Origin of the sequence: Streptomyces sp. NRRL S-1813, from assembly GCF_000719605.1 — a bacterium.
Lineage (GTDB): Bacteria > Actinomycetota > Actinomycetes > Streptomycetales > Streptomycetaceae > Streptomyces > Streptomyces decoyicus.
In genome coordinates this window covers 967367-1023080 of sequence record NZ_JOHB01000001.1, presented here as the reverse complement: position 1 = coordinate 1023080, position 55714 = coordinate 967367, and the positions used below count along the sequence as shown (strand labels likewise).

Here is a 55714-nt window from a genome sequence, read left to right as displayed (position 1 = left end):
GGTGGGGGCGGGTGGGCGGGGGGGGGGCCCCCCGGGGGAAGCCCCCCCCCGTCAGCCGCGGACGCCGCGGAGGACCATCCCGACCGCCGCCTCCGTGATCTCGTCCGGGTCTTCCGCGGCGCCGAGTTCGATGCGGCGGACCGCGGCGTCGACGACTCCCTGAAGGAGCATGGCCGCGAGTCGGGGCTGTGCATGGCCGAGGGCGGCGAGCGCCTCGACGATCATGGCGATCAGTCCGCCGTGCGCCGCGCGGATCTTCTCGCGTGCACCGGCGTCCAGCTCACCGGCCGAGATGGCGACGACGGCACGGTGACGCCGGTCGCCCACCAGAGCGAGCTGCCGGCGCACATACGCCTCGACCTTCTCCTCGGGCGTGTCGACCCGCTCCATCGCCGATTCCACCTCGGCGGCCCAGACCGGAAAGTCGACGGCACACAGCTCTTCGACCACAGCGGCGCGCGAGCGGAAGTACTCATATACGGAGGAGCGCGCGAGACCCGTGCGCTCGGCGAGGGCGGGGAAGGTCAGCGCCTCCGTTCCGCCTTCGGACAGCAGGGTGCGGGCGGCGTCCAAGAGGGCGCCGCGCTGCATCGTCCGGTGCTCGGCCACGGAGGCCGCTCGAATCCTGGGCACATCACCACTCTACGGATGGCGCGCCCGTCGTGGCACTCCGCCCGGCAACACGGCGTACGGGAAGCTCCGGCGTCCGCAACGTGACTCAGCGTCCGACGTCGGCGAGCTTCGCTCTGAGCTGGAGTACGGACTTGGTGTGGATCTGGCTGACCCTGCTCTCCGTGACACCGAGAACGTTGCCGATCTCGGCAAGCGTGAGGCCTTCGTAGTAGTAGAGGGTGACGACGGTCTTCTCACGTTCGGGGAGGGTGTTGATGGCACGCGCGAGCAGCCGTCGCAGCTCACGGTCCTCGGCGATCTCGACGGGGTTCTCGGCGGCCGTGTCCTCGAGAGTGTCCATCAGGCTCAGCCGTTCCCCCTCACCGCCGACGTGCAGCAGCTCTTCCAGAGCCACCACGTTCGCCAGGGACAGCTGGCTGAACACACCGTGGAGTTCCTCCAGCGCGATGCCCATCTCCTCGGCGACCTCACCCTCGGACGGGGTGCGGCGCAGCTGCGCTTCGAGGGTGGCGTAGGCCCGTTCGACGGCCCGGGCCTTCTGCCGTACGGAGCGCGGAATCCAGTCCAGCGCACGCAGCTCGTCGATCATTGCGCCGCGGATGCGGGTGATGGCGTACGTCTCGAACTTGATGGAGCGTTCGGGCTCGAACTTCTCGATGGCATCGATCAGTCCGAAGACTCCGGAGGAGACGAAGTCGGCCTGTTCGACGTTGGGGGGCAGGCCGACGCTGACGCGGCCGGCGACGTACTTGACCAGCGGCGAGTAGTGCAGGATCAGCTGTTCCCGCAACCGCCCGTCGCCCGACGCCTTGTAGGAGCGCCACAACTCGTCGAGCGAAGTGGGCGGGGCGGGGCGCACGCTGCCGCGCGCGGCCGGTGGTACAGCCGCACGGTCAGACCCGGAGGTGTGCTGGGGCATTCGTCGCCTTGAGCCGTTCTGCCGAGACGCGGGTGGATGGATGTATGAGGGTTGAATTTGCCTGTGAGCGTAGCGTGACCGAAGCGTCGCGGTGCGCGAGGACGGCAGGTTCGGGCGTGCGCAGATACGTTCCGCTGCCCGCACCTCAGGGTTACCTCGTACGGCGTGGCGACACCCGGACAGGGAGCCGGGTGCGGGCGCCCGGAGGGCCGTGCGGACGGACGCGGTGGCGCGGCGGGCGGGACCTCGTGCATCCCCTGCGCCACATCGCCATCTCCCCACGGATCGGACCCGTGCCCCGAAGCACGGCAAACCTGGATTCTGCGGTCATTCCCCTCACCCTTTCACCCGTTCGCCCCAGGTCAAGGACCGCCTCGCCGGGAACCGTCGGTCGTCTCGGCGCGTCGCGCCAACTCCCAGCGCTCACCGCACCTTTGAACGAATCCGAGGGACAGCAGCTCGAAGAGTTTGCTGCGGGTGACGTCGCGGGGCGTGCCGGCTTCCTGCGCCAGATGGGCGGTGTCCGTGCTGCCGCGCGCGGGCAGCGCCTCCAGTACGCGGCTCGCGACGGGGTCCAGGAGGTCGCGGATGCGGGTCGACCCTTCCCGCTCGGGGGCGAGGTCGCCGATGCTGCCGACGAGTTCGATGACCTCGTCGGCGTCGGTGACCACCGCGGCCTCGCCGCGCAGGAGTTGGTGCACACCGGCGGACAGGCCGCTGGTGACCGGGCCCGGCATCCCCATCGTGAAGCGCCCGAGGGCCAGCGCTCGCCGGGCGGTGACCAGTGAGCCGCTGCGCAGCTCGGCCTCCACGACGACGGTGCCTCTGGTGAGTGCGGCGATGACGCGATTGCGCTGGATGAAGCGGCTGCGGGTGGGGTGGTCGCCGGGTGGTAACTCGGCGACCACCAAGCCCTGTTCGGCGATCCGGTCGATCAACTCGGTGTGACCGCGAGGGTAGGCGTAGTCGACTCCGGAGGCCATGACGGCGACGGTTGCGCCGTCCGCGGCCAGTGCACCGCGATGCGCCGCGCCGTCGACGCCGTACGCGGCTCCCGAGACGACGGTCCAGCCGCGGTCGGCGAGGCCGGCGCCGAGGGTGGTGGCGAGATGCGCGCCGTATTCGGTGCAGGCCCGGGCGCCGACGACGGCGACGGAGCGCAGCGCCCACAGCCGGAGGTTGCCTGTCCCGCGCACCCACAGGCCGACGGGGCGGGCGTCGCCGAGGTCGTCGAGCTGGCCGGGCCATTCGTCGTCCCCGGGGCAGAGGAACCGGCCGCCGAGTGCGGTGATCGCGTCGAGGTCCGCGGTGGGGCGTGCCCGGCCGGCACGGAGCCGCAGTCCGGCGATCTTGGCCGGGGTGGCGCCGGCGGGCGGGTCCGCGGTGTCGTCGGACAGGGTGTGCCACAGAGCCACCGGGCCTCTCTCGCGCAGCCAGCGTCCGGCGGTTTCATCGCCCGGTTCGAGGATGCGGGTGAGGGCGGCGCGGGCGGTGCGGGCGGTGCGCTGCGGGTCGTCTTCCGCGCGGTCAGCGGACCGTCGGCCGGCTGCCGTCGGCTTTGCGGGGCGCGTCCCGGCCGTCGTGTGCCTGGCATGGTCCGGCTCGGCTGTCTCGGGCCCACGGCCGCGGTCATCCGGGGCCGTGGCCGGTGTCCTTGTGGCGAAGCCCCATGCGTCGATCCTGGTCACCGCTCACACCTGCCCGGCGGCGAGGCGGCGCTCGTCGCGGTCTTGCGCTTGCTTCCGCCCCCACCCGCCGCCGTCAGAGCGCCCCGGCGTACGCCTGTGCGGAGTTCCAGGGCCCAATTGACGTCTTCGCTGGTGGGGCGGTCGCGGCCGGACAGGTCTGCGGCGGTCCAGGCGACGCGGAGGACTCGGTCGAAGCCGCGGGCCGTGAGGAGTCCGCATTCGAGGTCACGTTCGGCCGGGGCCAGTGCGCCGGGGTGGACCTGCCAGCGGGTGCGCAGTTCGTGGCCGGGTACCTCGCTGTTGGTCTGCCACGGTGTGCCGGCGAGGCGGGCCGCGGCGCGTTCGCGGGCGGCGCGTACGCGTTCGGCCACGGCCGCGGTGGATTCGGCGCCGCGGCCGAGGGTGATCAGTTCGGAGCGGACGACGGGTTCCACGGCGATCCGGAGGTCCACCCGGTCCATCAGGGGCCCGGAGAGCCGCGCACGGTAGCGGCGGATGGCGGACGGCCGGCATTCGCAGTCGCCGCTGGTGGTGCCGTGTCGTCCGCAGGGGCAGGGGTTGGCGGCGAGGGCGAGGAGGAAGCGGGCAGGCATGCGCATCATGCCCGCGGCACGGGCGACGACCACATGACCGGACTCCAATGGCTGGCGCAGTGCGTCCAGGACGCGGGGGCTGCATTCGGCGGCCTCGTCCACGAACAGCACGCCGTGATGGGCGAGGGATACGGCTCCGGGGCGGGGCAGTCCGGTGCCACCGCCGACGAGGGATGCCATCGTCGCGGAGTGGTGCGGGGCGCAGTAGGGCGGCCGGTGGACGAGCGGCTGCCCCGGCGGGAGGGTGCCGGCCACCGAGTGGACGGCGGTGACCTCCAGGGATTCCTTGGGGGACAGCGGCGGCAGCAGCCCGGGGAGGCGTTCGGCGAGCATGGTCTTGCCGGCTCCGGGCGGGCCTTTGAAGAAGATGTGGTGGCGTCCGGCGGCGGCGACCTCCAGGGCACGGCGGGCGCTGTGCTGGCCTGCGACGTCCGAGAGGTCGGGGGTGTGGTCCCCGGGTGGCAGGCCCGCGCCGGCGCTGGTGCCGGGCACGACCAGCCCGGCGAGCAGCGGGTCGGGGCGTCCTTCTTCGCGGGAATCTTCCTCGTCGGGCACCGGTTCGTCGGCGAGGACGGCGATGAGCTGGCGCAGGCTGCGGACGCCGAGGACGGAGATGCCGGGGACCAGCGAGGCTTCGGCGGCGGTCTGTTCCGGGACGACGACCTGGCGGTACCCGGCGTCGGCGGCGGCGAGTACGGCAGGCAGCACTCCGCGTACGGGGCGGACGCGGCCGTCCAGGCCGAGTTCGCCGATCATCATCAGGTCGGTGAGTTCGCGGGGGTCCAGGCGCTCGGCGGCGCCGAGGACCGCGCAGGCCACGGCCAGGTCGAAGCCGCTGCCGCCTTTGGGCACGGAGGCCGGGCTGAGGCCGACGGTGAGCTTTTTCTGCGGCCATTCGGCACCGGAGTTCACGACCGCGGCCCGCACCCGCTCGCGGGACTCGATGAGGCTCTTGTCGGGCAGCCCGACGAGGGTGAAGGCCGCGACGCCGGGTTCCAGGTCGGCCTGGACCTCGACGACGACGCCTTCGACGCCGACCAGGGCGACGGAGCAGGTCCGGGCGAATCCCATCAGGCCACCCCTCGTGCGTGCTGGACGACCGGGGCGCCGCGGGCCGGCAGCAGGACGCCGATCACATCGATGCGTACGCCGCCGGGTGGCGGGCCGCCGTGCCGCTCCAGCCAGCGTTCGGCCAGCAGCCGCAGCCGGGCGGTCTTCTCGGGCCGGACGGCCGCCATGGGGTGTTCGTACCAGCCGGCGCGGCGGGTTTTGACCTCACAGACCACGAGGGCGTCGCCGTCGGCCGCGACGATGTCGATCTCTCCCTCGCGGCAGCGCCAGTTGCGGTCCAGGATCCGCATCCCGGCCTCGATGAGCCGCCGGGCGGCCAGGTCCTCGCCGTAGCGTCCGAGTGCGCGTCGCCGGGTGTCGGCCGGAGTGGCCGCTGTCGGGCCGGTGCCTGGTGGCCTGGCGACCGTCGGGGTGGCGGCGGGTGGCCCAGCGGCTGCCTGCTTAACGACCGGCGGCCCAGCGGGTGGCTGCTTGACGACCGGTGGCCCGGCGGCTGCCCGCTCAGCGACTGGTGACCCAGCGGGTGCCTGCTTAACGACTGGTGGCTCAGCGGGTGCCTGCTTAACGGCCGCCCGCCTGTCCGTGGGCGGCTTTCCCCCCGTGGGCGGCGCTCCTGAGCGCGTCCGCCGCGCCCGGCCCGCGGTCTGTGCATCGTCCCCGGCCCTGCGGCCGGCCTGCATGGCGTTCATGCGGTACCACCTCCGGCACCGACTGTGACGCTCCCGCCCAGATCTATTGGATCTTGGTGGACAGTGAGCCGGTTGTGGATAACCTGCTCACCCGTCCGGGTGGCGGAGGGCAGGCCGTGGGCCGGGCCGCTCCGCCGACTCCGGCCGCCTCAGCTCCCTGGAAGATCCAGATCGCTCTTGTTGAGCTCTTCGATATTCACGTCCTTGAACGTGAGTACGCGCACCTGCTTGACGAATCGGGCCGGGCGGTACATGTCCCAGACCCAGGCGTCGGCCATCGACACCTCGAAGAACACTTCGCCCTGGACCGAGTGCACCTGCATCTCGTAATCATTGGTGAGGTAGAAGCGTCGTTCGGTCTCGATCACATATTTGAACAGTCCGACGACGTCGCGGTACTCCCGGTAGAGCTTCAGCTCCATCTCGGTCTCGTACTTCTCGAGGTCCTCGGCGCTCATGGCAGATCCCCTTCAGCCGTGCGTCCCCCTATTGTGCGTCAGACCCGCTCGGTCTCCAGGAGCACTGGCGCCTCGGGGGGCCCTTCGTCGAGCAGCGTGCGCAGCAGCTCGGCGAGTCTGGTTGGATACACCGTCTCATGCGATGCGGACAGTTCCTCCGAAGTCCACCACCTCAGTCCCGAAACGCTGCGTCGCTCCAGGTCAGTCTGCCCACCGGTGTCGGTGGCAGTCCGGTCGGTCCTTCCCAGGTAATACCACTCATCCTGCTCCCAGCGCCGCCCGTCGAACGGGAAGGCGCAGCGGCGCTTCCACAGGACGGGGCCGAGGACGACGTCGGAGATGCCGGTCTCCTCGGCGAGCTCGCGGCGGGCCGCCTCTTCGCGGGTCTCCGTTTCTTCCAGACCGCCGCCGGGGGTGAACCACCACTGTTCGGTGGGGCGGTCCGGTTCGAAGCCGTGGAGCAGCAGGATCCGGTTGTCGGGGTCGAGCAGCACGATGCGGGACACCTGGCGCACCACGGCCGTCTCCGGTTCATTGCCGGCCGCTGCCCCACGGGCCGCGGCCGGCCCCTCGGCGCCCCGCCCCGGCCGTTCAGGCACGCTTGCGCGCCTTGCGCCGGGCGAGGGGCCCGTAGGCCGCGCCGACAAGGATGAGGACCGCTCCGGCGACCACCGCGAAGGTGATGGGCTGCACCGGGCCGGGCTGCGAGGTGCCGCCGGGGAGTGCGGAGAAGGTGGCCGGGCGCTGCATCACGCCGACGCTGCCGAGCGGCCAGGCGCGGGCGTCGACCCGGGCATCGACGGCGCTGCGCGGCACGGAGCCGTGGTCGCCGTCGGTGAGGTGGACGCGGGAGTCGAGGGAGTCGCTGCGGTGGTCGCCGAGCAGGAAGAGCTGGCCGGTGGGGACCTTGGCCTTGAAGCCAATGGGTGAGGCGGGGCCGCTGCCCTGAAGATACGGTTCCTCGACCGGGGTTCCGTTGATGGTCAGCCGGCCCTGCTTGGTGCAGCAGGAGATCTTGTCGCCACCGACGCCGACGACACGCTTGACCATCGGCAGGGCGCCCCAGGTGGAGTCCTTGAAGACGACGATGTCGCCGCGGCGTATCTCGGAGCCGTCCACTCTCTCCGCCAGGACCCGCGCCCCGACCGCGATCGTCGGCGACATCGAATCGGTCGGCACCGTATAGGGACGGTAGATCAGCGCCGCCCATACGAAGCCGCCCAGGAACAGCACACAGCCGACGGCCACGGCCAGACCGGACAGCACACTGCCCGTCGTCCGGCCGCGGCCGTCGGTCCTGCGTTCCGTACTGCTGCTCATCCCAGCGCTCCCACCCCGCGGACAGTGCCCGCGTCGAAGATCCGGGACGGCACCTTACCTGGGGTTACGTGTTCCGGTCAGCCTCCGGCGACGCCACATGACGAGCGGCACCGCCCCGGCCAGGCCGAGAGCGGCCGGAGCCGCCGCCATGGCCTTGTTGATTCCGGGCTGGTCGAAGGTGTCCGGCACCGGCAGGGTTGCCCAGCGGTTGATCGGCCAGGCGATGGTGAACGCCCGGCCGACGACCTCGTCCTCCGAGACCGTGCCGTTGCCCTTGAGGTTCTGGTGGTAGCGGGAGTCGAGGGAGTCGTCGCGATGATCACCCATGACCCAGATCCGGCCCTTGGGGACGTGGATCGGGCCGAAGGCCCGGTCGCCGCAGGGGGTGGCACCGGGGAAGACGTACGAGTCCTCCTTGAGGGCCTTGCCGTTGACCTTGACCGGGCCGGTGCCGTGGCACTCGACCGTGTCGCCGCCGACCGCGATGACCCGCTTGATCAGATCCTTCTCCTCGGCCGAGGGCATCAGGCCGATGAAGCTGAGGACCTTCTGGACGGGGTTGGGCTCAGGGGTCGGCGTCTCGTTCAGCCAGCCGCCCGGGTCGTGGAAGACGACGACCTCGCCGCGCTGCGGCTTGGAACCGAACCACGGTGTCAGCTTGTCGACCAGGACCCGGTCCCCGCGTTGCAGGGTGTCCTGCATCGAGTCGGACGGGATCGAGAACGCCTGTACCAGGAATGTCTTGATCAGCAGCGCGAGGAGCAGCGCGATACCGATGAGAATCGGCAGCTCCTTCCAGAAAGCACGCGGCTTCTTGGCCTTTTTCATGCCGCCGCTCACTTCGTCACCCGCTGACGTGTCCAACGCATCCGACGTGTCCGAAGGACCCGCCGGGGCAGAATGTTGCGCCTGCGCCCCTGCCTGCGACTGAGCCGGTGACTGATGCACGGAACTCGTCGCCGGCCGCGTGGTCTCACCACGCCCTGCCGGCTCTTCGGGCTCTCCGGTTCCGGACCGCGCGCCGACCGCCAAGTCCCCCACATCTGCTCCTCACTCCACGCACTCGCCCACCCGTGAACCGGTGCAGGCCCACCACTCCCATAACGAGCGGGAGTTCCGCAGGGGTCGGGAGTACGGTCAAACTCTCGGTGGACAGCCTATGCGGCGCGACTGCCGCCGACGCCTTGGCGCCCGGCGCGTCGTGAACGGTCGTAAAGGTGTCCGGCTCTTCCAGGCGCCGCCAGTGGCTGAACGGCCAGCCGATCACCACGGCCCGGCCCACGACACCGTCCTCCGAGACCGTGCCACGGTACGGCTCGTCCAGGTGGAAGCGCGAATCCGCGGAGTTGGAGCGGTGATCGCCCATCACGAAGATCCGTCCGGTCGGGACGTTCACCGTGAACTTCAGCGTGGACGGCGGGTTGCCCGGATGGACGTACGGTTCGGTCAGCGGGGTTCCGTTGACCGTGACCTTGCCCTGTTTGTCACAGCACTTGACGGTGTCACCGCCGACCGCGACGACCCGCTTGATCAGGTCTTGTTCATCGGCCGACGGCAGCAGCCCGATGAAGGTCATGGCGTCCTTGACCGGCTGGAAGGCGCCGCCGGTGTCGGCGGGCTTGTTCTGCTCGCCCTTGAGCCAGCCTCCGGGGTCCTTGAAGACGACGACGTCGCCGCGCGTCGGCTTGGAGCCGAACCACGGCGTCAGCTTGTCGACGAGCACCCGGTCGCCGATCTTGATCGTCTGCTCCATGGAGCCGGACGGGATGACGAAGGCCTGGACGAGGAAGGTCTTCAGAACGAGGGCGATGGCCAGCGCCACGCCGACGAGGATGGGGATTTCCTTGAGGTAGGAGCGTTGCCTGCGGCGTTTGATGCGCCGCGCCATGCGCCGTCGCTCGGCCCGGCCACCGGTCCCGGCCCGTCCCGCCCGTCTGCCGGTCGTGGCCCCGCCCGCCCGGGAGCCGTCGCTCCCACCGGTTTCCTGAGGGTCGCCGTACGCGCCGCTGCCGCTGTACGGGGCGCCGGTTCCCTGCCCCGTGCCGCCGCGGCCCCGCTGGGACCTGTCGGCGCCCCTTCCGGACCGACCGGTGCCCTGGCCTCCGTGACGGGGACGTCCGCGGTTACCCATGGGGGCCTGCCGCGGCGGGTATCCGGTCGAAGGAACGTGGGCGCTCGAAGGTGCGCCAGCGGCTCACCGGCCAGGTGATCAGGTCCGCGCGGCCGACGACCCGGTCCACCGGCACCGTGCCGCCCCCGGGGTCACCGAGGTGGTCGCGGGAGTCACTGGATCTGGCGCGGTGATCACCCATGACCCACAACTTGCCCTCCGGCACCACGATGTCGAAATCCACCGAGGACGGCGTGTCCCCGGGGTGGAGATACGCCTCACTCACGGGCTCACCGTTCACTTCGATCCGCCCCCGTTTGTCGCAGCAGGTCACACGGTCACCGCCGATGCCGATCACACGCTTGACGTAGTCGGTCTCGGCGGGCCTGGCCAGGCCCAGCGCCGCGCCGGCTCCGCGCAGCAGCCCCGTGACGGGATTCTCCCTCTGCTCCCTGTGAACGAAAGACCCCGTGCCGTCGAAAACCACCACATCGCCCCGTTCCGGCTCGCTGCCGAAACGGTACGCCAGCTTGTTGACCAGCACCCGGTCCCCGATTCGCAGGGTGTTCTCCATGGAGGAGCTGGGAATCAGAAAAGGCTGCGCCACCCACGCGCTGAGCAGCAGGACAAAAGCCAGACAGAGCACGAGCAGGGTGGCAGGACGATGGCGCAGCCCGGCCGCACGGGCGAGCAAACGCGCGGAGCGCGACCCCTGCTCCGGCCCCTGGTCGGGGGTGGGAGAGGCGTCGCGCTCCGTGAGCTGTGCGTCGGTGTCCATCGGGCCCTGAGCCTATCCGGCCGGATCCGGACGCCGTACGTGAGCGTCGGTTTGCGTTGCCCCGGCGCAAAAAATCGTGCGCCGGGACGGCCGGCTCAGTTGTCGCGCTTCTCCTTGATCTTCGCGGCCTTGCCGCGGAGCTCGCGCAGGAAGTACAGCTTGGCGCGACGGACGTCACCGCGGGTCACGACCTCGATCTTCTCGACGATCGGGGTGTGCACCGGGAAGGTGCGCTCGACGCCGACGGAGAAGCTGACCTTGCGGACCGTGAAGGTCTCGCGCACGCCGGCGCCCTGACGGCGGATGACAACGCCCTTGAACTGCTGCACACGGGAGCGGTTGCCCTCGATGACGCGGACGTGGACGTTGACGGTGTCACCCGGGCGGAAGGCCGGGATGTCGCTGCGCTTGGACGCGGCGTCGACGGAGTCGAGAAGGTGCATGACCTACTGCTTTCTTCGCTGATGCCACAGGTCATCAACGGGATATGGGAAGGATGTTTCGGATGCCGTTCCGTCGGGCGGGCGTCGTTCCCCCTGTGGCAGGGGCGCGCGCCGGACGCACACAGCAGCGGCCTATTCTTCCACGGCTCCGGTCGTCCGCCCAAATCGGCCGTCCTCGCCCTCCGACCAGCCGAGAGCGGCCAGGATCGCGCGGTCGTGTTTGTCGAACGCGGCGGGGTCGGCGCGCTCGATCAGATCGGGGCGGTTGACGTCGGTGCGGCGGAAGGCCTGGTCACGGCGCCAGCGGGCGATCTTGCCGTGGTGGCCGCTGAGCAGCACGTCGGGGATGCCGCGGCCGCGCCACTCGGGGGGCTTGGTGTAGACGGGCCCCTCCAGGAGGTCGGCCATCGCGCCGGGGGCGAAGGAGTCGTCCTGGTGGGAGGCGGCGTTGCCGAGGACGCCGGGCAGCAGCCGGGCCACGGCCTCGACCATGACCAGCACCGGCGCCTCGCCGCCGGCCAGGACGTAGTCGCCGATGGAGACCTCGCGGACATCGACGCGGTCGCCGTACTCCTCGATGACGCGGCGGTCGATGCCTTCGTAACGAGCCGGGGTGAACACCAGCCAGGGCTTGGCCGAGAGTTCGACGGCCAGCTGCTGGGTGAAGGGGGCGCCGCTCGGGGTGGGGACGACGATCACCGGCCGGCCCTCACCGGACGCGAGGATCTCGTCGAGCGCCTCGCCCCATGGCTCGGGCTTCATGACCATGCCCGGGCCGCCGCCGTAGGGGGTGTCGTCGACGGTGTTGTGCTTGTCGTGGGCCCACTCCCGCAGGTCGTGGATGCGCACATCGAGCTGTCCGCGGGCGCGGGCCTTGCCGACGAGGGAGACGTTCAGCGGTTCGAGGTACTCGGGGAAGATCGTGACGACGTCGAGCCGCATCAGCTGTCCTCGCGGCTGCTGGCGATCTCGGCCTGGCTGTCGTCGAGGAGGCCGGGCGGCGGGTCGACGACCGCGCGCTGCTCCTCCAGGTCGATCTCCGGGACGATTTCGGAGACGAACGGGATCAGCACCTCGCTGCCGTCGGGCCGCTGGACGACCAGCAGGTCCTGGTAGGGCAGGTGGGAGATCTCGGAGATCCGGCCGATCTCGGTGCCGTCGCGGGTGACGACATCGAGGTCGATCAGCTGGTGGTCGTAGAACTCCTCGGGGTCCTCGGGGACTTCCTCGGGGTCGACCTCCGCAATCAGCAGGGTGTTGCGCAGCGCCTCGGCCGCCGTACGGTCCGCGACACCTTCGAAGCGCAGCAGCAGCCGGCCGCTGTGCACCCGGCCGGTCGCGATGGTCAGCGGTCCGACGGAGGACGGTTCGGTGGCGAGGACGGCGCCCGGGGCGAGCCGCAATTCGGGCTCGTCGGTGCGCACTTCTACGGTGACCTCACCCTTGATGCCGTGGGCGCGGCCGATCCGTGCCACTACCAACTGCACGCTGTTCTCTCCCCTTTTCGCGGCTGGACCGCCGCCGCTCTCGCGGAGGTGTCCGAGGACCGTCGTGGTTTCTCAACTGGTGGTGACGAGGCTGGATCCACGGTCACCAACGAACTCGGGCCGGGGACGGCCCGAGGGCCCTCCCCGGCCCGAGCCGGTGTTCAACTTGTCAGCTGACCTGGTCCACGTCGACGAGGTCGACGCGGATGCCACGGCCGCCGATGGCGCCCACGACGGTCCGCAGTGCGCGGGCGGTACGGCCGTTGCGGCCGATCACCTTGCCGAGGTCGTCGGGGTGGACCCGGACCTCGAGCACGCGCCCACGGCGCAGGGTGCGCGAAGCCACCTGCACGTCATCGGGGTTGTCGACGATGCCCTTGACGAGGTGCTCGAGGGCTTCCTCGAGCATGCTCAGGCCTCGGTCGACTCGGAGGTGGACTCGGCCGCAGCCTCGTCCGCCTTCTTGTCAGCCTTCTTCGCCTTCGGGGTGATGGCCTCACCCTTCGGCTCGTTGCCGGAGTCCTTGGCAGCGGCCTCGAACAGGGCGCGCTTGTCGGCCTTCGGCTCGGCGACCTTCATCGGCGCCGGGGCCGGCAGACCCTTGAACTTCTGCCAGTCGCCGGTGACCTTGAGGATGGCCGTGACGGGCTCGGTCGGCTGCGCGCCGACACCCAGCCAGTACTGGACACGCTCGGAGTCGACCTCGATGCGCGAGGGGTTCTGCACCGGGTGGTACAGGCCGATCTCCTCGATGGCCCGGCCGTCACGGCGGGTACGGGAGTCGGCGATGACGATGCGGTAGTGAGGCGCGCGGATCTTGCCCAGACGCTTCAGCTTGATCTTGACTGCCACGGAAGTGGTGTCTCCTGGTCTTGACGTGGTGGGGCACAACGTGATGCCACGTGGGGTTGCGGTACTCGGGGTGCCCGATGGACGCGTCAGCCGGAGGAGAGAGGGGTCCTATGCGACTGTCGAGTACAGCTAGCCATTGTGCCACACGCCCATGGGTCAGCCGACCGCGGCCACCTCGGGGATCCGGAAGGGCTTTCCGCAGCCGCCGCAGACGATCGGCGCCTGGGCGAGCACGGACGGGACGACGCGGACATTGCGGCCACAGTCGCAGACGGCCTTGACGCGGACGCCTCCTCCGGAGGAGCCGTGCCGGGCGGCCGGACCCCGGAAGCTGCGGGCGGTGTCCGTGGCGGTTGCGGCGGTGTGCGCCTTCAGGGCGCGGGCCAGCCGTTCGATGGTGGAGCGGTAGCGTCTCCTGGCTTCGGGGTTGAGCGTGACCAGCGAGAAGCCGCTGCTGGGGTGCGGCTCGTCGACATGGTCCAGGCCCAGCTCCTCGGCGATCGCCAGGAAACGGCGGTTGTGGTAGCGGCCTGCGCGGGAGGTGTCGCGGACGCCGCGGGCGGCGGCGATGCCGTGGACTGCCTCGTGGAGCAGCCGTTCGAAGGAGAGTTCGGCGCCGCAGGCGGACGAGGACTCTCCGATCAGGGACTCGGGCGCGGCCAGGTCCGGCAGCTCGGGGTGGTGCCGTTGAATATCGGCCCAGGCGAGCGCCAGTTCGGCGGCGAGGACAGGCGGTGTCGTGCTCACGTCGTGACAACGAGCCGAGGTCGCCCAGTGTTCCGATTCCGGGGCATCCCAAATAATTTGCACGTACCAGTCAGTTTCCGGTCATGAGTCGTGCCGAGGGCGCGGTGCGCAGATCTGCGCAGAAGGCGCCCAGCGGCCCTCAAGCCGGTACGTATCCCCGCGTACGCCGCATGGCGTAGCCGGTCGTATGCCGGGGCAAACGATCACCGCGGCGATCGTACGGGGCCTGCCTGTGCCCGCCCGGCACCGGCTCGCGTCCCACCGTAGGGGGCGTGGCGGCGGATGACCGCACGGCACCCGGGGGCGCGGGATGCGGCCGGGTGGCGGGCACTGCCGTGGCGGGACGGCACCGGCCGGGGCACCCTGGAACGGCGCTCCAGGGAGCGGGCCCGGCGCACACGGGGGCGCGCGGGAGACAACCCCGGCGCACCCCCTGGACGCCCGGACGGATGCGCAGTTGTCTGGATTGCGGGGGCGCACAACGCGCGAACACGGGGGCGATCGGTACGGCCAGCTTCGGGTTCTCGGCGAATAGGGGCGCTCTCGATGTCACCCACGCTCGTGCGGCACCAGCTTCCGCACTCCGGATCCATGCGCTGCGACGACCCGCCCGTTCCGGCCCGGTCACGGGCGCGCACCCGTGACTGGGCCGAGATCCAGGAGCGGATGCTGGTGCCGCTGTACGAAGCCGCGTACGACCGCCTCGGGATCGGTCCCGGTACCCGTCTGCTGGGGCTGGGCTGCGGCTCCGGTCTGGCGCTGCTGCTCGCGGCGGCGCGCGGCGCGCAGGTCAGCGGGGCGGATGCGGACGAATCGCGGCTGGAGCTGGCGCGTGAACGGCTCACGCCGGACGGTATGCCGGAGCACACCCGGCTGGTCAGCGGCGGTCTGGAGGACGCAGCGCCCGGGGACGCCCCCTTCAATGTGGTCACGGCGTTCCACCCGGTGGGCTGTGTGAGCACGGTCGAGGGGCTGACGGCGTCGCTCACCGCGGCGGCCGGGCTGTCGGAGCGCGGCAGCGCGGTGGTGCTGGGCGGCTGGGGTCCCGTGGAGCGGTGTGCCACGGTCGGCGTGCTGCGGGTGGCACAGGGGCCGGCCGGCCCCTCGGGCGGCTGCGCCGTCGGTGCCGCCGGGTGGCGGCCCAGTAGCCGGGACGATCTGGAGGAGCTGGCGGAGCGGGCCGGACTGCGGCCCGATGGTTCGGGGCGGGTGGCCTGCCCGTTCGGGTATGCGGATCTGGCGAGCGCGGTGCGGGGGCTGCTGTCGACGGGACTGTTCGACGCGGCGCTGGAGGCGGCCGAGCAGCGCCAGGTGGAGAAGGAGCTAGCGGAGGCGTTGCATCCGCATCAGCGGGCGGACGGGACGGTGTGGATGCCGAATGTCTTCCGCTATCTGATCGCGCGGACGAGGTAGCAGCGGGGCGGCGGCAGGTGCGGGATGGGCGTCCGGCGGGCGTTTGGCAGTATCCAGGATCCTGTTTACTGTCATTTGTGTGAACGGCATCCTCGGCCCCGGCGGCCTCGACGAGCGGTTTCTGACCCGCAACGGGCACGCCGCCCGACAGTTGGCGGCCCTGCTGATCCGGCAGGGCTCCAACGGGGCGGGCGCGCGGCTGCCGCGGGTCCGCGATGTCGCCGAGCTGCTGGGGGTGGGCAACGGCACGGTGCAGTCCGCGCTGCGGCTGCTGGAGGAGGCGGGCGCGATCAAGACGGTCGCCCGGGGCCACCTGGGCACCTTCCTCGTCGGGTCCGACCGGGCCGCCCTGTGGCGCCTGTCCGGCCTCGGCGCGGTGCAGGCCGCGATGCCGCTGCCGCACTCCCGGCGTTTCGAGGGGCTCGCGACGGGACTGCGGGCGGCCTTCGAGGAGGCCGGCGCACCCTTCGCAATCACCTTCCTGCGGGGCGCGGCCGCCCGGCTCACGGCTCTGGCCGAGGGCAGGGCCGAGCTGGCGGTGCTGTCCCGTTTCGCCGCCGACCGGCTGACCGGGCGGCAGTCCGTCGAGCTGATCGCCGATCTGGGCCCGGGCACCTACATCGGCGCGCACGGCCTGGTGCTGCGGCCCGGTGTCACGCTCGGCTCCCCCGGTCTGCGGATCGCCGTCGACGACGCCTCGGAGGATCAGCGGATGCTCGCCGAGCGGGTCTTTGCGCACCGCCCCGGGGTGGCGTGGGTGCCGTGCTCCGCTCCGCAGGTGCGGGAGGCGCTGGCGCAGGGCCGGGCCGATGCGACGGTGTGGAACCTCGACGAGGTGCCGGGGCAACTGGGGTCGGAGGTGCAGGTGTTGCCCCTGGGCGACGAGCTCACCCGCGATCTGGCGGTGCGGCATACGAGCGCCGCGCTGATAGGCCGTACGGGGGAGGCGGCGGGGGCCGGGGCGCTGGCGGCCGTGCGGGATGCGGTGGATCTGTCGGCGGTCACGGCCGTGCAGGACGAGGTGCTGCGGGGCGAGCGGGTGCCCGCGTACTGATGCGCGGGGGCGGCTCGGGCGGCCCGCCCCGGCAAGGACGTCCCGCGCCGGCCCTGCACCCGGGCGCCGCGGGCGGGCGCCGGCCGTGGTGCGGAGCGGGCGGCCGAAGCGCAGGCCACACGGCAAAAAGTGACGGCACGTCAGGGAGAAAAATCCAGAATCCTGGTTACTGTTGCCTTCGAGGGAAGGACGGCCGCCCATGGACTCCCGGCTCGCCCGGCGCATCCGGCTCTTCCGCGACAGCGGGCAGGTGCGGCCGGAGGTCGCCGCGTTCGTGACGGCCGAGCTGGAGACGCTGTCCGCCGAGGGGCGGCCGGTCACCGAGGACAGCGCCGGAATGCTGACCAGTCATCTGCTGATGGCGCTGACCCGGCTGCTGGACGGCGGGACCGTCGAGCCGACCGGTACGGAGGCGGCGGTGGCCGAGGAGCTCGCGGCCCATCCCGAGGCGCTGGCCCGCGCCCGCGCCGTCGCCGTCCGGGCCGAGAGCGAACTGGGCGCCTCGCTCCCCGGCCCGGAGGTCCACTTCCTGGCACTGCATCTGGCCGTATGGCGCGGGGGCCCGGCGGTGCCCGCGGCCCGACCGCGAAGGGACACCCCATGACCAAGATCCTCACCGGCGGCGTCGGCAAGTCCGAGGTCGCCGGCCAGGTGACCGGACTCGGACTGCCGGGCGTCGAGATCGCCGTCAGCAACGACATGGATGCGGCGGCCGCGCTGCGGGCCGGGCGCGCCGACTACTTCCTCGGTACCTGCCACACCGGGGCGGGGGCCTCGCTCGGCGTGCTGGTGGGGCTGCTGGGGTCGGCCGCCTGCCACACCTTCGGGCGGTCGGTGCCCACCACGGAGCAGATCGAGGCGCTGCTCGACGAGGGCAAGCGGGTCTTCGGCTACGCCCTCGACCAGATGGACGCGGTCACCCCCGTACTCGCCCGCGCCCTCGCCGCCCGTACGGCCTGACCCGTGGGCAGCCTCCCCGCCGCCGTGCACCCGGGCCCGGCCGCCGCGGCCGGCGGGCTCGACTTCCCGGTGGCCGGGCAGCTGACCGTCATCGGGCTGTGCGCACTGACCGCGTATCTGGCGCATCTGGCGCTGGCGGTTTTCAACGACGGCGTACGGCCGTTCATGCTGGACTTCCTGCACGGGCGGACCACCCGCACGGCGACCGGCGCGGTCTCCTTCGGCCTGTCGGCCGGCTTCATCTTCGGTCTGGGCGCGCCGATGGCACTGTCCTCGGGTGTGCTCAACCCCTGGCTGGTGTTCCTGCCGACCGATCTGCTGGGCATTCTCGCCCCGCGGAAGTGGCTCGCGCCGGTGCTGGGTGCGGCCTGGGGCGCGGTGGTGGTCTTCGGGCTCAAGGGTGCCAACGAGATGGCGCACGAGCTGCCGGTCGACTTCCTGACGGCCATGCAGCAGATGGCGACGCCGATCCTGTTTCTGTTCACGCTCTTCCCGGTGCTGGCGATCAGCAAGCAGTTCGGCAGGCCGGCGGGCGCGGTGGCGGGCGCGGTGGAACTCGCCCTCGTCGTCCTCACGATGAAGCTGTGGCCGAAGGTGTTCGCCGGGGCGCCGGCGATGGCCGCCGGGGTGCTGCTGCTGATCGGCTTCGCGGTCGCCAAGGACCTGCGGCAGCGCCGTACCCAGCGGGCCGGGACGGCACAGGAGCGGTCCGCTGTGCCGGACGACGACCCCATGGTGTCGCTGTTCAGCGCGAGCGCGGCCCGGCTGCGCCGTCATCTGCCGCTGTTCATGGCACTGGGCGCCGGGGTGTGTCTGCTGGCGCAGCTGCACATATTCGGCGGTGGTGAGGCGACGAGCTTCCTGATCGCCAAAGGGCGGTCAGCGGAGGCGGCACAGGTCGACTTCTACCGCGCCTTCGGGTTCCTGCCGCTCATCGCCACCACCGCGCTGGCCTCCGGCGCGTACGGCATCGCGGGCTTCACGTTCGTCTACCCGATCGGCTATCTGCTGCCGAGTGCCTGGTGGGCGCTGGTGTGCGGGGCACTGGTCTTCGCCGTCGAGGTGCTGGCGCTCAGCGGGATCGGCCGGGTACTGGGCGGGCTGCCGTCCGTACGCGACTCCTCCGAGCAGCTGCGCGGCGCGATCGGTGCGACGTTGCAACTGGCGCTTCTCTTCGGCTCGTTGCTGGCCGCCCAGGCGATGGGCGGCGGGCTGGGCATTCTGCTCGTCGGCGGGCTGTATCTGCTGAACGAGGCGATGGGGCGGGTCGTGGTCGGGACCGCCGCGGGGCCCGCCGCGGTCGTCGTCGGCGGTGTCCTGCTCAACGTCCTGTACTGGCTGGACCTGTTCACTCCTCTCACCTCCTGACGGGGCACGCTCCCGGACGGGGTTCGGCCGCGCCGGGCGGCCGGGAAGGCATTGATGAACGATCTGCTGCAAACCGTCACGGGCCCCCTGCCCGCCTCCGCCGTGCGCGGACCGGTGCTCGCCCATGAGCATCTGGCGCTGGATCTGACCCGGGGCGCCGACAGCGCGGCCACCCTGACGCCGGGGCACCGGGCCGCGATCACCGAGGAACTGGCGTCGCTGCGCGGCGAGTTCGGGCTCTCCCTGCTCATCGAGCTCACCTGCCGGGGCATGGGCCGCGATGTGGCCGCGATGGCCCGGATCGCCGCGGACTCGGGGGTCGCTGTCATCGCGGCGACCGGCTGGTACTACGAGCCGTTCCACCCCGCCGAGCTGAGCCGCACCAGCGCCGAACGGCTGGCCAGGACGCTGGTCGGGGAGATCGAGCGCGGCTGCGGTGGCTCCGGGATCCGTCCCGGGGTGATCGGCGAGGTCGGCAGCCACGGCGACCGGCCGAGCGAGCCGGAGGCGCGGACGCTGACCGCGGCGGCACTCGCCGCCACGCACACCGGCCTGTCGGTGGCCACCCACGCCCAGTTCGGCCGCGGCGGCCTCGCCCAGTTGGAGCTGCTGACGGCGGCCGGACTGCCGCCGCACCGCGTCAGCATCGGCCATCAGGACCTGCTCGACGATCCGGCGGTGCACCGGGAGCTGGCGGCGGCCGGTGCGTACATCGCGTTCGACACGGTCGGCAAGGAGAGCTACCAGAGCGACCGGGTGCGGCTGCGGCTGCTGCTGGCGCTCGTGGAGTCCGGGTACGCCGACCGGGTGCTGCTCAGCTGCGATGTCTCCCGGCACGGCTACCTGGTCAGCGAGGGCGGTATGGGCTACGGGCATCTTTTCCGGTCCTTTCTGCCGCGGCTGCGGGCCGCCGGGATGGACGAGGAGCTGATCGACGGGCTGACGCGGCGCAATCCGCTGCGGTTTCTCACGGGGCGGGACACGGCGGACGGCGGGCCGTCGGCGGACGGCGGGCGGCCGCCGGAAGGCGCCCCGGCATGAGCGTGCGGCTGCCCCGGACCTTCCCCCTTCCGGCCGTCACCGTGCCCGAGGCCCTGGCCCGGCAGTTCCGGCTGCTGGAGTGCACCGCCCGGCACTTCGAAGGGCCCCAGCTCTTCGCGGCGGACGCCGGAGTGGTGCCGGGGCCCGGCCGCCCGCGTACCACCGCCCGGGTCGAGGCGGTGCTCGCCGACTTCTTCGGGGCCGAGGCCGCGGCGCTGGTGCAGGGCGCGGGCACCGGCGCGATCCGGGCCGCGCTCACGGCCGTCCTGGAGGCGGACGACCGGCTGCTGATCCACCGCGCGCCGGTCTACCGCACCACCGCCCACACCCTGCGCGGCCTGGGCCTACGGGCCGTCGAAGCGGACTTCAACGATCCGCGGGAGCCTGCCCTGGCACTCGCCTCGGGGGACTTTCGCTGGGCGTACGTCCAGCACACCCGGCAGCGCCTCGCGGACTCCTACGACCTGGGCACGGTGCTGACGGCCTGCCGGGCCGCGGGCGTACGCACCGTGGTGGACGACAACTACGCGGCGCTGCGGGTGCCGGAGTGCGGGGTCGAGCTGGGCGCCGACGCCTCCTGCTTCTCGCTGTTCAAGCTGCACGGCCCGGAGGGCGTCGGCGCCGTCGTGGGCACGGCGGACCTGGTGGCGCGGGTGCGCCGGGACAACTACTCCGGCGGCGGACAGGTCCAGGGGCATCAGGCGCTGGACGCCTTGCGGGCACTGACGCATGTACCGGTGATGTGGGCGGTGCAGTCGCAGGTGGCGGCCGAGGTCGCCGGGCGGCTGACGGCCGGTGAGGTGCCGGGCGTCGCCGAGGCCGCGCTCGCCAACGCGCAGGATCGGTGTGTGCTGGTGCGCCTGGCCCGTCCGCTCGCCCGCGCGCTGCCGGCCGCCGCGGCACGGCACGGCGCCGCCCCGTACCCGGTCGGCGCCAACTCCCGCTACGAGATCGCCCCGCTCTTCTACCGCCTGTCCGGCTCCGCGCTGGCCGACGCCCCCCGACTCGCCGACCGGGCCGTACGGATCAACCCCATGCGGGCCGGTGCGGACCTCGTGGTGGACATCCTCCGGCGGGCGCTGGCGGACCTGGGGCGCGGCGCGGACGGGGAGAACTGACCGTGTTTCTCGACACCGTCCTCGCCCGCAATCCCCGGCTGGTCGCCTGTGCGGCCGAGCTGCACCGAAGCGGCGCCATCCCGCCCGACACCTACGTGATGGACCTGGACACGGTGACCGCGAACGCCGCGCTGCTGGCCGCGGAGGCCGGGCGGCTGGGGCTCTCCCTCTGGTTCGTGGTCAAGCAGCTCGGCCGCAATCCGGAGCTGATCCGGGCCGTCGCGCGCCATATCCCGCGCTTCGCCGCCATCGACCCGCCCGAGGCGCGGGTGCTGCACGCGGCGGGCGCGCAGGCCGGGAACCTCGGCCATCTGGTGCAGATCCCGCACCGGGCACTGCCCGAGATGCTGTCCTGGCGCCCTGAGGCGGTCACCGTCTACGACCTCGCCAACGCCCGTGCCGTATCGGAGGCGGCCGTCCGGCTCGGCCGCGTCCAGGACCTCCTCGTACGCATCGAGGCGGCACCGGGTGCGGGGTATCCGGGGCAGGAGGGCGGGGTGCCGCCGGACGGCATCGAGGCGTTCGCCGCCGAGGCGGAGCGGCTGCCGGGTGTACGTGTCGCGGGGGTGACGGCCTTCCCCTGTCTGCGCTGCGCCCCCGGTACGGGCCGGCCGCGCGCCACCGCGAACCTCGCCCTGGCCCGTACGGCACGGGAGATGCTCGCCGCGCGAAGAGGGGCCGATCCGGCAGGGCTGCTGCTGAGCGCCCCCGGTGTCACGTCGATGGCGAGTCTGCCGCTGCTGGCGCGGCTCGGCGCCACGCACGGGGAGCCGGGGCATGCGCTCACCGGCACCACTCCCCTGCACGCCGCGGGCCCGCGGCAGCCGGAGAGGCCCGGCTATGTGTACGTGAGCGAGGTCGCCCATGTCCTCGCCGACGGCCGGCCGGCGTTGTTCGGCGGCGGCTTCTACCCGCGTGCCACCGTCCGCTCCGCGCTGATCCCGCGCACCGGCGCGCGCCTCGCGGTGCAGCACGCCCCGCCCGAGCACATCGACTACTACCGGCTGCTGGCGCCCGGCGAGGCGCGGCCCGGGGACACCGCCGTCCTGGCCTTCCGCACCCAGGTGTTCGTCACCCGCAGCACGGTCGCGGTCGTCTCCGGCCTGGCCGGCGGCACGCCGGAGCTGACGGGGCGTTACGACCCATGGGGGCGGCCCGTAGGGGAACCGACGTGAGCCTTCCCCCTACCCGCCGCCCACCCACACCTTTTGCTTTTCCCCGCCGCCCACCCCCCTTCGGGGGGTGGGCGGGTGTAGATGGTCGGTCTCCGGGGGCAAGGGGGCAGGTGCAGACGCTCGACCTTCGGAGGCAAGGGGGCAGGTCCAGACGCTCGGCCTTCGAAGGCAAGGGGACATCCACGGACACCGCCCGCCCCGGACATGACCGAGCCCCCGACCACCCGCGGCGGTCAGGGGCTCGATCCGGAACTGCGGGCCTCAGCCCATGAACTTCTTGAACTCCTCGGGGAGTTCGAAGTTCTGCGGCTCCTGGTCACCCTGCGGCAGGCCCAGCGGGTTGCCCGCCTGGGCGGCCTCGCGGCGCGCGGCCGCGGCCTCTTCCTCGGCCTTGCGCTTCATCGGGTTGCCGCTCTTGCGCTTGCCCTTGGCCTGCTTGACCTGCTTCTTCTTACGGGCGCCGCCGCCACCCATGCCAGGCATCCCCGGCATGCCGGGCATGCCGCCGCCCTGGGCCATCTTCGACATCATCTTGCGGGCGTCGAAGAACCGCTCGACCAGGCCCTTGACCGCGCTGACGTCGACACCGGAGCCCTTGGCGATACGGGCCCGGCGCGAGCCGTTGATGATCGTCGGCTCCTGGCGCTCGGCCGGGGTCATCGACTTGATGATGGCGGCCGTGCGGTCGACCTCGCGCTCGTCGAGGTTGTTGATCTGGTCCTTCATCTGCCCCATACCGGGCAGCATGCCGAGCAGCTTGGAGATGGAGCCCATCTTGCGGACCTGCTCCATCTGGGCCAGGAAGTCGTCGAGGGTGAACTCCTTGGGGCCCTTCGCCAGCTTGGCCGCCATCTTCTCGGCCTCGGCCTGGCTGAAGGTCTGCTCGGCCTTCTCGATCAGCGACAGCATGTCGCCCATGCCGAGGATGCGGGACGCCATGCGGTCCGGGTGGAACGCGTCGAAGTCGTCCAGCTTCTCGCCGTTGGAGGCGAACATGATCTGCTTGCCGGTGACGTGCGCGACGGACAGCGCGGCACCACCGCGGGCGTCACCGTCGAGCTTGGAGAGCACCACGCCATCGAAGCCGACGCCGTCGCGGAACGCCTCGGCGGTGTTGACCGCGTCCTGGCCGATCATCGCGTCGACGACGAAGAGGACCTCATCGGGGCTGACCGCGTCGCGGATGTCCGCGGCCTGCTGCATCAGCTCCTGGTCGATGCCCAGACGGCCGGCGGTGTCGACGATGACGACGTCGTGCTGCTTGGTACGGGCGTACTCGATCGAGTCCTTGGCGACCTGGACCGGGTCACCGACGCCGTTGCCCGGCTGGGGGCCGTAGAAGGCGACAGCGGCGCGCTCCGAGACGACCTGGAGCTGGTTGACGGCGTTGGGGCGCTGGAGGTCACAGGCGACCAGCAGCGGGGCGTGGCCCTGTGCCTTGAGCCAGCGGCCGAGCTTTCCGGCGAGGGTGGTCTTACCGGCACCCTGGAGACCGGCCAGCATGATCACGGTGGGGGCGGTCTTGGCGAACCGCAGCCGGCGGGTCTCGCCGCCGAGGATGCCGACGAGCTCCTCGTTGACGATCTTGATGACCTGCTGGGCGGGGTTCAGCGCCTGGGAGACCTCGGAGCCGGTGGCGCGCTCCTTGACCTGCTTGATGAAGGCGCGGACGACGGGGAGGGCGACATCGGCCTCGAGCAGCGCGATACGGATCTCGCGGGCCGTGGCATCGATGTCCGCCTCGCTCAGGCGGCCCTTGCCCCGGAGGTTTTTGAAAGTACTCGCCAAGCGGTCGGAAAGCGTATCGAACACGGCGGTCGTCGATCCTCGGGGTCGGGGGCGGGGTTCGGTCGGCTTCTAGGGTATCCGGCTGCGCAAGCGAACCGGTCCGGCCCTGTTCCGGGGCCGGTACCCCAGGGCGCGCTCCTCCGCTACCGCAGGGCGCGCTCCACGGCCGCCGCCACCTCGTGGGCCGCGCCGTCGGCCAGCGGCTCCCCGTCCGTCCCCGTGACATAGAACGCATCCACCGCGTTCGCGCCCAGGGTGCTGATGTGGGCGCTGCGGACGGCGACGCCGGCCTGCTCCAGGGCGCGGCCGATGCGGTGCAGCAGGCCGTGCGCGTCCTGGGCGCGGACCTCGATCACGGTCGCGGTGCGGGAGCTGCCGGGGGCGACACTGACCCGGGGTGGCGGGGCCAGTACGGCGCGCGCACGGCGGGCGTAGGCGCGTTCGCGCTCGGCGAGGCGGGCGGGGATGTCGAGGGAACCGTCCAGCGCGCGGACGAGGTCGGCACGCAGCCGGTCGGCGCGCGGCAGCGAACCGTATTCGGCGGCCACCCGCCAGCTCAGCAGCAGGACCGGTCCCTCGTCGACGGGGTCGAGCAGGAGCAGGTCCGCGGCGCGGACGGTGAGCCGGTGCAGGGCCAGCACGCCGGCCGCGGCGGCAAGGACGCCCGGCTGGTCGGGTACGGCGATGAGCAGCTCCACGCCGACCGGTTCCCGGTCCGGCGCCTCGGAGCCGTCCCCGGCCCCGGTGGGGGGTTCGGAGCGCGCGTGCAGTGCCAGGACCGGGCCGCCGGTGCGCCGGGCCTCGATCGCCAGCCGCTCCTGCTCAGCGGTGGGCTCGGCGGCGCCGCGTTCCTCCGTTCCGGGCTCCCCCGCGAGCCGCGCGGCGACCCGTTTGACCAGGTCGGCGACGAGTCCACCGCGCCAGGCGCTCCAGGCGGCGGGCCCGGTGGCCAGGGCGTCGGCCTCGGTCAGGGCGTGCAGGAGCTCCAGGGTGCCGGTGCTGCCGACGGCCTCGGCCACCGCGCCGACGGTCGCCGGGTCGTCCAGATCGCGCCGGGTGGCGGTGTCGATGAGCAGCAGATGGTGCCGTACGAGGGTGGCGATCACCGCGGTGTCGCGGGCACCGAAGCCGAGCCGGCCCGCCACGTCGTGGGCGATGGTCTCGCCGGCCACCGAGTGGTCGCCGGGCCAGCCCTTTCCGATGTCGTGCAGCAGGGCGGCGATCAGCAGCAGGTCGGGTCGGTGCACCCGCCGGGTCAGGTCGGAGGCCCGTACGGCGGTCTCGACGAGATGGCGGTCGACGGTCCAGGTGTGGACGGGGTTGCGCTGCGGGCGGCAGCGGACGCGCTCCCAGTCGGGCAGCAGCCGCGTGATGATGCCCTCGGCCTCCAGGGCCTCCCATACGGGCACGGTGTGGGTGCCCGCGCCCAGCAGCGTCACCAGCTGCTCACGGGCTTCGGCGGGCCACGGCACGGGCAGCGGCCGGGTGGCGGTGGCCGTGGCGCAGCGGCGGATGGCGTGGGTGGCCAGCGGGAGGCCGGCCTGGGCGGCGGCGGCCGCGGCGCGCAGCACCAGCACCGGGTCCCGCTCGGGCCGTGCGGTGCGGGCGAGCACCGCCTCACCGTCGAGTTCGACGACGCCCTCGGCGAGCGGTGAGCGCTCGCCTTTGCCCGCGGTACGGCCGTGCAGCAGCCCGCGCAGCATGGGCTTGACGGAGCGGGCGCGCAGCACCCGGCCGACCTCGCGCCAGGTGACATCGGCCGCGTAGGAGATGGTGCGGGCGGATTCGTAGGTCTGCCGCAGCAGGGCGTCCGCGTCGAGCATGCCGAGGGCGCCGGCGACCTGGTCCTGTTCCTGGAGGGAGAGCCGGTCGGTGGCGCGGCCGGTCGTCAGATGCAGCGCGTCGCGGGTGTCGAGCAGACGGGTGCGGGCGGCTTCCAGGCCGCCGCGCGGGGCGTCGGCGAGCCAGGAGGCGGCGACCGCCCGGAGCGCGGTGGCGTCCCGCAGCCCGCCCCTGGCCTCCTTGAGCTCGGGTTCGAGCAGGTACTGGAGCTCGCCCTGCCGCTCGGCGCGCTCCTGGCACAGGTCATGGAGTTCCGGGAGCCGTTTGGGGGCGCTCTCGCGCCAGTCGGCGTAGGCGGTGGTGCGCAGCGCCGCGGTCAGCTCCGGGTCGCCTGCCAGGTGACGGGCGTCGAGCAGGCCGAGCTGCACCTTCAGGTCCTCGCGGGCGGCTTTACGGGCCTGGGCGGGGGTGCGTACGGAGTGGTCGAGGTCGAGGCCGAGGTCCCATACGGGGTACCAGAGGTGGTCGGCGAGCGCGGCGAGGGCGCCGGCGTCGGCCCGGCCGTCGTGCAGCAGCAACAGGTCGAGGTCGCTGCGCGGGGAGAGTTCGCCGCGGCCGTAGCCGCCGATGGCGACCAGGGCGGTGCCGGACAGTCCGGCGGCGGTGGCGTGCCGGGCCAGCAGGCCGGCCAGCCAGTCGTCGGTCAGCCGGGCGAGGTCGGCGCGGCGGCCGGGTCCGATGGCCGCCTCGTCCTGGAGGAGCCGCAGCCGGGCCGCGGGGTAGCCGCCTTCCGGGGCGGGCGCGGGCTCGGTCCCCGGTCCCGGCACTCCGCCCGGACCTGCCGTTTCCTCGACGTTGTCGGTCAACTCGCGCGCTCCTCGGTCGTGTTGTCCCCCGCCGTCACCGTCTGCCCGTACCGCCGTCGCGTATGGCCCCGCCGTCCCCCGTCCCTTCAGTGTGGGTCGCTGCGGGGCGGGCGGCCATCCGCCGCTCGGGCGTCCGCTCCGGCCCCGGCCGCAGCGCCGCTCCGGGGCCGGAGCCGCGCTGTGGCCGGGGTGCCGTCACAGTGCGTCCGGCCCCCGCTCCCCGGTCCGCACCCGTACCGCGTCGTCGACGGGGATGCTCCACACCTTCCCGTCGCCGATCTTGCCGGTGCGGGCCGCCTTGACGACCACATCCATCAGCTGCTCGGCGTCGGCGTCCTCGACCAGCACCTCGATACGGATCTTCGGCACGAGGTCGACGGTGTACTCGGCGCCGCGGTACACCTCCGTGTGCCCGCGCTGCCTGCCGTATCCGCTGGCCTCGGTGAGCGTCAGACCGTGCACACCGAATGCCTGGAGGGCGTCCTTCACCTCGTCCAGCCGGTGCGGCTTGATTACTGCCGTGATGAGCTTCACGCGTCCACCTTCTTTGTCAGGGCCTCGCCGAGTGCCGGTCCCTTGCGGCCGACCGTGCCACCGCCCGCGCCGGTGAAGTCGTACGCGGTCTCCGCGTGCGCGGCCTGGTCGATGCCGGCGACCTCCTCGTCCTCGCCGACCCGGAAGCCCATCACCAGGTCGATGACCTTGGCAAGGACATACGAGACGACCAGGGAGTACAGCAGTACACAGACCACTCCGACGGCCTGCCGGCCGAGCTGATCGAAGCCGCCGCCGTAGAACAGGCCCTTGGCCTTGCTCTGTACCCCGCCGGTGGCGAACAGACCGACCAGCAGCGATCCGACGACACCGCCGACGAGGTGGACGCCGATGACGTCGAGGGAGTCGTCGTAGCCGAACTTGTACTTGAGATTGACCGCCATGGCGCACAGCACACCGGCGATCACACCGACCGCGATGGCGCCCAGCGGGCTGACCGCGCCGCAGGCCGGGGTGATGGCGACGAGTCCGGCGACCGCGCCGGAGGCCGCGCCGAGCGTGGTGAACGAGCCGTGCCGGAGCTTTTCGTACGCCAGCCAGCCGAGCATCGCGGCGGCGGTGGCGACCTGGGTGTTGACGAAGGCGACCGCGCCGATGCCGTCGTCGTTGCCGAGCCAGGAGCCGGCGTTGAAGCCGAACCAGCCGAACCACAGCAGTCCGGCGCCGAGCATCACCAGGGGCAGGCTGTGCGGCCGCATCGGGTCCTTCTTGAAGCCGATGCGCTTGCCGACGACGAGGATCACGCCGAGCGCCGCGGCACCTGCGTTGATGTGCACGGCGGTGCCGCCGGCGAAGTCGATGACCTTCAGCTCGAAGAGCCAGCCGCCCTCGCCCCACACCCAGTGGGCGACGGGGAAGTAGACGACGGTGACCCACAGGGTGATGAACAGCGCCCAGGCGGTGAATTTCACCCGGTCGGCGAGCGCACCGCTGATCAGCGCGGGCGTGATGACCGCGAACATCAGCTGGAAGATCGCGAAGACATAGACCGGGATGGTGCTGGTGCCCCACAGCTCGGTCAGGCCGATGCCGCTGAGGCCGGCGAAGTTGCCGTTCCAGCCGATGAAGCCGCCCTTGTCGGTGCCGAACGCGAGCCCGAAGCCGTACAGGACCCAAAGGATCGTGACGATGCCCAGGCTGATGAAGCTCATCATCAGCATGTTGAGCACACTCTTGACCCGGACCATGCCTCCGTAGAAGAAGGCGAGCCCGGGGGTCATGATCATTACCAGGGCGGAGCAGATCAGTATGAACCCGGTGTTCGCCGGGCTGAGCGTCACCTTGTCTGCTGCAAGCGTCAGGATGCCTGGGGGCATCGGCGTCTCCTCGTCGTCGATGCGGCCCGTGCGGGCGTGTTTCTGGTGGGCCGACTTCGCGTTGAGGTTGTCGCAGCACGGTTTCGGCCAAACCTTGCGGGTGTTTCACCACCGTGACGAAGACAGCCCCCGTGTTACGCCTCGGTGAACTGCCAGATCAGCCCGGCATCACCCGTTCAACCCACCGAAACCACCAATTGAGCAACCCCCACGGCGCCGGGCCACCTCCGTGAAAGCGGCGCCGGTTTAGGCGCAAAAGGGGGCCCGGCCGCGGCTGCCGCCCGCGTGACCTGGCATGGGGGAGCCGAGTCGGGCTGTACGGGGCGGCGGCCGCGGCCGGAGTTCGTAGGGCGCGCCGTCAGACGGCCGCCGCTGATTCGGGCAGCTGGCGGGTGAGCTCGTCGCTGAGCCGGATCACCTCGGCAACATTGCCGAATTCCCGCGCCGCGGTGTCCACGGTCTTGCGCAGCCGGGTGTTGACCCGCTCCGAGCGGACCTGCCGGGCGAACGGGATCGCCTGCTGCGCCATCGCCGCGCAGGCCTCCGGCTCCTTCTGGAGCAGATGCACGGTGGCCATCCCGATGAGGTTGAGCGCATACGAACGCTGGTGCTCGGGGTCCTGGCCGAACAGCTCCACGGCGCGCTCCATGACGGGCTCGGCGAGCGAGGCGTAAGTGGGGCTGCGACCGGCCACATAGGCCAGGTCACGGTAGGAGTGGGCGTTCTCGGCGTTCAGCTCGGCCTCGGAGAAGAAGCGGATCCAGTCCGGTTCGGGCTCGCCGGGCAGCACGTCGGAGAAGGTGTCCTCGGCCATCCGGACGGCCCGCTTGACCTTGCTGGGCTGGCCCATGCCGGCATAGGCGCGGGCCTCCATCGCATACAACATGGCCTGGGTGCGCGGCGTGGCCGTCTCGCGGCTGCCGTACTGGGCCAGATGGATCAGCTCCAGCGCATCGTCGGGCCGCCCGAGGTGGATCATCTGGCGGCTCATGCCGGAGAGGATGTACGAGCCCAGGGGCCGGTCGCCGGCCTCCTTGGAGGCATGCAGCGCCAGCACGAAGTACTTCTGCGCGGTGGGCTGGAGCCCGATGTCGTAACTCATCCAGCCGGCCAGTTCGGCGAGCTCGGCGGCGACCTTGAACAGCCGCTTGGCCACCGCCGCCGGCTGCGGCTCCTGGAGGAGGTCGGTGACCTCGTGAAGCTGGCCGACCACCGCCTTGCGCCGCAGCCCGCCGCCGCACTGCGCGTCCCACTGGCGGAACATCGCGGTCGTCGACTCCAGCAGGTCCAGCTCCGGCTTGGACAGCCGCGCGGGCCGGCGGGCGCGGTCCGGCTCCTCGGCGCCTCCCTCGCCCTGGCCCGCGGGCACCGGGACCAGCCAGCGCTGCATCGGCTCGATGAGGCTGGGTCCGGCGGCGAGCGCGAGGGAGGTGCCGAGGAAGCCGCGGCGCGCCAGCATCAGGTCACTGCGCGAGAACTCGCTGATGAGGGTGACCGTTTGGGACCCGGCCCAGGGCAGGTCCACGCCGGAGACGGACGGTGACTGGTGGGCGGAGCGCAGGCCCAGCTCCTCGATGCCGACCACACAGCCGAAGCGCTCGGAGAACAGCTCGGACAGGATCCGCGGAATGGGCTCGCGCGGCTGCTCGCCGTCGAGCCAGCGGCGCACCCGGGAGGTGTCCGTGCTGATGTGGTGGGCGCCCATCTGGCGGGCCCGGCGGTTGACCTGGCGCGCCAGCTCCCCCTTGGACCAGCCACTGCGCATGAACCACGAACCCAGCTGTGCGTTGGGTTGTTTGGCGGCGTCGGTGCCGCCACTGCCGCCGTTGCCGCCCACTGGAAGCCCCCATCCCGATAGCTGCCCTGCTGTCTGCCTGGCTGTCTGGTGCGTGCTGCGAACCGTCCACAGCCTGCCGCACGTTGCGACGCCTGTCCGGGGTACATCTACCCGACCACGGATTCCGGCCACACCTTTTGGCCTGTGCTCCACCGGTGCGTTGCCACCGGCATACCCGTGCGAATGATGCCTCTTCGGGGTTCGTGCACCGAAAGTAATCCTACGATCACGCCTCACGCGAGGCCGATTGCGGAAACGCCACCATTCGCCACCCCTTCGTATGAACTCCCCGCCAGGCTCCCGCGATTGACTTGACACAGGTCGAACGAGGCCGGGCGGAGCGAAGCGCGCACGGGCTCGCACGGCACAGCGCACCACCTGGCACACCACGTCACACCACCGGCCACGCGGGCCCGCGACGGAGCGTGAAGGGCGCCACGTCGTCAACCCACCGACTCGTAACCACTGGCACGCACCACCCGTTGGAGGGGGCATGGGCTTCACGATCGGCGGCATTCGCGAGATGCGTTCCGGCTCCCGGCGCCGCGCCCGCTCGTCCGAAATCACGGCGGTGGCGGAGTACACCGGGCTGTGGGGCTGGGCTGTCGTCCCCGGCGCACGCGCGGTGCGCGCGGGCAGCGGGCGTACGGACTGCTCGTGCGGCGCCGCCGACTGCCCCGCCCCCGGCGCCCATCCACTGGCCTTCGCCGGGGAGCTGGCGGCCGGGACCACCTGGGAGACGGCCGCCGCGGCATGGGCCGAGACGCCGGGCGCCGCGCTGCTCCTCCCGGTGGGCCGGTCGTTCGACATCCTCGACGTGCCGGAGGCCGCGGGCCGCAACGCGCTGGCGCGGCTGGAGCGGATGGGCCTGCCGCTCGGCCCGGCCGCGGTGACCCCGACGGGCCGCGCCCTGTTCTTCGTCGCCCCCGGTGCGGCCAAGGAACTCCCCGATCTGCTCTACCGGATGGGCTGGGGCGGCGCCACGCTCGACCTGCGCTCCCTGGGCCCCGGCGACCACATCACCGCGCCCCCCTCCGACCTCGGCGGCCACGGCCCGGTGCGCTGGCTGCGCCCGCCGACGCTGGACACCGCGGCCCATCCGCCGCAGGCGCGGCTGGTGGTGGGCACCCTGGCATATGTGTGCAACCGCTCGGCGGTCTGAGGCCGGGCGTCGTTTTCCCCCCTGTTTCCCGCTCCCGGCCGTACGGCGCACGGGCCGTGACCTCGTGCGGGCCCTCGGCGGCCTCGCCACGGACAAGACGTCGGCCCCCGCCACCCGCCGAGTGCGGGTCCGGGGGCCGATGACAGTCCGGGCGTGGTGCCCTGGCCGCGGCGTCAGTCGATCAGGGCGTCGACGAAGGCCTCCGGCTCGAACGGCGCCAGGTCGTCCGCGCCCTCGCCCAGGCCGACGAGCTTGACGGGGACGCCGAGTTCACGCTGGACGGCGACGATGATGCCGCCCTTGGCGGTGCCGTCGAGCTTGGTGAGCACGACTCCGGTGATGTCCACGACCTCGGCGAACACCCGGGCCTGGACCAGGCCGTTCTGACCGGTGGTGGCGTCCAGGACGAGCAGCACCTCGCCGACCGGGCCGTGCTTCTCGACGACCCGCTTGACCTTGCCGAGCTCGTCCATCAGGCCGGTCTTGGTGTGCAGCCGGCCCGCGGTGTCGATGAGCACGACATCGGCGGCCTCGGCGATGCCTTCCTTGACCGCGTCGAAGGCGATCGAGGCGGGGTCGCCGCCCTCGGGTCCGCGGACCGTACGGGCACCGACCCGCTCGCCCCATGTCTGTAGCTGGTCGGCGGCCGCGGCACGGAAGGTGTCGGCGGCACCGAGGACCACGGACTTGCCGTCGGCGACCAGGACACGGGCGAGCTTGCCGGTGGTGGTGGTCTTGCCGGTGCCGTTGACGCCGACGACCAAGACGACGCCGGGGATCTCGTCGCCGCCGTTGCCGATGCCGTTGGCGGTGTGCACCGTGCGGTCGGCGTCCGTGCCGATGAGGGCGAGGAGCTCCTCGCGCAGCAGGCCGCGCAGGCCCTCGGGGGAGCGGGTGCCGAGGACCTTGACCCGCTCACGCAGCCGCTCGACCAGCTCCTGGGTGGGGGCGACGCCGACATCGGCGGTCAGCAGGGTGTCCTCGATCTCCTCCCAGGTCTCCTCGTCGAGGTGTTCGCGGGACAGCAGGGTCAGCAGGCCCTTGCCCAGGGTGTTCTGGGAGCGGGAGAGCCGGGCCCGCAGCCGGACCAGCCGTCCCGCGGTGGGTTCGGGGACCTCGATCTCGGGCGCGACGGGCGCCTCGGGCTCGGCGGCCGGTGCCTCGGCCACGGGGGCCTCGGCGGTGGGCAGCGTGACTTCTTCGATGGTGCGACGCTCTTCGTCGCGGGGGGTCTCGGCCTCCTCGCCGACCTGCGGTTCGGCGGGGGGCGCGGTAACGGAGGGCTTCGGGGCAGCCGGCGGGGACGGCGGCAGCTGCTTCTTCTTGCGGCCGCTGACGACGAGCCCGCTGATCGCGCCGAGCACGACCACGGCGATGACTACGGCAAGGATGACGGTTTCCATAACCCCTCCAGTATCAGCCACGGCCCGTCCGTGGGGACTGCACGCGCCGAACCTGGATGAGTGGTGTCCTGAATCAAATCTGGATGAGTAGTATCCAGATTCCATCGCCCGGGAACGACCGGCGGAGCACTGGGAGGAGAATCCGGATGTTTGATGTCCTGGTTTTGGGAGGCGGCTTCGCCGGCCTGTGGGCCGCCGCGGCGGCCACGCGGCTGCTGCGCGCACAGGAGACCGGGCCCCTCGGCCGCTCCGTCGCGCTGCTCACCCCGCACCCCGATCTGGTCCTCCGTCCGCGCCTCTACGAGCCCGATCCGGCCCGGCTGCGGGTGCCGCTCGACCGGGTGCTGGGCCCCGTCGGGGTGCGGCGGATCGCCGCCACCGCGACCGCCGTGGACACCGTCCGGCGCGAGGTCACCGCCACCGCGCCCGACGGCACCCGTAGCGCAGTGGCCTACCGGCGCCTCGTGCTCGCGACCGGGAGCGCGGTGGTGCGGCCGGAACTGCCCGGCGCCGCGCTGCTGCACGACATCGACACCCTGCCGGCCGCGGTGCGGCTGGCGGACCATCTGCGGGCGCTGCCCGAGGCGCCGGACGGGCCGGGCCGCTGGACCGCGGTGGTCGTCGGTGCCGGTTTCACCGGGCTGGAGATCGCCACCGAGCTGGTCGGCCGGCTGCGCGCACCGGCCGCTTTGTGCGGGGCGGCGGACGAGGTGCGGGTGGTGCTGGTCGAGCGCGCGGAGGTGGTCGGCGCGGGGCTGGGTCCGGAGGCCCGCCCTGTGATCACCGGAGCGCTGGACGAGCTGGGCGTGGAGCGATGCCTGGGCACCACGGTCACCCGCCTGGACGAGCGCGCGGTGCACCTCGCGGACGGCAGCACCCTCGCGGCCCGTACCGCCGTGTGGACCGCCGGGATGCGGGCGAGCGCCCTGACCGCGCAGATCCCCGCCCCCCGGGACGGGCTGGGACGGCTCGCAGTGGACGGCGCCCTGCGGGTGCGCGGTGTCGAGGGGGTCTACGCCGCCGGGGACACCGCGGCGGCCGCCGCCGAGGGCGGCCACACCGTTCTCCAGAGCTGCCAGCACGCCACACCGCTCGGCAAGGTGGCCGGCCACAACGCCGCGGCCGATCTGCTCGGCCTGCCGCCGGTGGACTTCGCACCCGATCCGTACCGCACCTGTCTCGATCTCGGCGCGGCCGGCGCGGTGTCGACGACTGGCTGGAACCGGACCCTGCGGGAGGGGCCGGAGGGGTTCGCCAAGGAGCTCAAGCGGGCCATCAACGAGACATGGATCTCCCCGCCTGTCAACGACCCGCAGGAGCTGTTGCGGCGGGCCGACCACCGGGTCGGACAGCGGCAGCCCGTACCTCCCCCGGCCTGATCAGGACCCTCCGACTGGACCCTTCGACGAGGCTGGGCGACACTCGTTCTCGTCGTGGGGTCCAACAGTATGTACCGGCACAAGTTGGATCAAAGTACGATGGTCGACGGCCGCGCAACGCGCGTAGAGTCCTGGCAATCAATTCTGGCCGGGCATCACAGCCGCTGCCTGCACCTCCTCCCCCGTGGGGGTGCGTCCAGATCCCCGCACGGAGATACCTGCACCAATGGGCACCACGTCCTCCACTTCCGCTCCCGCATCCGAGGGCGCCGTCGAGATCCGCGGCATCGAGCCCGTTCCCGACAACGAGCGCCAGGGCCGCGTCCGCGAGCTCTTCCCGACCTGGGTCGCCGCCAACATCAGCGTGTTGTTGCTCACCATGGGCGCCTCGCTCGTGGTGAGCAACGGACTGAACTTCTGGCAGGTCCTGCTGGTGGCCGCGATCGCCGCGTCCGTCGCCTTCGGCATGGTGGGCGTGCTGTCGGTCTCGGGCAAGTGGGGCGGCGCGCCCGGCGCGATGCTCTCCCGGGCCACCTTCGGCGTCCGCGGAAACTACTTCCCCGGCGCGATCTTGTGGGTCGCCCGCTTCGGCTGGGAAACGATCAACGCGGTCACCGGCGCCTACGCGGTACTGACCGTGCTGCATCTGCTGCTGGGCATCGAGAGCAACAACGTCCTCGTCGTCGTCACCCTGCTCGCCTTCGTGGCCGTCACGTACCTGGTGAGCGGTCTGGGCCGCAAGGCGCTGAACGTCTGCAACAAGTACTCGACGTATCTGTTCGGCCTGTTCAGCATCATGGTGCTGGTCTACCTGGTCGCCACGATGGACTGGGACGCCATCTTCGCCAAGAAGGCCGGCACCACCGCCATGGTGATCGCGGGCATCGGCACCATCGCGGCCGGCGGCATCAGCTGGGTGCCCACCGGGCCCGACTTCGCGCGCTACCTCCCGCACTCCGCGTCCGGGAAGAAGATCGTCGGCACCACCGTCTCCGGCGCGGCCCTGGTGCTGCTGCCGATGGTGCTGATGGGCGGCGTGATGGCCGTCTCGAACCCGAAGCTGGCCGGCCAGAACACCGACCCGATGTCGTTCCTCGGCACCATCCTGCCGTCCTGGCTCGCGGTGCCGTACCTGATCACCGCGCTGGTCGGCATGGTGCTGATCAACAGCCTGTCGATGTACTCCGCCGGCTTCACCGCCCAGACCATGGGCGTCAAGCTCCCGCGCGCCCTCGCGGTCAGCATCAATGCCGTCATCAGCCTGGTCGGCGGCCTGTTCATGATGCTGGTGGCCAAGGACTTCATCGGCCAGTTCATCGCCTTCCTGACGCTGCTCGCGGTCTCCTTCTCCGCCTGGATCGGGGTCTACGGCATCGACATGGCCCGGCGGCGCAAGCTGGCGGTGCGCTATGACGCCGACAGCCTGATGAACACCGGCCGCACCAGCCGCTACTGGTACACCGGCGGTTTCTGCTGGCAGGCCATGACGGCCTGGGCGGTCGCGCTGGCCGCGGGGTTGTGCTTCACCAAGGTCCAGTGGTTCGCCGGTCCGCTGGCCACCACCTGGGTCGGCGAGAACGGTCTGGGCTGGGCGGCCACGATCGCGATCGCCGCGTTGGTCTTCGCCGTGCTGCCGGCGCCCCGGGAGTCCGTCCCGGCGGCCGGAGCCGAGGGCGCGGCCGAGGCCCGGGAGCCGGCCGAGGTGGGCTGACCCGGCTCCGCCCCGCGGACCGGATCCCCCCTCTAGTGATCTGACGCAACGTCAGCTAGCGTCCCCTTCGCCAACCGCCTTGGCGAAGGGGACGTTTGCCATGTCTGCCCTGCCCTCCCTGCCCTCCCTGCCGGTCACGGTCCTGCGCATCAACCTCGTCGACCCCGCGCCCACCCCCGCCACGCTGTCCGCGCGCTACCGGGCCGCCGTCGAGATGGCCGCGTTCGCCGACGACCGCGGGCTCACCATGGTCCAGACCGAGGAACACCACGCCACCACCAACGGCTGGATGCCCTCCCCGCTCACCTTCGCGGGCGCCGTCTTCGGCGCCACCCGCCGCATCGGCGTCACCCTCTCCGCGCTGATCACCCCACTGCACGACCCGCTGCGGCTGGCCGAGGACCTCGCCTCGCTCGACCTCCTGAGCGGCGGCCGGCTGGTCACCGTCGCCGGCCTCGGCTACCGGCCCGAGGAGTACGCGGCGCACGGGAAGGACTGGACGGTCCGTGGCGCGCTCCAGGACGAGGTACTGGAGACCCTGCTGTCCGCCTGGACCGGCGAACCGTTCACCTACCAGGGGCGTACTGTCCAGGTCACCCCCCGCCCGTACACCCGGCCGCACCCGCTGCTGCTGATCGGCGGCAGCTCACGGGCCGCGGCCCGGCGCGCGGCCCGGCTGGGGCTCCCCCTCTTCCCCAGCGCGCACCTCCCCGCGCTGGAGGCCTACTACCACGAGCAGCGCGCCGACTTCGGCACCGAGGGCTGGGTGCTTCAGCCGCCCGAGCGGACCTCGCTCCTCCATGTCTCCGAGGATCCGGACCGCGCCTGGGCCGAGTACGGCGGCCATCTGCTGCACGAGGCCCGGATGTACGCCTCCTGGCAGTCCGCCGGCATCCGCTCGGCGGTGCGCTCGTCCGCCCGGGACGCGGCGGCGCTGCGGGAGGAGGGCGTCTACCGCATCGTCACCCCGGACGAGTGCCTCGCGCTCGCCCGGCAGGCGGGCGGCCAGGGCTCGTTGATCCTGCATCCGCTGTGCGGCGGCATGCCCGTCGACGAGGGCTGGCGCTCGCTGCACCTGTTCGCCGAGCGGGTGCTGCCGGGCCTCAAGGACTGACGGCAGGGGCGGGTTTCAGCCTTCCGGGTAGAAGACGAACAGGACACAGCCCGCCGCCGACTGCGGTACGTGCCATGACCCGGCGGGTGCATGGAGGAAGGATCCGGCCGGGTGGTCCCGGTCGCCGTCGTGGAAGGTGCCCGAGACCACGAAGACCTCCTCGGGCCCCGGTGCATGGACATCGATGCCTTCCCGGCAGCTGCCCGGGTCCATCTCCAGCACCTGGGCCTTCGCCCCGTTGGCGCCGGTCCACAGCGGCCTGCTCCGGATGCCCGGGACCAGCTCTTTGACCGGGGCGTCGTCCACCGTGGTCCACACATAGCCCGCGGTCCCGCCCATGCCTCCGGCGCCCCGTCCGTGCCTCGTCCGAGGCGCGTCCCCGGTCGGGTCCGTGGCCGCCTTTGCGGTCGTCTCCGTCTCGCTCATGTCTCCACCCTCGCCGAACGGGACTCCCTCCCCCGGTGTCAGAAATGACGCGCCGAAGTACTTTCCTGCCATCTCCGGATCGCCGCGGCACCGCGAGCCGGGAAAACCGACGACGCCCGAGGCGCGCAGCGGCCCCGGGCACAAAAAACGGGTACTGCCCGGGGTCCCTGATGACCCGGGGCAGTACCCAGTACTGAGGAGAAGGACTGGCGGGGGGTTAGCCCATCTCCTCCAACGCCTTGCCCTTGGTCTCCTTCACGAACTTGAGCACGAAGGGGATCGAGAGCAGGGCGAAGACTGCGTAGATGACGTACGTACCAGAGAGGTTCCAGTCGGACAGGCTCGGGAAGCTGGCCGTGATGGCCCAGTTGGCGATCCACTGCGCACAGGCGGCGACGCCCAGCGCGGCGGCACGGATCTTGTTCGGGAACATCTCGCCGAGGAAGACCCAGACCACGACGCCCCAGGAGAGGGCGAAGAAGAGCACGAAGACGTGGGCGGCGATCAGCGCCACGGTGCCTTCGGTGGGCGGCAGGGTGCCGGCCGCGGTCTTGGCGGAGAAGGCCCATGCCTCCAGGGCGAGCGAGACGGCCATACCGGCCGAGCCGATCAGCGCCAGCGGACGGCGGCCGATCTTGTCGACGAAGACCATCGCGATCACGGTGCCGATGATGTTGATGATCGACGTCGTGAAGCTGTAGAAGAACGAGGCGCTCGGGTCGATGCCGACGGACTGCCACAGCGCCGAGGAGTAGTAGAACGCGACGTTGATGCCGACCAGCTGCTGGAAGACCGACAGGCCGATACCGACCCAGACGATCGGCAGGAAGCCCATCCTGCTGCCGAGCAGGTCCTTGAACGACGACTTGTGCTCGCGGCGCATCGCCTCCTGGATCTCGGTGACCCGGGTGTCGAGGTTCACGCTGTGGCCCTCGACCTCGGCCAGCACCTCCTTGGCACGGGAGACCTTGCCGACGGAGATCAGGTAGCGCGGCGACTCGGGGATCGCGAAGGAGAGCAGACCGTAGAGGATGGCCGGGACGACCATCACTCCGAGCATCCACTGCCAAGCCTCCAGGCCGGCGATCTTGCCTCGCTGGTCACCGTCGGCGAGGTTGAGGATGCCCCAGTTGACGAGCTGGGAGACGGCGATGCCGACGACGATGGCAGCCTGCTGGAACGAGCCGAGACGGCCCCGGTAGGCGGACGGCGAGACCTCGGCGATATAGGCCGGGCCGATGACCGAGGCCATACCGATCGCGAAGCCGCCGATGATCCGCCAGAAGGCGAGGTCCCAGAGGGCGAACGGCAGAGCGGAACCGACGGCGCTGACGGTGAACAGCACCGAGGCGATCTGCATTACGCGGATGCGGCCTATGCGGTCCGCAATGCGGCCCGCGGTGGCGGCGCCGATGGCACAGCCGATCAGCGCAATGGCGATCACCTGGGCGAGGAGTGCGGATCCGACGTCGTAGCGGCTGCGGATCGCCTCGACGGCACCGTTGATGACGGAGCTGTCATAGCCGAAGAGGAAGCCGCCCATCGCGGCAGCCGCGGTGATGAAGATGACATGGCCGAGATGCTCGGGACGGGCCTTGCGGCCTTCCGAACCCGTCGGCTGCGCGGTGCTGGTCAACGTGAACTCCAGTGGCCCGGCTGCGCTGCCGGGTTAGGGGGCTGGCCCTTCTAGTGGTGCATAGCTTGGGGGCACCCACCACTTGAAGGTAAAAGCAACGTTGCAGAGACTATGCCTTCAAGTTTCGAAGTCAATAGGGCGTAATAAATTTGTTTCTCGGTCACCCGAGAGACAGTTCGTTCAAGTTCTGAACTGATGGGTCGTCGGACACTCCGGGCGATCAGTAACGGTGCCGCGGAGAGCCACAGAGCCGCCGATTCCGGCCGGTACCGGCCCGCGAAGCCGTCGTGGACGCGGGCTCCGCGCCCCCGCTCAGTGCAGCCGCTGGCTGATGACCTTCGATACGCCGTCACCCTGCATCGATACGCCGTAGAGCGCGTCCGCGACCTCCATCGTCCGCTTCTGATGTGTGATCACGATCAGCTGGGAGCTCTCCTGCAACTCCTCCATGATCCGGATCAGCCGCTGGAGATTGGTGTCGTCCAGCGCGGCCTCCACCTCGTCCATCACATAGAACGGGCTGGGCCGCGCCTTGAAGATCGACACCAGCAGCGCCACCGCGGTCAGCGACCGCTCACCGCCCGACAGCAGCGACAGCCGCTTGACCTTCTTCCCCGGGGGACGCGCCTCCACATCCACCCCGGTCGCCAGCATGTTGTCCGGATCGGTCAGCACCAGCCGGCCCTCGCCGCCCGGGAAGAGCCGCGCGAAGACGCCCTCGAACTCGCGCGCGGTGTCGTGGTAGGCCTGCGTGAAGACCTGCTCCACCCGCTCGTCGACCTCCTTGACCACCTGCATCAGATCGGCCCGGGTCTTCTTCAAGTCTTCAAGCTGTTCACTCAGGAACTGGTGCCTCTCCTCCAGCGCCGCGAACTCCTCCAGCGCCAGCGGATTCACCTTCCCGAGCTGCTGATACGCCCGCTCGGCCGCCTTGAGCCGCTTCTCCTGCTCGGCCCGTACATACGGCACCGGCTGGTTGCGCGGATGCTCCGGATCGTCCGGGAGCTCCTCGCCTTCGGCGGCCGGCGAGGGCGGGACGAGCTGTTCGGGGCCGTACTCGGACATCAGCCCGGCCGGCTCCACCCCCAGCTCCTCCAGCGCCTTGGTCTCCAGCTGCTCGATCCGCAGCCGCTTCTCCGCGCCCAGCACCTCGCCGCGGTGCATCGAGTCCGTCAGCTTGTCCAGCTCGGACTTCACCTCCCGGCCCCGGTTGCGCTCGGCCACCAGCGCCTGCTCCCGCCCGGTCTTGGCCCGCTCCGCAGCGCTCCGTTCCTCCTCGGCCCGTACGGCCGACACCTCGACATGCGCCAGCAGCTGCCGGGCACCGGCGGCGACCGCACCGGCCACCTCCGCCTCGTGCCGCAGCCGGGCACGCCGCCGCTCGGCCCGCATCCGCGCCTCGCGCTCCGCGCGCGCCCCCCGATCCAGCGAATCCGCCCGCCCGGCGAGCGCCTTCACCCGTTCCTCGTGCGTACGCGCCTGGAGCCGGGCCTCCATCTCGGTCTGCCGCGCATTGGCACCGTCGGCGGCCAGCCGGTCCCGTACGGACGTATCGGGCTCCTCGTCACCGACGCCCGGCTCCTCCTCGGCCACCGCAAGGCGCTCGGCCAGCTCCTCGGCCTCCTCGGTGGCCCGCAGCAGCGCCTCCTCTGCCTTGGCCGCCGCCGCGTCGGACCGCTCGGCCTCGCCCGCGGCCCCCCGCGCCTGCCCGCCGAGCCGGCCCAGGTCCCCGGCGACTTTCGACTTCTCCCGGTCCGCCGCCCGCCGCCGCTCGGCCAGCTCCTCGACCAGCGCGGCACACTCCGTACGGCGCTCCGCCGCGGACCGCTGCGCCTCCGCCAGCCGCTCGCAGCGCGCCGCCAGCTCCTCCAGCTCGGCCGCCGCCTCGTCGACCGACGCCTGTACCTCCAGCAGACTCGGCGCACCGGCGGAGCCGCCGTGCGCGAAATGCGCCCCGAGCAGATCGCCCTCACCGGTCACGGCCATCAGCTCCGGCCGGGCGGCCACCAGCTCCTCCGCCTCCTCCAGCGTCCCGACCACCACGACATCCCGCAGCAGCCGGGCCACGGCGGCCGTCAACTCCGCGGGCCCCCGCACCAGTTCATCCGCCGGTACGGGCTCGGAACGCGGTCCGGGCACGCGGTGCCCGGCCGGCCCGGGGGCCGCCGGCGCCCCGGCCGCCCCCTGACGGGAGCCACCTACCGCCCCCTCGACCCCATCGGTAGCACCAAAAACGCCACCGCTAGCCCCATTGCTCCCATCGGCTCCACCAGCCCCAAGAGACACATCGCCCTCATGAGCCCTGTGGGTGCCGTGGGCCCCACTCCGCACCGACACCCGAACAGCCTCGGTGTCATCCGCGACTCCCCCGACCCCAGCAGCCCCCACGCCCTCTGCCGACTCCGCCAACTCTGCCGACCCCGTCGACTCCACAGCCCGCGCAGGCGCAGGAACCCGCCCCGCACCGCTCCGGCTCCCGACTCCCCCCAGCACCATCGCCGCCCGCCCCGCGTCCTGTTTGCGCAGCAGCCGGATGGCCTCGGCGGCAGTGCCGGGGCCGGTGACGGCGAGAGCGTCCGCGGCCACCCCGAGGGCGGCCGCCACCGGGACCTCGAAACCGGGGGTGACGGTCAGCAGTTCAGCGGCCGGGCCGAGCAGACCGGTGAGCTGGTCGGCGGCGGCCAGCAGCGCGCCGGTACCGTCCTTGCGGCGCAGCCCGAGTGCCAGCGCGTCATGCCGTGCGGCGGTCGCGGCCCGCTCACGCTCGGCCGCGGTCAGCGCCTCGCGTGCGGCGGACAGGTCCGACTCCGCCTCCGCCAGCTCCTTGCGGGCCGCCTCGTGCCGCTCGGCGATCTCCTCGTCGTCCGCGTCCAGCCCGTCGACCTCCGCCTTGAGCTGTTCGTACTCCTCCTGGGCGGCGGCCGCCCGGCGCCGGGCGTCATCCCTGGCCTCGGCCAGCCGGCCGATCTCCGCCTGCGCCGAGGCGGCCCGGCCACGGGCGGCGGTGACCTGTCCGCTCAGCCGGGCCAGGCCCTCGCGGCGGTCGGCGATGGCCCGGGCCACGTCCCGCAGCCGCCGTTCCTCGTCCGCCAGTTGCCGCTCCAGCCCGGCACGGTGTTCGACGGTGTCCTCCAGCGCCCGGCTCGCCGCCTCCAGCGCGGCCGTCAACTCCGCCTCCTGCTCGCGGATCCGGGCGGCCTCGCGCTCCATGTCCTCGGGGTCGCGCCCGTGCCGTTCCTCGGGCGGGGCCGCCGTGGCGCTCTTCACCCGCGCCTCGGCCAGCGAGATCGTGCCGCGCACCCGCTCCGCGAGCTGGGAGAGCTCGTACCAGGTCTGCTGCGCGCGCTGCACCCGAGGCGTCAGCGTACGCACCTCCTCCTCCAGCGCCGCCTCCTGCTGCTGGGCACTGCGCAGCCGGTCCTCGGCGGCCTGCTTGCGCTCCTTGAGCGCCGCCTCGTCCGCGATCTCGGCGCGCAGCGCCCGGCGCAGGGCGACGAGGTCGTCGGCGAGCAGCCGCAGCCGGGCGTCGCGCAGGTCCGCCTGGATGACGGCGGCGCGCCGGGCGACCGCGGCCTGCCGTCCCAGAGGCTTGAGCTGGCGCCGCAGCTCATCGGTCAGATCCTGGACGCGGGCGAGGTTGGCCTTCATCGCGTCCAGCTTCCGCAGCGCCTTTTCCTTGCGCTTGCGGTGCTTGAGGACGCCGGCCGCCTCCTCGATAAAGGCCCGGCGCCCCATCGGATCGGCGTGCAGAACGGAGTCGAGCTGACCCTGCCCGACGATGACATGCATCTCCCGGCCGATTCCGGAATCGGAGAGCAATTCCTGGATGTCCAGCAGCCGGCAGGTGTCACCGTTGATCTGGTATTCGCTGCCGCCATTGCGGAACATGATCCGGGTGATGGTGACTTCGGCGTACTCGATCGGCAGTGCACCGTCGGAGTTGTCGATGGTGAGTGAGACCTCGGCACGGCCGAGCGGCGGCCGCCCGGTCGTCCCGGCGAAGATGACGTCCTCCATCTTCCCGCCGCGCAGCGACTTGGCGCCCTGCTCGCCCATGACCCAGGACAGCGCGTCCACGACATTGGACTTGCCGGAGCCGTTGGGACCCACGACGCAGGTGATGCCCGGCTCGAACCGCAGCGTCGTGGCGGAGGCGAAGGACTTGAAACCTCGCAGGGTCAAACTCTTGAGATGCACGCCGTTGGACTCTACCGGCCGCTCCTCGGCGGGCGACCCCAACATTCCGGCGCCGATCTCCGGCCCCGTACGGCCCCCGGGTATACCGCACCGTTCATTTTCGGTTTCATTGACGAAAGCGCAGGGCACATCATGCGGTAAGGGAGGGGCGGCACGGCGGAAAGTGGCCGTACGGTCCGCGACAAACGCGGGAGTAACTCAGTACCGGGAAACGACGAAGGGACGCCGAAGCGTCCCTTGCAGATCTTGAAGAGAGCGGTCCTCAAGCGGCTGGCGAGCAGCCCTACCCGCCCTTGGGTTGAGGTCAGGTGAGCGCGGGCTCCGCCTGGGGTACGTCGAGGTCGAGCATCGAGTCGTCGTGACGTGCGGCAGCGGACAGCATGTCGTTTTCGGCCTGCATCCGAATAAGCTCGGATTCAAGGTCTTGGACGCGCTGCTGAAGCCGTCGCATCTCGGAGAGGACTCGGGGGTCGGAGCCGCCGACGTAACCGAGAAGCGCCTTTGCCATGATGGATGGTCCTCCACAATGAGTGACCGACCGAAGCGGTGTGGGTCGTGAGGGATTCGCACCCGCGGTGCTTGTCATTCTCTGGTGTACTCAATGCCAAACAGCTAAGGTGCGCGGGGATTCCAGAGTCTCACCAAACGGTTTGACGGTCAACACGATCACACCCCGTATCCTCGGGCACCTGAGAGTGCGCGGCCGCGAGGGCGCTGCGCCGACTCCCCAGAAAGGTCCCGCGGGGGCGTGGAGATCATCCGTACAGCGGCAGCCTTGCACGGGTCGGCCGAGTTGGCAACCACCAGGCCTTATCTCCTGTAAGCAGCTGACAAAGACGCATCCGCGAGATCGCCTGTGACGGCCGTCCGGACGGTTTCGGCGGGCTCGTTCAGCGGATCTCGAAGCCGTCGTAACCGCCGCGGGGCGTGTCCCATATCTCAGTGACTCCGGTGACCCGCCCGGGCGTGTCTCCGGTGCGGAGCCAGTCCAGCAGTGCATCGCAGTGATCCTTCGGCCCCTCGGCGACCACCTGGACGCGGCCGTCACCGAGATTGACGGCAAATCCGGCGAGTTCGCCGATGCGAAGGGCGTTGGCCCGGGTGAACCAACGGAACCCGACGCCTTGGACCTGACCACGCACCCAGGCGGTCACACGGACATCTTCGTTCATGTGTGCACGCTAACCGGCCAATTGCTCAGCGGTCACTTCTGCCCCTTGCGCCATGGCGTACAGTCCCCCGACAAGCGAGGCTCACTCTTATGGGTGAGCCATCTTGACGCTGAGGACGGAAGGAAGACAGCGGATGGGCCGCCATCGACGCTCTGCTCCCCCAGCCCCCGAAGCCCCCGGCGCGGGGGCTGTTGACGCACCGACGACCGAACGGCCCGGCGCGTCGGCCGCGGCCCGGCGCCGCGGACACCGTGCGGCCCCGCGCCGCGGAACGGCGCCCGTACGCACCGGACTGCTCGGCGCGTCCGCCGCGATGGCGATGGGGGCCGTGGCGGTCGCCTCCGGACTGATCCCCGGCCACGGCCAGTTCGACGGGGGAACGAGCGGCGACCATGGAGACCGCGTCCGGGCCGGCGCGCTGCCGGAGGCCACCGCGCCCCTGGGCGGCCGGTCGGCGACCCCGGCCGAGCGCGCCACGGAGCAGGCGAGCCGCGGCGGCGCCCGTTCCGCGGCCCCCGGCACCAACCGCCCCTCCTCCCCCACCACCCCCTCGACGTCCCCCTCCCCGCACCGGCCGGCCAAATCGCCCACGGCGCAGACCGGTTCGCAGAGGTCCGCCGAGCCCGCCGAGCGGCCGTCCTCGGCGGCGCCCGTACGCAGCGCGGCCCCGACGAAGGCGCCCGACTCCGGGTCGTCCGCCGAGGAGCAGGTTCTGTCCCTGGTCAACCAGGAGCGCGCGCAGGCCGGCTGCTCCCCCGTGACGGCGGACAAGGCATTGGCCGGACTCGCACAGCAGTTCAGTGACGACATGGCCCGGCGCGGCTTCTTCGACCACACCGACCCGGACGGCGACACGCCCTGGGACCGCGCCGACGCCGCGGGCATCAAGGACCTGGGCGGCGAGAACATAGCCCGCGGCCAGGCCACCGCACAGGCCGTCATGGAGTCCTGGATGAACAGCCCCGGACACCGCGCCAACATCCTCAACTGCGACTACAAGACCCTCGGCGTCGGCGTGCACGTCGGGACGGGCGGCCCGTGGTGGACGCAGGACTTCGGCTTCTGAGACAGCCGCCCGGCCCGGGGTGACAGGCCCGGACACATGAGACGCCCGCGCCGCCCGTGATCCGTCACGGGCGGCGCGGGCGTACGGCGTACGGGCCCTTGGCGGCCTGGTGCGCAGGTCAGCCGGCGAGAGCGGCCCGGCCCGCGGCGAAGATGCGGGCCTGTTCGGCGACGCGGCGGCCGAGGTGCTCGGCCGTGGCGATATCGGCCTTGTGGACCCCCTCGGCGCCCTGGTCGTTGGGGGACTGCGCGGCGGCCCCCAGGAAGAAGCCCAGCCGGTTGAGGTCGTTCTCCGAGGCGGTGGAGGAGTTCCAGCCAGGGAGCAGGTTGAGGCTGACCCAGCTCATGCCGTGCTGGGCGGCGAGCACCGTGAAGAACTGGAGGGTGTGCAGCTTGTCCCCGCTCTTGGAGGCGGAGTTGGTGAAGCCGGCCGCGAGCTTGTCCTGCCAGGCGCGGGTCGCCCAGCGCTTGGCGGTCGCCTCGGCGAAGGTGTGGAACGCGCCGGAGGCCGTCCCCATGTAGGTCGGCGAACCGAAGACGATCGCGTCCGAGGCGTCGAGCAGTTCCCACTGGGCTTCGGTGATCTCGTCGACCTTGATCAGGTGGACGGTGGCTCCCGCCTCGGCGGCCGCGGCGCGGACGGCCTCGGCCAGTACGGCGGTGTGGCCGAAGCCGGAGTGGTACGCGAGGGACACGACGGGGGCGGGCAGGGCAGAGCTGGTCACGGCGGTTTCTCCTCAAGGTCACGGCATCCCGGGGCGGTCGGCGCCCCGGACGTCGGCTGCGATGAGAGAAGAGAAGCACTAACTTTTCGAAAGCGCAACCCATTGGTTAGCGCTGCGCAGAGGTATGGTGTGCGGTATGGCGACCGAGAGCACTGCCGAGACGGCCGACGAGCCCACCACCGGCTGTACGGACGACTTGGCCTACGACGTTTTCGCGCGCGACTGCCCGTCCCGTGAGGCGCTCAAGCACGTCACCGACCGATGGGGCAGCCTGACCCTGGGCGCGCTGCTCGACGGCACCTTCCGTTTCAACGAACTGCGGCGCCGGGTGTCAGGGGTGAGCGAAAAGATGCTGGCCCAGACCCTGCACGCACTGGAGCGGGACGGCCTCGTACACCGCGAGGCCCAGCAGACCAACCCGCCCCGGGTGGATTACGCGCTGACGCCGCTGGGCCATCAGGTCGCCGGTCAGCTTCAGATACTGATCGCCCTGGTGGAGGACCGGATGCCGGAGGTGCTCCGGGCACGGGAACGCTATGACGCCCGGCACGCCGCGGGCTGAGCCCGCGGACGCGCCCGCGCGCGCTGCTCAGCCGCGCGGCGGCCGCTGGCAGCGGGGGCAGAAGTAGCTGGAGCGGTTCATCCAGGGACGGCGGCGGATCGGGGTGCCACAGCGGCGGCAGGGTTCGTCCTCGCGGCCGTAGGCGTCCAGGGAGCGCTCGAAGTAGCCGGACTCACCGTTGACGTTGACGTAGAGGCTGTCGAAGCTGGTGCCGCCGACGGCGAGCGCGGCGTTCATCACGTCCCGTACGTGGCCGAGCAGGTCGGCGGTGCGCGGACGGGTGAAGGTCGCGGTCGGCCGCTCGTAGTGGAGCCTGCTGCGCCACAACGCCTCGTCCGCATAGATGTTGCCGACGCCGCTGATCAGCGTCTGGTCGAGCAGCGCCCGCTTGACGGTGGTCCGGCGGCGGCGCAGCGCGTCGTGGAAGGCGGCGTCGTCGAAGGCCGGGTCCAGCGGGTCGCGGGCGATGTGGGCGATCACGTCGGGAAGGTGGTCCGCATCGCCGGGGACGGTGTCGTGCAGCGAGAGGCCGCCGAAGGTCCGCTGGTCGACGAAGCGGAGTTCGGTGTCGAGAGCGTCGGCGAAGCGGATGCGGATCCGCAGATGCTTCTCGTCCGGAGCCTCCTGCGGCTGGACCAGCAGCTGACCGCTCATCCCGAGGTGGGCGAGGATCGCCAGGCCGTGGGTGACGGAGGGCGTGACCATCGGGGTGATGCCCTCGGCGGCGGTCTGTGCGGCCGGGCCGCCGCCGGTCACCGGCAGCCAGAGGTACTTGCCGCGCCGGCACGCCGCGCCGATGCGCAGCCCCTTGAGCCGGGCCGCGAAGTCGGCCGCACCGGCCGTGTGCCGGCGGATCGCACGCGGATGCCGCACCTCGACCTCGTCGATCGTGCGGCCGCTGACCCAGCGCTCCAGTCCGCGGCGTACGACCTCGACCTCGGGCAGCTCGGGCACGGGACTCCTAGGGACAACGGGGCTGACGACAGCCGCAGCGTACCTCTCCCCTCCGACGCCCTACGGGCCCACCCGGTGCCTCACGGGGTTCCCCGGTCCGCGCCGTGGCCGTCAGCCCCTGGGCCGGTCATATCGCCTCGCCCGCACAGCAGTTGGGCCGCCCGGCCCGTCGGAACGCTGCCCGGGCTCGGGCAAAGAAGGACCCCCGGTACGCCGAAGCGCACCGGGGGTGGAGGCACCGCGCCACAGGGGCGTGAGCTGTGCGGTCAGCCGACGGTGTCTTCGCCGACGGGCTCGACGGTCTCGGCCGCCTTCTCCGCCTCGGCCACCTTGGCCGCCTCGTCCGCCGCGGCGCGGATCTCGCGCCACGCGGATTCGGCCGCCTGCTGCTCGGCTTCCTTCTTGCTGCGGCCGGTGCCGGTGCCGTACGAGACACCACCGACGCGGGCGGCAGCAGTAAAGATCTTCTCGTGGTCCGGACCGGTCTCCGTGACCAGGTACTCCGGAACGCCGAGACCCTCGGTCGCGGTGAGTTCCTGGAGGCTGGTCTTCCAGTCCAGGCCCGCGCCCAGACTGGAGGACTTCTCGATGAGCGGGTCGAAGAGCCGGTGCACCAGCTCACCGGCCGCGTCGAGGCCCTGGTCGAGATAGACCGCGCCGATCACCGCTTCAAGGGTGTCGGCGAGGATGGATGCCTTGTCCCGGCCGCCCGTGCCCTCTTCGCCCCGTCCGAGGCGGATGAAGGCGCCGAGGTCGAGGCCGCGGCCCACCCCGGCAAGTGCACGCGAGTTGACCACCGCGGCCCGGAGTTTGGCCAGCTGGCCTTCCGGAAGATCGGGGTGGATGCGGTACAGCGTGTCGGTGACCACCAGGCCGAGCACCGAATCCCCGAGGAATTCGAGCCGCTCGTTGGTGGGCAGACCGCCGTTCTCGTATGCGTACGAGCGGTGTGTCAGCGCACGCACCAGAAGGGCGGACTCGAGCTTGTACCCGAGCCGCCCTTCCAGAAGCGTGTGGGACGAGGCCGTGTCCGCCGGAGTCGGTTCATCCCCGCGTTTGCGGGAAGTCGAATTGGCGTCTGACATGAAGCCTGTCACCAGCCGCTCAGACCTCGAGGACCTGGCGCTTGTTGTAGGTGCCGCAGCTCGGGCACGCGATGTGCTGGAGCTTCGGCTCGTGGCAGCTAGCGCATGCCACCAGGGTGGGGACCGCAGCCTTCCACTGCGACCGGCGGTGGCGCGTGTTGCTGCGCGACATCTTCCGCTTCGGAACAGCCACGGCTACTTCTCCTGCTTCTCGTCGACGCCCGCTTCGGCGCCGCCCATGTTGTCCTTCTCGCCGTCCTTGACGGTCCCGGCGAGTCCCTGCAATGCCGCCCAACGGATGTCGACGGCGTCGTGGTGGTGGTCCGGGTCGTCCGCGAGCCGCACTCCGCATTCGGAGCACAGACCCGGACAGTCGTCCTGGCACACCGGCTGCATCGGCAGTGCAAGCACCACCGCGTCTCGCAGCACGGGTTCGAGGTCGAACAAGTCGTCCTCGAGGAAGAGGGTGTCCTCCTCGTCCTCGGCGTCGTCGCCGGCGTCCGACTCGCGGACCCGGGCATCGGCGTCGGGGTAGGAGAACATCTCCTGGAAATCCGCGTCGAGCTCTCGCTCCAGCGGCTCCAGACACCTTACGCACTCCCCCTTGACGGTTGCACGGGCGGTGCCTGTGACAAGCACCCCGTCCATGACCGATTCCAGGCGGAGGTCGAGCTCGACCGGTGCGCCCTCGGGCACACCGATGACCTCATTGCCGAGGTCCCGGGGGGCCTCGGCGGAGCGGGATGCCCTCTTCAGCGCACCGGGACGCCGGCCCAGCTCGCGCGTGTCGAACACGAGAGGGGAACGGTGGTCGAGGCGGGCGTTGATGGCTTCCTGCTTTCTACGGGGTTTTCCGTGCCGTCCGTGTTCCTGCTGTAGAGGATTCGGGCAGCAGAGATCGCGGAGATACGCGCGACCGAAGAGCCAGGATACTGGACGGGCCCCGATAGGCCCAATCCGCTCCCGGCCTCTCCCCCGGACCGCAGGCAAGGCCGCCTACTGGCGCCCCTCCTCGTAGGCCCGGAGCTGGTCCAGGTCGATCATGCTGGTGTCGAAGAGGCTGGTCTCGTCCAGGGCGCCGGGCTGCGCGGGGTGGCCGTGCCGGGGCTGCTGGGGCACCTGCTGCTGGGGCATCTGCTGCTGGAGATGGGCGTTCGGGTCGTAGCCCTGCTGCTGGGCCTGCTGCTGCCAGTCGTAGCCGTACGGGTCCTGATGCTGGGCGTAGGGGACCTCCTGCGGCTGCTGATAACCGTAGACGTTCTGCTGCTGGTAGGCCGCCGGGTCGGTGTAGTAGCCCTGGTCCTGAAACTGGGGCTGGAGGGGCTGCTGGAGCTCCTGGGGCTGGGGTTGCGCCTGGGGCATGGGGGGCGACGCCTGAGGCATCGGGGGCGCCTGGGGCGGCTGCGGCGCCTGATCGGCGCCGATGCCCGCCAGACCGGCCAGATACTCGGCGTCGGCCTGGTGCCCGGACTGCGGATCGCCCTGCGCCGCCAGGTGGGCTCCCAGCTCGTCGATCGCCTGGGCGCCCTGGAGCTTGTCACGGCCCCGGCCGACCGCTTCGAGCGTCTTGGTCAGCACGGCCTGGAACGCCCCGAACTTGGCGTCCACATACGCGTCGGCGCGACGCCGGAGGGTCTCCGGGTCGGCGCTGCGCTCCGGGGCCTCGGTGCCGTCCTCGTCCGGGTATCCCTGGTCGTCGAGCCCGGGGCCGCGGCCGAGCAGCTTCTCGCGGCCGCGGTCGACGGATCCGATGGTCTTGGTGAGCACGACCTCGAAGTTGGCGAGCTTGCTGTCGACATAGTCGTCGGCCTCGGCCCGGATCTCCTCGGCCTCCCGGCGGGCCTCCGCGAGGATCCGGTCCGCCTCGTCCTGGGACTGCCGGGCGACCTCGGTGTCGGAGATCAGCGACCCGCGCTGGGCGTGCGCGGTCTCGATGATCCGTTCCGCCTCGGCCCGCGCCTGCTCGACCATCTGCTCCCGCCCGCCGAGCAGCTCCTGCGCCTGCGCGAGGGAGCCCGGGAGCGCCGCGCGCACCTCCTCCAGCATGGCGAGCAGCTCGGCGCGGTTGACCACGCACGATGCCGACATGGGCATGGACCGGGCACCGCCGACGGTCGCGACGATGTCGTCGAGCTTCTTCTGCACGTCCACCTTGGACTCGCCACTCTCTGAGGGGTTGGAACGACGGAACGGGACGACTGTACGTCCACGGGCCCTTCGCCCGACACCAACTGACGCCCCATCAGTCAGGCATCGGGACGGTGCGCCCGGTGCGGTGTCAGCCCTTCTTCCGCAGGCGCTCGGTGAGGGCCTCCAGGACGAACGGCGGCACCAGATGGGAGACATCACCGCCCCAGGCGGCAACCTCCTTCACGAGGCTGGAGGAGAGGAAGCTGTAGGTGGGGTTGGTGGGGACGAAGAGGGTCTCCACTCCGGACAGGCCGTTGTTCATCTGGGCCATCTGCAACTCGTAGTCGAAGTCGCTGACAGCTCGCAGCCCCTTGACGATCGCAGGGATGTCGCGCTGCTTGCAGAAGTCGACGAGCAGGCCGTGGAAGGACTCGACCTCCACGTTTCCGTACTCGGCGGTGGCCCGGCGGATCAGCTCCATCCGCTCGTCGACCGTGAACAGCCCCTGCTTGGACTGGTTGATCATCACGGCGACGTGGACGACGTCGTACAGCTTGGAGGCACGGGCGATGATGTCCAGGTGCCCGTTGGTGATGGGGTCGAACGACCCCGGACAGACGGCGCGGCGCAACTCGGGTTCCTCGCTCTCCGATCCGGTCATGACACGCTTACTGACGTCGATTCGGCAGACGTCGAAGCGGCGCGACCGTACCAAAGCGTCCCCTCGCCGTAGCGACGGGCCTTGATCGCTTCAAAACCGTCCGGCCATGGGAATGTGCCGCCTCGGGTGCTGCGCTCCACGGTGACGAGTGCGTCGTCCGCAAGCCACCCCTGACCACGGAGTGTGAGCAGGATCTCGCGGAGTTCCGCGTCGGTGACCGCGTAGGGCGGGTCCAGGAAGACGATGTCGTAGGGCTCGCCCGGGGCCGCCGCGGCAGCGGTCTGCTCGGCCTTGCCGGCCCGGACCTCGACGCCCGGGAGGCCGACCGCACGGACGTTGTCCCGGATGGTGCGCACGGCGCGGGCGTCGGCCTCGACCAGCAGGACGTGGGCGGCGCCGCGGGAGAGCGCCTCCAGGCCGACCGCGCCGGATCCGCCGTACAGATCGAGCACCCGGGCACCGGGCAGCGGCCCGTCGAGCGACTCCCAGGTGGAGAACATGCCTTCGCGCGCTCGGTCGGAGGTCGGGCGGGTGCCGTTTCCCGGTGGCACGGCCAGGCGGCGGCCGCCGGCCGTACCGGCGATCACGCGGGTCATGGGCCCGTCCTTACGTTGCGCGTGGTCGATGTGGTGGGCAGGAGCCGGGCAGGCTCCGCCGCTCCTCCACGATATTCCGTCGGCCGAGGCCCCGGGTCCGGCCGGGGCTCCCCGGGAGCGCACGGAGCGGTGATCGATCTCACGTGGCGGCGGGCGGCCCGGCACCGTGGCGCGCGGCCGGACGCCCGCCGGCCGCGCCCGGCCGGAGCCTCGGCCCGCGCTCACCCCTTGTCCAGATACTGCTCCCGTTCCTCGTCCAGCAGGGCGGACAGGGCGATCCGCAGCTCGGGGAAGCCGGTCAGCTCGGGATCGGCGGCGACCAGCGCGGTGGCCTCCTCGCGGGCGGCCGCGATCACCTCCTCGTCGTCGATGACCGCGAGCATCCGCAGCGAGGAGCGGACGCCGGACTGCGCCTGGCCGAGGACATCGCCCTCGCGCCGCTGTTCCAGGTCGATACGGGAGAGTTCGAAGCCGTCGAGGGTGCCGGCCACGGCGGCGAGCCGGGCGCGCGCCGGGCTGGCCTCGGGCATCTCGCTGACCAGCAGGCACAGGCCGGGCGCCGTGCCACGGCCGACCCGGCCGCGCAGCTGGTGGAGCTGGGAGACACCGAAGCGGTCGGCGTCCATGATCACCATGGCGGTGGCGTTCGGGACGTTCACCCCGACCTCGATGACCGTCGTCGCGACCAGCACATCCAGCTCGCCCGCGGCGAACCGGCGCATCACATCGTCCTTGTCGTCCGGCGCCATCCGGCCATGGAGCACCGCCACCCGCAGCCCGTCGAGCGGTCCCTGGGCGAGCTGCTCGGCGATGTCGAGGACCGCGAGCGGCGGCCGCTTCTCCTCGGCGTCCTCCGGTGAACTCTCCTTGGCCGCCGCGCCCTTGGAGCCCGCCGCTTTCTTCGCCCCCTTGGGCGCCTCCTCCTCGTCGCCGATCCGCGGGCACACCACATAGCCCTGATGGCCGGCCGTCACCTCTTCGCGGACCCGCTCCCAGGCGCGCGCGAGGAAGTGCGGCTTGTCCTTGGCGGGCACCACATGGGTGGCGATCGGCGAGCGTCCGGCGGGGAGTTGGTCCAGGACGGAGGTCTCCAGATCGCCGAAGACGGTCATGGCGACCGTACGCGGAATGGGGGTGGCCGTCATGACCAGGAGATGCGGCGGCTGCTTGCCCTTGCCGCGCAGCGCGTCCCGCTGCTCGACGCCGAAGCGGTGCTGTTCGTCGACGACGACCAGGCCCAGGTCGTGGAACTGCACCTTGTCCTCGATCAGGGCGTGGGTGCCGACGACGATCCCGGCCTCGCCGGTGACCAGGTCGAGCAGCGCCTGCCGACGGGCGGCGGCGCCCATGGAGCCGGTCAGCAGCACCACCTTGGTGCCCTTCTCCGCCCCGCCGAGCATCCCGCCCTCGGCCAGCTCGCCCATCATCTCCGTGATCGAGCGGTGGTGCTGCTGGGCGAGGACCTCGGTCGGCGCCAGCATCGCGGCCTGGCCGCCGCTGTCGACCACGCCGAGCATGGCGCGCAGCGCGACCATGGTGTTGTGGGTGACGGTGAAGTGGTCGGTCACATAGGCATGGCCGGGGTGCCGGACGCTGATGCACTGGACGGGCTTGCGGCCGACGTACTCGATGGCCCGGATGGTGCGCCGGAAGCCGACCCCGCCCTGCGGTCCGGCGGCGTCCCCACGCGTCACCGCAGGTTCGGGGACCTTGTCCCGGAAGAGCGGATACGCGGCCGGCAGCGCCACGGAGACGTCATACGCGCCGTCCTGTACGGGATGAAGCTCGGCACGGCCCCCCAGCGAGCGCACCAGCCAGGCGAGGTCACCGGCCGGCGGACCGGCCGCCGAGCGGTACACCGCGGCACCCCCAGCGGGCTGCCCGCCGGCATCCATCAGCCCCTGCACCACGGCCAGCCGGTCCTTGAGGGGGGCGTTGCGGTACGCGGACGGCACCCGGTCCGCCGGGCGGCCGCCGCTGCCGTCGGCCAGCGCCCTCCCCACCCCGTAGGGATCGAGCGGCCGGTCCTCACCGCCCTCCAGATCCACCGGCGTGGCCGCCGCGATGGACCACTTGGGCCGGCCGTCAGCCTCCAGCAGATCGCCCCGCAGCTCACGCGTCGTCCGTACCTGCTCGCCCGTACCGCCGGCCCCGACGATCCACAGATGCTCGTCATCGCACTCGACGACGCTCCCGTCCGAGAGCACCAGCCGCCACACCTCCCGCTCGCCCTGCGGGAAGACCCCGTCCACCACGGCGAGCTCACCACTGGGCACCACCACTTCGGTGCCGACGGTCATCTCCCCCATGGGACGGAAGCCGCGCGGAGTCAGTACCAGCGCATCGAGCGGCTGGGCCTTGCCGGAGCCCACCTCGCCCTGGAGGAGGCGGTGCATGGGGTGCTCGGTCGCCAGATCGTCGAAGATCTCCCGGCTGACCTTCTGCTGGCCGTCGGTGAGCGTGAAGGGCAGCTTGGCGTCGAAGGCATCGAGGATGCCGCCCGCCACCAAGGTCCTGGCGACCGCGGGGAGTTCGGTCTCGGCCAGGCGGCGCCGGGCGAGTGCGACCTGGAGGACGAACGCCTCGTCCCACTTCAGCCGGTCCCGCGCGGCGGCGATATCGGCCTTGGTGGCCGGACGGTGGATCTTGAGCAGCGCCTCGGTGAGCGGGACCAGTTCCCGGCCCTCACGGAGCGCTTCGGGCAGCGGATCGACGGCGTCCTGCGCGCTGGGCAGCACCGCGTCGACTGCCTTGGAGATCTTCCAGGACGCCATCTGCTGGCAGGCCGGGTAGATCGGCAGGAGCTGACTGGCGAAGGCGCTGACCGTGTCGGCTCCGCGCTCGTCCCCGTCGAGGAGCTCGTATTCGGGGTGGGCGAGCTGGAGTTTGTGGTGGAAGACCGACACCTTGCCGGCGAACATCGCGCGGCGTCCCGGGAGCAGGTCCTTGTGGGGCTTGTGAATGCCCTTGCCGAAGAAGACCAGCCGGAGCCGGCCGCTGCCGTCGGTGAGCGTCACTTCGAGGCGCTGTCCCCGGCCGCCGTTGAACTTCATCACCCGGGCATCCGCGACCTGCGCGACGACCGTGACATGTTCGTCCAGCGGGAGGTCGGCGAGCCGGGTCAGCTCGCCGCGCTCGGCATAGCGGCGCGGATAGTGATGCAACAGATCGCCGACCGTTTGCAGGTCGAGATGCTCGGCCAGCACCTTCGCGGTGGTGCCACCGAGGATTTTCTTCAGAGGTTCGTCGAGCGCTGCCACGCATCTATTGCACACCACGCCTGTGACAATCGTGGCCCGCTCCCCGGCCCGGCGCGCTCACACGGGCCCTGCGCGCTCACTCCACGCCGATGAGCAGCGGCGCGGCATGCTGGCCGCCGTCGTAGACGACCGTGTCCACGGCGAGATGGTGCTCGCGGACATAGCCTTCCAGTTGCTCGGCGAGCCCGTCGGGCACCTCCGCGCCGAGGACCAGGGTCACCATCTCCCCGCCCGCGGACAGCATCCGGTCGAGCACGGTCATCGCGGTACCGGTGAGCTCGGAGCCGATCACCACGACGTCCCCGTCGATCAGGCCGAGGACGTCCCCGGCCTGGCAGACGCCTGCCATCGTCCACGACTGCCGCTCGGCGAGGGCCAGCTCGGCGTAGCGGGTGGCCCCCGCGGCCGCGGTCAT

At 71.6% G+C, this 55714-nt stretch carries 51 protein-coding genes and 1 pseudogene (1 of these 52 only partly in view); 14 read left to right on the top strand and 38 right to left on the bottom strand.

From position 1 onward, the window contains the following. Positions 1-51 precede the first annotated feature (51 nt). From IF67_RS0104660 to IF67_RS0104580, 17 genes and pseudogenes are all read right to left on the bottom strand, one after another. Entirely contained in the window at positions 52-591 is a 540-nt protein-coding gene (locus tag IF67_RS0104660) for a TetR/AcrR family transcriptional regulator (protein WP_037838780.1), read from the bottom strand. 127 nt (positions 592-718) lie between these two features. Then, positions 719-1552 carry an RNA polymerase sigma factor WhiG gene (gene whiG / locus IF67_RS0104655; RefSeq protein WP_030080362.1) on the bottom strand — a complete coding sequence of 278 codons (834 nt, stop codon included), beginning with the start codon at positions 1550-1552 and terminating at the stop codon, positions 719-721. 362 nt (positions 1553-1914) lie between these two features. Next, positions 1915-3231: a DNA-processing protein DprA gene (gene dprA, locus IF67_RS0104650; RefSeq protein ID WP_420708603.1), complete on the bottom strand. Its 1317-nt coding sequence runs from the start codon at positions 3229-3231 to the stop codon at positions 1915-1917. 5 nt (positions 3232-3236) lie between these two features. Then, a complete protein-coding gene (locus IF67_RS0104645) occupies positions 3237-4904 on the bottom strand; it encodes a YifB family Mg chelatase-like AAA ATPase (RefSeq protein ID WP_051817528.1) in 1668 nt (555 codons plus the stop codon). Next, positions 4904-5254, bottom strand: a pseudogene (locus tag IF67_RS44610) (YraN family protein); the annotation flags it as partial. The pseudogene IF67_RS44610 and the gene IF67_RS0104645, both read right to left, overlap by 1 nt. Positions 5255-5742: 488 nt before the next feature. Beyond that, positions 5743-6051, bottom strand: coding sequence for a DUF2469 domain-containing protein (locus IF67_RS0104635; RefSeq protein ID WP_003980220.1), 309 nt, complete (start codon positions 6049-6051; stop codon positions 5743-5745). Between the two features lie 38 nt (positions 6052-6089). Continuing rightward, entirely contained in the window at positions 6090-6650 is a 561-nt protein-coding gene (locus IF67_RS0104630) for an NUDIX domain-containing protein (RefSeq protein WP_078889251.1), read from the bottom strand. Next, the gene (gene lepB, locus IF67_RS0104625; RefSeq protein ID WP_030982343.1) at positions 6643-7371 is read right to left on the bottom strand and encodes a signal peptidase I; all 729 of its coding nucleotides are present in this window, start codon (positions 7369-7371) and stop codon (positions 6643-6645) included. Before lepB (IF67_RS0104625) ends, IF67_RS0104630 begins: the two co-directional genes overlap by 8 nt. Positions 7372-7425: 54 nt before the next feature. After that, entirely contained in the window at positions 7426-8403 is a 978-nt protein-coding gene (lepB, locus tag IF67_RS0104620; RefSeq protein ID WP_078889270.1) for a signal peptidase I, read from the bottom strand. Further along, the gene (gene lepB / locus IF67_RS0104615; protein ID WP_030982340.1) at positions 8345-9502 is read right to left on the bottom strand and encodes a signal peptidase I; all 1158 of its coding nucleotides are present in this window, start codon (positions 9500-9502) and stop codon (positions 8345-8347) included. The genes lepB (IF67_RS0104620) and lepB (IF67_RS0104615) overlap by 59 nt, the downstream gene beginning before the upstream one ends. Continuing rightward, positions 9495-10259: a signal peptidase I gene (gene lepB, locus IF67_RS0104610; protein WP_030982338.1), complete on the bottom strand. Its 765-nt coding sequence runs from the start codon at positions 10257-10259 to the stop codon at positions 9495-9497. Before lepB (IF67_RS0104610) ends, lepB (IF67_RS0104615) begins: the two co-directional genes overlap by 8 nt. A 95-nt stretch (positions 10260-10354) precedes the next feature. Continuing rightward, complete coding sequence (rplS, locus tag IF67_RS0104605; protein ID WP_018087148.1) at positions 10355-10702, bottom strand: 50S ribosomal protein L19; 348 nt, start codon at positions 10700-10702, stop codon at positions 10355-10357. A 132-nt stretch (positions 10703-10834) separates the two neighbouring features. Then, positions 10835-11644, bottom strand: coding sequence for a tRNA (guanosine(37)-N1)-methyltransferase TrmD (gene trmD / locus IF67_RS0104600; protein ID WP_030982336.1), 810 nt, complete (start codon positions 11642-11644; stop codon positions 10835-10837). Then, the gene (gene rimM, locus IF67_RS0104595) at positions 11644-12189 is read right to left on the bottom strand and encodes a ribosome maturation factor RimM (RefSeq protein WP_030982334.1); all 546 of its coding nucleotides are present in this window, start codon (positions 12187-12189) and stop codon (positions 11644-11646) included. The genes trmD and rimM overlap by 1 nt, the downstream gene beginning before the upstream one ends. A 169-nt stretch (positions 12190-12358) precedes the next feature. Continuing rightward, positions 12359-12598, bottom strand: coding sequence for an RNA-binding protein (locus tag IF67_RS0104590; RefSeq protein ID WP_030080383.1), 240 nt, complete (start codon positions 12596-12598; stop codon positions 12359-12361). 2 nt (positions 12599-12600) lie between these two features. Further along, positions 12601-13041, bottom strand: a complete 441-nt coding sequence (rpsP, locus tag IF67_RS0104585; protein ID WP_030982333.1) for a 30S ribosomal protein S16 — start codon at positions 13039-13041, stop codon at positions 12601-12603. A gap of 156 nt (positions 13042-13197) precedes the next feature. Then, on the bottom strand, positions 13198-13788 hold the full coding sequence (locus tag IF67_RS0104580; RefSeq protein WP_030982331.1) for a hypothetical protein: 591 nt from the start codon (positions 13786-13788) through the stop codon (positions 13198-13200). A 546-nt stretch (positions 13789-14334) separates the two neighbouring features. Between IF67_RS0104580 and IF67_RS0104575 the strand changes: the two genes are divergently transcribed. From IF67_RS0104575 to IF67_RS0104540, 8 genes are all read left to right on the top strand, one after another. Next, positions 14335-15201, top strand: coding sequence for a methyltransferase domain-containing protein (locus tag IF67_RS0104575; RefSeq protein WP_030982327.1), 867 nt, complete (start codon positions 14335-14337; stop codon positions 15199-15201). 79 nt (positions 15202-15280) lie between these two features. Then, the gene (gene yhfZ, locus IF67_RS0104570) at positions 15281-16255 is read left to right on the top strand and encodes a GntR family transcriptional regulator YhfZ (protein ID WP_030982325.1); all 975 of its coding nucleotides are present in this window, start codon (positions 15281-15283) and stop codon (positions 16253-16255) included. A 199-nt stretch (positions 16256-16454) separates the two neighbouring features. Continuing rightward, positions 16455-16859, top strand: coding sequence for a transcriptional antiterminator (locus IF67_RS0104565; protein ID WP_030982323.1), 405 nt, complete (start codon positions 16455-16457; stop codon positions 16857-16859). Beyond that, on the top strand, positions 16856-17215 hold the full coding sequence (locus IF67_RS0104560; RefSeq protein ID WP_030982321.1) for a DUF2620 family protein: 360 nt from the start codon (positions 16856-16858) through the stop codon (positions 17213-17215). Before IF67_RS0104565 ends, IF67_RS0104560 begins: the two co-directional genes overlap by 4 nt. Positions 17216-17218: 3 nt before the next feature. Next, positions 17219-18583: a YhfT family protein gene (locus IF67_RS0104555; protein WP_420708597.1), complete on the top strand. Its 1365-nt coding sequence runs from the start codon at positions 17219-17221 to the stop codon at positions 18581-18583. 54 nt (positions 18584-18637) lie between these two features. After that, positions 18638-19624: a phosphotriesterase family protein gene (locus IF67_RS0104550; RefSeq protein ID WP_030982317.1), complete on the top strand. Its 987-nt coding sequence runs from the start codon at positions 18638-18640 to the stop codon at positions 19622-19624. Next, complete coding sequence (locus IF67_RS0104545; protein WP_030982315.1) at positions 19621-20742, top strand: aminotransferase class V-fold PLP-dependent enzyme; 1122 nt, start codon at positions 19621-19623, stop codon at positions 20740-20742. The genes IF67_RS0104550 and IF67_RS0104545 overlap by 4 nt, the downstream gene beginning before the upstream one ends. 2 nt (positions 20743-20744) lie before the next feature. Then, positions 20745-21917 (top strand): alanine racemase, encoded by a 1173-nt coding sequence (locus IF67_RS0104540; RefSeq protein WP_030982312.1) that lies wholly within the window; start codon positions 20745-20747, stop codon positions 21915-21917. Between the two features lie 261 nt (positions 21918-22178). On the opposite strand, the gene ffh is transcribed toward IF67_RS0104540, so the two are convergent. The 5 genes from ffh to IF67_RS0104515 all read right to left on the bottom strand — a co-directional run bounded on the left by ffh (position 22179) and on the right by IF67_RS0104515 (position 29989). Beyond that, entirely contained in the window at positions 22179-23729 is a 1551-nt protein-coding gene (gene ffh / locus IF67_RS0104535; protein ID WP_030982310.1) for a signal recognition particle protein, read from the bottom strand. A 119-nt stretch (positions 23730-23848) separates the two neighbouring features. Further along, positions 23849-26314 (bottom strand): [protein-PII] uridylyltransferase, encoded by a 2466-nt coding sequence (locus IF67_RS0104530; protein ID WP_051817588.1) that lies wholly within the window; start codon positions 26312-26314, stop codon positions 23849-23851. Between the two features lie 234 nt (positions 26315-26548). Next, the gene (locus IF67_RS0104525; RefSeq protein ID WP_030084644.1) at positions 26549-26887 is read right to left on the bottom strand and encodes a P-II family nitrogen regulator; all 339 of its coding nucleotides are present in this window, start codon (positions 26885-26887) and stop codon (positions 26549-26551) included. Further along, complete coding sequence (locus IF67_RS0104520; RefSeq protein ID WP_030982306.1) at positions 26884-28224, bottom strand: ammonium transporter; 1341 nt, start codon at positions 28222-28224, stop codon at positions 26884-26886. The genes IF67_RS0104525 and IF67_RS0104520 overlap by 4 nt, the downstream gene beginning before the upstream one ends. Before the next feature lie 358 nt (positions 28225-28582). Next, complete coding sequence (locus IF67_RS0104515) at positions 28583-29989, bottom strand: hypothetical protein (RefSeq protein WP_234340978.1); 1407 nt, start codon at positions 29987-29989, stop codon at positions 28583-28585. A 565-nt stretch (positions 29990-30554) separates the two neighbouring features. Here IF67_RS0104515 and IF67_RS0104510 point away from each other — a divergent pair. Beyond that, a complete protein-coding gene (locus IF67_RS0104510; RefSeq protein ID WP_030982302.1) occupies positions 30555-31223 on the top strand; it encodes a bifunctional DNA primase/polymerase in 669 nt (222 codons plus the stop codon). 173 nt (positions 31224-31396) lie between these two features. On the opposite strand, the gene ftsY is transcribed toward IF67_RS0104510, so the two are convergent. After that, positions 31397-32626, bottom strand: a complete 1230-nt coding sequence (gene ftsY / locus IF67_RS0104505) for a signal recognition particle-docking protein FtsY (RefSeq protein WP_030982300.1) — start codon at positions 32624-32626, stop codon at positions 31397-31399. 146 nt (positions 32627-32772) lie between these two features. Here ftsY and IF67_RS0104500 point away from each other — a divergent pair, with 146 nt between their 5' ends. The 3 genes from IF67_RS0104500 to IF67_RS0104490 all read left to right on the top strand — a co-directional run bounded on the left by IF67_RS0104500 (position 32773) and on the right by IF67_RS0104490 (position 36830). Continuing rightward, positions 32773-34005 carry an NAD(P)/FAD-dependent oxidoreductase gene (locus IF67_RS0104500; protein ID WP_078889250.1) on the top strand — a complete coding sequence of 411 codons (1233 nt, stop codon included), beginning with the start codon at positions 32773-32775 and terminating at the stop codon, positions 34003-34005. Positions 34006-34231: 226 nt separating this feature from the next. After that, positions 34232-35716 (top strand): purine-cytosine permease family protein, encoded by a 1485-nt coding sequence (locus IF67_RS0104495; protein ID WP_030982294.1) that lies wholly within the window; start codon positions 34232-34234, stop codon positions 35714-35716. 100 nt (positions 35717-35816) lie between these two features. Further along, complete coding sequence (locus tag IF67_RS0104490) at positions 35817-36830, top strand: LLM class flavin-dependent oxidoreductase (protein WP_078889249.1); 1014 nt, start codon at positions 35817-35819, stop codon at positions 36828-36830. Positions 36831-36845: 15 nt separating this feature from the next. On the opposite strand, the gene IF67_RS0104485 is transcribed toward IF67_RS0104490, so the two are convergent. From IF67_RS0104485 to IF67_RS0104465, 5 genes are all read right to left on the bottom strand, one after another. Further along, positions 36846-37169: a cupin domain-containing protein gene (locus IF67_RS0104485; protein ID WP_030982290.1), complete on the bottom strand. Its 324-nt coding sequence runs from the start codon at positions 37167-37169 to the stop codon at positions 36846-36848. 304 nt (positions 37170-37473) lie between these two features. Beyond that, positions 37474-38892 carry a sugar porter family MFS transporter gene (locus tag IF67_RS0104480; RefSeq protein ID WP_030982288.1) on the bottom strand — a complete coding sequence of 473 codons (1419 nt, stop codon included), beginning with the start codon at positions 38890-38892 and terminating at the stop codon, positions 37474-37476. Positions 38893-39204: 312 nt separating this feature from the next. After that, positions 39205-43089: an AAA family ATPase gene (locus tag IF67_RS0104475; protein ID WP_030982286.1), complete on the bottom strand. Its 3885-nt coding sequence runs from the start codon at positions 43087-43089 to the stop codon at positions 39205-39207. A 304-nt stretch (positions 43090-43393) separates the two neighbouring features. Further along, positions 43394-43597, bottom strand: a complete 204-nt coding sequence (locus IF67_RS0104470; protein WP_030084672.1) for a hypothetical protein — start codon at positions 43595-43597, stop codon at positions 43394-43396. Positions 43598-43979: 382 nt separating this feature from the next. Further along, a complete protein-coding gene (locus IF67_RS0104465; RefSeq protein WP_030084673.1) occupies positions 43980-44261 on the bottom strand; it encodes an acylphosphatase in 282 nt (93 codons plus the stop codon). 133 nt (positions 44262-44394) lie between these two features. Between IF67_RS0104465 and IF67_RS0104460 the strand changes: the two genes are divergently transcribed. Then, complete coding sequence (locus IF67_RS0104460; RefSeq protein ID WP_078889248.1) at positions 44395-45327, top strand: CAP domain-containing protein; 933 nt, start codon at positions 44395-44397, stop codon at positions 45325-45327. A gap of 118 nt (positions 45328-45445) precedes the next feature. On the opposite strand, the gene IF67_RS0104455 is transcribed toward IF67_RS0104460, so the two are convergent. Further along, positions 45446-46036 (bottom strand): flavodoxin family protein, encoded by a 591-nt coding sequence (locus IF67_RS0104455; protein ID WP_199812680.1) that lies wholly within the window; start codon positions 46034-46036, stop codon positions 45446-45448. 151 nt (positions 46037-46187) lie between these two features. Here IF67_RS0104455 and IF67_RS0104450 point away from each other — a divergent pair, with 151 nt between their 5' ends. Then, positions 46188-46613: a winged helix-turn-helix transcriptional regulator gene (locus IF67_RS0104450; RefSeq protein ID WP_030982280.1), complete on the top strand. Its 426-nt coding sequence runs from the start codon at positions 46188-46190 to the stop codon at positions 46611-46613. A 27-nt stretch (positions 46614-46640) separates the two neighbouring features. Here IF67_RS0104450 and mutM read toward each other — a convergent pair whose 3' ends face one another. The 9 genes from mutM to IF67_RS0104405 all read right to left on the bottom strand — a co-directional run. Further along, complete coding sequence (gene mutM, locus IF67_RS0104445; RefSeq protein WP_030982278.1) at positions 46641-47567, bottom strand: bifunctional DNA-formamidopyrimidine glycosylase/DNA-(apurinic or apyrimidinic site) lyase; 927 nt, start codon at positions 47565-47567, stop codon at positions 46641-46643. A 266-nt stretch (positions 47568-47833) separates the two neighbouring features. Beyond that, positions 47834-48652 carry a ribonuclease III gene (gene rnc / locus IF67_RS0104440; protein WP_030982276.1) on the bottom strand — a complete coding sequence of 273 codons (819 nt, stop codon included), beginning with the start codon at positions 48650-48652 and terminating at the stop codon, positions 47834-47836. A gap of 19 nt (positions 48653-48671) precedes the next feature. Next, complete coding sequence (gene rpmF / locus IF67_RS0104435) at positions 48672-48845, bottom strand: 50S ribosomal protein L32 (protein WP_030087884.1); 174 nt, start codon at positions 48843-48845, stop codon at positions 48672-48674. A 2-nt stretch (positions 48846-48847) separates the two neighbouring features. Beyond that, positions 48848-49447 carry a YceD family protein gene (locus tag IF67_RS0104430; RefSeq protein ID WP_234340959.1) on the bottom strand — a complete coding sequence of 200 codons (600 nt, stop codon included), beginning with the start codon at positions 49445-49447 and terminating at the stop codon, positions 48848-48850. Between the two features lie 201 nt (positions 49448-49648). Beyond that, complete coding sequence (locus tag IF67_RS0104425; RefSeq protein ID WP_030982272.1) at positions 49649-50803, bottom strand: ATP synthase F0 subunit B; 1155 nt, start codon at positions 50801-50803, stop codon at positions 49649-49651. 127 nt (positions 50804-50930) lie between these two features. Further along, positions 50931-51413, bottom strand: a complete 483-nt coding sequence (gene coaD, locus IF67_RS0104420; protein WP_199812679.1) for a pantetheine-phosphate adenylyltransferase — start codon at positions 51411-51413, stop codon at positions 50931-50933. A 26-nt stretch (positions 51414-51439) separates the two neighbouring features. After that, complete coding sequence (gene rsmD, locus IF67_RS0104415; RefSeq protein WP_030982268.1) at positions 51440-52039, bottom strand: 16S rRNA (guanine(966)-N(2))-methyltransferase RsmD; 600 nt, start codon at positions 52037-52039, stop codon at positions 51440-51442. Positions 52040-52260: 221 nt separating this feature from the next. After that, positions 52261-55299 (bottom strand): helicase-related protein, encoded by a 3039-nt coding sequence (locus IF67_RS0104410; RefSeq protein ID WP_030982266.1) that lies wholly within the window; start codon positions 55297-55299, stop codon positions 52261-52263. A gap of 76 nt (positions 55300-55375) precedes the next feature. Then, on the bottom strand, positions 55376-55714 hold the end of the coding sequence (locus IF67_RS0104405; RefSeq protein ID WP_037838775.1) for a DAK2 domain-containing protein. Its footprint extends 1323 nt past the window's final position; the window shows 339 of its 1662 coding nt (coding positions 1324-1662); its start codon lies beyond the right edge, outside the window; its stop codon occupies positions 55376-55378.

What these genes read in the sequence shown, in the direction of transcription:
- IF67_RS0104550 (WP_030982317.1), top strand. Translation starts at nt 18,638, where the DNA reads ATGAACGATCTGCTGCAAACCGTCACGGGCCCCCTGCCCGCCTCCGCC.
- IF67_RS0104575 (WP_030982327.1), top strand. Translation starts at nt 14,335, where the DNA reads ATGTCACCCACGCTCGTGCGGCACCAGCTTCCGCACTCCGGATCCATG.
- lepB (WP_030982340.1), bottom strand. Translation starts at nt 9,502, where the DNA reads ATGGGTAACCGCGGACGTCCCCGTCACGGAGGCCAGGGCACCGGTCGG.
- IF67_RS0104450 (WP_030982280.1), top strand. Translation starts at nt 46,188, where the DNA reads ATGGCGACCGAGAGCACTGCCGAGACGGCCGACGAGCCCACCACCGGC.
- IF67_RS0104460 (WP_078889248.1), top strand. Translation starts at nt 44,395, where the DNA reads ATGGGCCGCCATCGACGCTCTGCTCCCCCAGCCCCCGAAGCCCCCGGC.
- IF67_RS0104660 (WP_037838780.1), bottom strand. Translation starts at nt 591, where the DNA reads ATGCAGCGCGGCGCCCTCTTGGACGCCGCCCGCACCCTGCTGTCCGAA.
- IF67_RS0104490 (WP_078889249.1), top strand. Translation starts at nt 35,817, where the DNA reads ATGTCTGCCCTGCCCTCCCTGCCCTCCCTGCCGGTCACGGTCCTGCGC.
- IF67_RS0104470 (WP_030084672.1), bottom strand. Translation starts at nt 43,597, where the DNA reads ATGGCAAAGGCGCTTCTCGGTTACGTCGGCGGCTCCGACCCCCGAGTC.
- IF67_RS0104465 (WP_030084673.1), bottom strand. Translation starts at nt 44,261, where the DNA reads ATGAACGAAGATGTCCGTGTGACCGCCTGGGTGCGTGGTCAGGTCCAA.
- rsmD (WP_030982268.1), bottom strand. Translation starts at nt 52,039, where the DNA reads ATGACCCGCGTGATCGCCGGTACGGCCGGCGGCCGCCGCCTGGCCGTG.
- IF67_RS0104520 (WP_030982306.1), bottom strand. Translation starts at nt 28,224, where the DNA reads ATGCCCCCAGGCATCCTGACGCTTGCAGCAGACAAGGTGACGCTCAGC.
- IF67_RS0104545 (WP_030982315.1), top strand. Translation starts at nt 19,621, where the DNA reads ATGAGCGTGCGGCTGCCCCGGACCTTCCCCCTTCCGGCCGTCACCGTG.
- IF67_RS0104495 (WP_030982294.1), top strand. Translation starts at nt 34,232, where the DNA reads ATGGGCACCACGTCCTCCACTTCCGCTCCCGCATCCGAGGGCGCCGTC.
- IF67_RS0104560 (WP_030982321.1), top strand. Translation starts at nt 16,856, where the DNA reads ATGACCAAGATCCTCACCGGCGGCGTCGGCAAGTCCGAGGTCGCCGGC.
- lepB (WP_030982343.1), bottom strand. Translation starts at nt 7,371, where the DNA reads ATGAGCAGCAGTACGGAACGCAGGACCGACGGCCGCGGCCGGACGACG.
- ftsY (WP_030982300.1), bottom strand. Translation starts at nt 32,626, where the DNA reads ATGGAAACCGTCATCCTTGCCGTAGTCATCGCCGTGGTCGTGCTCGGC.
- IF67_RS0104645 (WP_051817528.1), bottom strand. Translation starts at nt 4,904, where the DNA reads ATGGGATTCGCCCGGACCTGCTCCGTCGCCCTGGTCGGCGTCGAAGGC.
- IF67_RS0104590 (WP_030080383.1), bottom strand. Translation starts at nt 12,598, where the DNA reads ATGCTCGAGGAAGCCCTCGAGCACCTCGTCAAGGGCATCGTCGACAAC.
- IF67_RS0104565 (WP_030982323.1), top strand. Translation starts at nt 16,455, where the DNA reads ATGGACTCCCGGCTCGCCCGGCGCATCCGGCTCTTCCGCGACAGCGGG.
- lepB (WP_030982338.1), bottom strand. Translation starts at nt 10,259, where the DNA reads ATGGACACCGACGCACAGCTCACGGAGCGCGACGCCTCTCCCACCCCC.
- IF67_RS0104515 (WP_234340978.1), bottom strand. Translation starts at nt 29,989, where the DNA reads ATGCGCAGTGGCTGGTCCAAGGGGGAGCTGGCGCGCCAGGTCAACCGC.
- rnc (WP_030982276.1), bottom strand. Translation starts at nt 48,652, where the DNA reads ATGTCAGACGCCAATTCGACTTCCCGCAAACGCGGGGATGAACCGACT.
- trmD (WP_030982336.1), bottom strand. Translation starts at nt 11,644, where the DNA reads ATGCGGCTCGACGTCGTCACGATCTTCCCCGAGTACCTCGAACCGCTG.
- IF67_RS0104635 (WP_003980220.1), bottom strand. Translation starts at nt 6,051, where the DNA reads ATGAGCGCCGAGGACCTCGAGAAGTACGAGACCGAGATGGAGCTGAAG.
- whiG (WP_030080362.1), bottom strand. Translation starts at nt 1,552, where the DNA reads ATGCCCCAGCACACCTCCGGGTCTGACCGTGCGGCTGTACCACCGGCC.
- IF67_RS0104485 (WP_030982290.1), bottom strand. Translation starts at nt 37,169, where the DNA reads ATGGGCGGGACCGCGGGCTATGTGTGGACCACGGTGGACGACGCCCCG.
- rplS (WP_018087148.1), bottom strand. Translation starts at nt 10,702, where the DNA reads ATGCACCTTCTCGACTCCGTCGACGCCGCGTCCAAGCGCAGCGACATC.
- IF67_RS0104500 (WP_078889250.1), top strand. Translation starts at nt 32,773, where the DNA reads ATGTTTGATGTCCTGGTTTTGGGAGGCGGCTTCGCCGGCCTGTGGGCC.
- IF67_RS0104510 (WP_030982302.1), top strand. Translation starts at nt 30,555, where the DNA reads ATGGGCTTCACGATCGGCGGCATTCGCGAGATGCGTTCCGGCTCCCGG.